Genomic DNA, 51,078 nt, shown 5'->3' on the forward strand with positions numbered 1-51,078 from the left:
CATGTCTCCAGTGGAATACGAGCGGCAATACGCTTGAGGATCCTTAAAAGAAAGTCCAGTTTATCCTTCCCACTCCAAACCTCCCATTTCCCGATGTCCAAGAAATGGGAGGCAGTTCACTGTCCCCTTTGTGGTGGTTTTAGGTGGCGTGGGCGGTTAGGCCTGGAAGGTATCGCGGTCGGGGGCGAAGGACTGCATGGCCGCGATGGTGCGGTCAAAGAGCTCGGGGAGCTCCCAGCCCAGCATCTCGGCGCCCTGCGAAATTACGTCGCGCGAGCAGCCGGCGGCAAAGCGCTTGTCCTTGAACTTCTTCTTGAGCGACTTGGTCGTAAAGTCCATAACGCTCTTGCTCGGGCGCATGATGATGGCAGCGCCGATCAGGCCGGTGAGCTCATCGCAGGCAAACAGGACCTTTTCCATCTGCAGCTCGGGTTTGGGCAGCGAGGTGTTGAAGTCCGACGTGTGCGTCTGGATGGCGCGAATGAGCTCGGGAGACGCACCTTCGCCCTCAAGAATCTCGGCAGCATAGATGGTGTGGTTCATGGGGTCGTCCTCATGCTCCTCCCAATCCAAGTCATGCAGCAGACCGACGATGCCCCAAAACTCCTCGTTCTCGGGGTCGAACTCGCGCGCAAAGTAGCGCATGGTGCCCTCGACCGTCTCGCCATGGGTGATGTGGAACGGGTCTTTGTTGTGCTCGTTGAGCAGTTCGAACGCGCGGTCGCGGGTGATTCCGGCGGTAAGCGACTCTGCCATAAGAGACTCCTTGTGCTCGTGGGTATCGCTAAGAATGAATACTACTAGAACAAGAAAACCACCACAAAGGTGCCTGTCCCCTTTGTGGTGGTTTTTGGCGCGGGTGGGTTAGTTGAGGGCGGCTTGGGCTAGGCGGGCTTCAGCGTCCTCCTCGGTGACGCCCAAGGCCACAGCAAACTCCTCGATGGAGCGGCGCTTGGCTTCCTTGAGTACGCGCATGTAGTAGGAGCTGGGCTTTTTATCGGCTTCCTCGGCCTGGCGAATGCGGTGCATCATGGTCTTTGCCACGCGGACCGTCTCGGGCGCACCCAGCTTGAGCTGCTGCTTAAAGTGCGTCTCTTCAAGTGAGCTGTTGCGCTCGGTAAAGGTGTCGCACTCCAGCTCGTCGTAGTGGCTCAGCAGGTGCTCGGCATCTTGCTGAGAGATGGCGGCGTGCAAACGGTCGGCCTGCGCCACGGGGTACATGAGGATCGTCTGCGCATGTCCCTGCTTGGTCTCGAGCAGCAGCATGGGCTGCGGTGTGTCGTCCCTAAAACCGACGACGGTGCAGACTCCCTGACCCGGATGAATGACGTGTTGACCGATTGAGAACATGCTACCTCCAACTTATACGAATTTACGTATGTCTAGAATAACACGCTGACGTGCGCAAATCCTCACTTTATGCAGGAAAAGCACACAACTCTGATAGGTAAGAGTATTCGATAAAAGACGCAGCTCATTCACACCTTTATGCATTTTCAACGCGTGCATAATTTGCAGGCAGACTGGCATCTTTGAGTGACTCCATACAAGCTGTAGTCAATTTTGTGCATATGCAATATCTATTAGCTTTACCCTGCGACAGTAGCTACCGCTTGTGATAGAGTGCTACAAACTCTGGCTTTTGCCCTACGAGTGACCAAGAGCTCGGGGGCTTTAACACAAGGAGGACCTATGCCCGAGAAGATTGAAGAGCTGGTACGCGCTGCGCTTGCTGCGGCCCAGGAGGCCGGCGACCTTTCCGCATTTGAACTTGACGATTGCGCTATCGAGCGACCGGCTGACACTTCTCATGGCGAGTGGACCTCTACCATGGCCCTGAAGTCCGCCAAGCTGGCCCACTGCGCCCCGCGCAAGATCGCCGAGGCCATCGTTGCCCATATGCCCGAGGACCCCGCGATCGAGAAAGTCGAGATCGCAGGTCCCGGCTTCATCAACTTCTACCTCTCCGTTGCCGTCAAGAATGCCATCTTTGGCGAGGCTCGCGAGAAGGGTATGGACTTCGCTAAGTCCAACGTCGGTGGTGGCCTGAAGACCCAGGTCGAGTTCGTTTCCGCCAACCCCGTCGGCCCCATGCACATCGGCCACGGCCGCTGGGCCGCGCTGGGCGACTCGCTCTGCCGCGTTATGGATCACGCCGGTTACGACATCCAGCGTGAGTTCTACATCAACGACCACGGCTCTCAGATGAACACCTTCGGCAACTCCATCAGCACGCGCTATATGCAGCTTGCCGACATCATCGCCAAGCAGGGCGTGGATATCGACGAGGCTCACAAGCTGCTGATCGCCGACCGCGACGCCTTTGTTGCCGACGAGAACGACGAGCATCCCGAGACCCATCCGTATCAGGACAACTTTGCCGAGACCCTGGGCAAGGACTCCTACGGCGGCGACTACATCATCGACGAGGCCGCCGAGTTCTGGCGCACCGACGGCGATAAGTGGGTCAACGCCGATCCGCAGGAGCGCATGGAGAGCTTCCGCGAGCGCGGCTATGTAAAGATGGTCGACAACATGCGCGACCTTTGCCATGCCGTTAACTGCGACTTCGATCGTTGGTTCTCCGAGCGCTCGCTGTATGTGAAGGACACCGAGGGCGAGACCGCCGGCACCTCCGCCGTCGACCGCGCTTTTGAGAAGCTCGACAAGATGGGCTATCTCTACACCAAGGACGGCGCCCTGTGGTTCCGCTCCACCGACCTGGGCGATGACAAGGACCGCGTTCTGATCAAGTCCGACGGCGAGTACACCTACTTCGCCTCCGACGTTGCCTATCACTGGGATAAGTTCCAGCGCGTCGACCACGTCATCGACATCTGGGGCGCCGACCACCACGGCTACATCGAGCGCGTCCGCTGCGTCTGCGACGCTCTTGGCTATCCCGGCAAGTTCGAGGTTCTGCTGGGCCAGCTCGTCAACCTGCTGCGTAACGGCAAGCCCGTCCGAATGTCCAAGCGCAAGGGCACCATGGTGACCCTGCAGGAGCTCGTCGACGAGGTCGGCTCCGATGCCGCTCGCTACACGCTCATCTCCAAGAGCTCCAACCAGATGGTCGACTTCGATATTGAGGCCGTTAAGAAGCGCGACAACTCCAACCCGGTCTATTACGTGCAGTATGCTCACGCCCGCGTGTGCTCCATCCTGCGCCGTGCCGCCGACGTTACGCCCGAGCAGGCTGACGAGATGGGCATGAAGGCCGTCGCCGAGAAGGCCATCGGCGAGAACGTCGATTACTCGCTGCTGACCGACCCGACCGAGCTTGCCCTTTCGCGTAAGCTCAACGAGCTCACCGACCTCATCGCCAGCTGCGCTCGCGACCGCGCCCCGTTCCGTCTGACGCACTTTGCCGAGGAGCTTGCCGGCGACTTCCACAGCTTCTACGCTGCCTGCCAGGTGCTGCCGAGCGAGGGCCGTCCCGTCGACCCCGAGCTTTCGCGTGCCCGTCTGGCCGCTTGCGATGCCGTCCGCGTGACGCTCGCCCTGGTGCTCACCCTTGTTGGTGTCTCCGCTCCCGAGCAGATGTAAGCTGCGGGTCATTTAACCGTGTAGGTTCGGCTTTGCTGAGCCCTATAAGCCCGATCTCCATGCGGAGGTCGGGTTTTTTGCAAACGCCGACGTATTGACGAATTTGGAACTGCTGGAAATACGAAACTATGCCGGTTCACTACGATGAATATGAGAAATTCCAACCACGCCAGCTTTTCGCAAAAAAGTGCAGGGCATCTACCTGCGGTTTTAGTTCAACAAGTTTCGGAGTGGTCGCGGTTGAGCGATTCATCGTAGTAAACCGCCATAGTTTTGGCGGAGGCAGTCAGATTTGTGGGTGTTAAACCAAAGAGTGCCCCTTTTGACTAGTCGTTTAAGAGCGTTCCCAATGACTAAGTTGCAGGTGGCGGCGGTTGTGTTACACTAACGCTGCGTATATGACGCAATCATCTCGATACAGATCAATGATGTCCGTCGTTTTGAACGGAACTAGACTGTTTAGCCGCCCTGAAGGTTTATGCAGGGAGCATGTGATCACAGGGCTTGAAAAGAAAGTTGAGCAAACACTGTGTCTGATCAACAGCAAGAAAACGAAATAACGACGACGCAAGCCGCTCCCGCTGCACCGGTTGCGTCGGACCAGGTCGCGGCGCCCGCGCATGCCTCGGCTCCTGAGACGCCTAAGGCTGCTTCGACGCCTACGCCTGCAACGGCTGAGAAGGCCGTGCCTGCAACTGGTGAGGAGGCTGCTCCGGCAAAGCCCAAGCGTACGCGCCGCACGGCCAAGCCTGCTGCTGACGGCGAGGAGGTCACCAAGCCCAAGCGCCGTACCACGCGCATGACGCGCGTCAAGCGCACCGTTGCAGCTGACTCCTCGGCGCCGATTTCCGATGAGGTCGCGCAGGCACGTGCGTTGGCGCAGATTAGCGAGGCTCAGGTGGTGCGCGCCCGCCGTCGTGCTGCCGAGCGCGAGGCCGCGGCTCTGACCGAGCTTGCAGCTCCGTCTGTGCCCGAGACGCCTGCCGCCACCGAGACCCCTGCCGCCGACCAGCCGACCGAGAAGCCGGCACCGCGCACACGCCGTCGCACGGCTGCTAAGGCCGAGCAGGTTGCCGATCAGGTAACCCTCGAGCTCACCGAGGCTTCGGTTCGTTCCGCGGCAGGGGAGGGCGCATCGCCTGCTGAGTCCGCTGCGCCTGTCGAGGCCAGCGAAGTTCCCGTTGTCGATCCGGCTTTGCGCCCGCACCGTCGCGGTCGCAAGCCCAAGGCCTTCGTCGAGGCAGAGAAGGCCGCAGCCGCAGCTGCAGCCGCTCGGGATGCTGCGGCGACCGCCGAGTCTGCAACCGCTGCCGATGCACCCGTCCAGGATGCTACGACTTCCGAGGCCGCTCCCGCCGATGTCGAGCCCGCCGACGTCCGTCCTGGTCGCAGCCATCGTACTGCTGCTAAGCGCACGTCCAAGGCCAAGACTGCCAAGAAGGGTGCGTCCGAGGATTCCGCCGAGACGACCGCCGATGCATCGACTGATGCCGCCGAGCCCCAAGACGTCGAACAGTCTGCGTCCGAGAAGCCCAAGCGCGGTCGTAAGAAGTCCGCTAAGGCCAAGGCGTCCGAGCAGCAGGCCGAGGCCGAGCTGCAGGGCGATTCCAAGGCCGAGGCCAGCGATGATACTGCGGCTAACGCCGATGCCGCCGCAACCGATGGCGCCGCGCCCGCCGAGGCCGAAGACGGCGCTCGCCCCAACCGTCGCCAGCACAAGCGCAACGACGAGCGCAACGAGCGCAAGGACGAGCGCAACAACGACCGCCGCAACCGCCAGCGCGATCGCAAGCAGCGCAACAAGGAGCGTAATGCCGCTCCCACCGAGCCCACGCTTTCGCGCGAGGAGCTCGCGGCCATGAAGGTCGCCGAGCTGCGCGAGAAGGCCAAGGAGTTCGAGATTGAGACGACCGGCAAGAAGAAAGCCGAGCTCGTCGAGGAGATCTACGTCACCGCCGCGAAGGCCGAGGGCTTCCGCGACATCAAGGGCATCCTGCAGATTCGTCCGGACAGCTCCGGTATCATCCATGCCCATGGCTACATGAAGTCCAACGACGACGCCTTCGTGCCCGCCTACCTCATCCGCTCCGCGCGTCTGCGCACGGGCGACGTCATCGAGGGCTCGCTTCGTCCTTCGCGCGGCGGCGACAAGCGCGCCGGCCTCGCCAAAATCACGACCGTCAACGGTCTAGACCCCGAGCAGATTCGCAACCGCCCCAAGTTCGGTGACCTCACCCCGGTCTATCCCAACGAGCCGCTGCGCATGGAGCATGGCAAGGACTCCATTACCGGTCGCGCCATCGACATCGTGTCGCCGATCGGCAAGGGTCAGCGTGGCTTGATCGTGTCCCCGCCCAAGGCCGGCAAGACCACAATCCTCAAGAAGATCTGCCAGTCTATCTCGATTAACAACCCCGAGGTGCACCTCATCTGCCTGCTCGTCGACGAGCGCCCCGAAGAGGTTACCGATATGCAGCGTTCCATCAAGGGCGAGGTTGTGGCGTCGACCTTCGATATGCCCGCCGACAACCACACTCGTGTGGCAGAGCTCGTCATCGAGCGCGCCAAGCGCATCGTGGAGCTGGGCGGCGATGTCGTGGTGGTGCTCGACTCCATCACGCGTCTTGCCCGCGCCTACAACTTGGCGGCGCCCGCCTCAGGCCGCATCCTTTCGGGCGGCGTCGATTCGGCGGCACTGTATCCGCCCAAGCGCTTCCTGGGCGCAGCCCGCAATATCGAGAACGGTGGCTCGCTCACCATCCTGGCCTCTGCCCTCATCGACACCGGCTCCAAGATGGACGAGGTCATCTTTGAGGAGTTCAAGGGCACCGGCAACATGGAGCTCAAGCTCGACCGCGACCTGGCCGACCGCCGCATCTTCCCGGCTATCGACCCCGTTGCCTCCGGTACGCGTAACGAGGACCTGTTGGTTGACGAGCAGATGCGTCCGTTTGTCTTTGGCCTGCGTCGCATTCTTGCCGGCATGAACAACACCGAGCGCGCGGCCGCATCGTTTATCAAGGGTCTTAAGGGCACCAACACCAACCAGGAGTTCCTGGTGCGTTCGGCCAAAAAGCACAGCGACTACGAGCAGACGTTCTAGGTTGTCATCCACACGCAGCGATAGTCATCAATGCGATAAAGGGTCGGGGCTTTGAGCCTCGGCCCTTTTCTATATCGCCGCTCCGCGCTTTTTTGACCATAAGACTGACAAGCAGCAGGTTTCCCGTTTCAATCCGACATCGTCGCTTGCAATCGGCAGGGCGGTTTCGCATAATAGCTTTTAAGCTTCGCGACGGAAAACGCAGATGAAACGAACCATATACCGTTGCTTTGGGGCATAGCCCCGCTTCATCTTCTCTCGCGCAGCCAACTGAATGATGCGATTTGGGTGCTGGAAGATGGGGAGAGCTCATGGCTTCTTCTGATGCAACACAACGAGCAGTCCTTGCCGGACTTTCGTGCGGGATCGGCCTTGCCGCTCCCGTGGTTATGTATGCCGCGACGCTACCGTTTTCGTCGGTGAACGAGACGGTCGTGGCGGGTGCGGTTCCCTTCGCCGTGGGCGCGGTGGCGGGCGTGGGTATCTATGCCGCCTCGCTGGGTATCTCCGAGTACCATGCGCAGCGTGAAGAGCGTCTGTTCCAGCCCGATGCCATGGGCGGTGCCGCCAATCTCAATCAGCATCAAAGCGAGTTCAAGACCGCCTCGATTCCAGCTCAGCAGCAGGATGCGACTCCTTATGCTACCGCTTCTGCTTCTCAGGCTCAGTCGGAGCAGTCTACCTCGGCATTCCTTTCCGGCCTGACTGGTGCGTTCCAGCGCCGTCATACCGATGATGGTGTCCCTACCATCGCTCGAGCCGCAGATGCTATGGACGAGGACGAGGCTTGGTCCATGATCGACAGTATGCTCGACGACGATTCGCCGGTGAGCTGCGACCCTGCACACTCGCGCGACGTCTATCAAGTCGCCATCGACGAGCTCACCAACGGCGGGCAGACCGGCTCCTTCAATCGCGACGACATCGCCGCCGCGGCGCGTGCCGTGTCGGGCTCCCAGGCCGCACCTGCGGGCAGCACGGCGGCTTTTGTGGCACTCGTTGCCAACGCGTCCAATAACGCCTACAACGCTACCTCGGCGGACGCGAACGCTTCTGCCGACAATTCGTACGTTGATGAAGCCATGACTGCGGACGAGGAGGCCGTTGCCGCCCGCCGTGCCGCCGAAAGCTCATTGTGGGGCGCTCCTGCCCAGCAGCAGGCGGCTGAGGCTGCGCCGTACAACGCAAACCTCGCCAGCATGCCTATCATCTCCGGTGCCGCGGACATCGATCTCGATGACCTCGATGAGCCTGCAGCCATCACCGCATCGATTGATGCCCAAGATCGCATCGACACCGGCGACCTTCCGGACGCCTCGCTCGAGGTTGATGTCCCCATGGCCGATTACTCGGGCCACGAGGACATGTGGGCCGCCGCCACCGCGATTCTGGATGAGATTGACGAGCCCGCTCCTGTTGTAGCGCCCGCTCCCGTCGCTGCCCCTCAGCCTACTGCCCCCGCCTATGTCGGCCGTCACAGCGCTGTGTTCCCCGAGGATACCGCCCGCATCTCGCGCGAGAGCATCGAGCGAGCCGAGGCTATTGCCGCCGGCATTATGGAAAATCGTCGTCACGAGCGCGTCAATCAGATCCTCGAGGAAGAGATCGAGCGCCTGCAGTCCTCAACCGCCAAGCGTACGGGCCGTGCCTATCTGAGCGTTATCGAGGGCGGTACCGCCAGCTTCGCGCCGCTCCGCGCGGAGGCATAACTTCTGCATGGTTAAGATCAATCGAAAATGGGCGGTTGTAACCTGCCTGATGGCGCTCTTGATCTGGGGCAATTCGCTGGTTCCCGGCTCGGGGTCGGGCTCGCTGAGCCTAACGGTCATGGAAGCTATCCGCGGTTTCCTGCACGGCGTGGGACTTCCATATGAATGGGTGACCAACTTTGTTGTTCGCAAGTGCGCGCATTTTACCGAGTATATGGTGCTCGGCATCCTGGCAACGCACGCCTTTGATTTTGAGGGCCGGCGCACCTTTGACGTGCTGCTGCCCACGGCGGTGTTCCTGCTGCTGATTCCCTCGATCGACGAGACGATTCAGCTCTTTGTGCCGGGACGCGCCGGCATGATCACCGATGTGATGATCGACTGCTGTGGAGCGGCAACGGGCGTTGTGCTCCGATATCTCTTACGGTCGCTGATGTGCGCCAAAAAGGCCGCCTAGGACGTATTGTTTGGTCCTAGGCGGCCTTTTTTTTGAGGGCTTATATGAGGCGTGGTGGCGTCGTTCCGTAGGTTGGATTTGCCGAGCGCGCCACGCCCTGTGGGTGCGTCTGCTACTGAAGCGCCTGTGCGCCCAGAGCCAGGCAGCCCATGATGCCCTGCTTGCCCTCGAGGCTGTTGTTGACGATGTAGTTATCGATGTCGTTGACCTCGGGCGTGACGATATAGCCGTTGAGCATTTCGGCGCACTTTTTGCGTGCGAGCGGCACGATGGGGGTGTGGTCGGCCACGCCGCCGCCGATGATAATCTTTTGCGGTGCGTAGCACAGCGTGTAGGTCATGAGCGCCTGTGCCAGATAACCGGCGAGCAGGTCCATGGCCTCCGGGTCATCGGCCATGTCTCCGGCGCTCTTGCCATCCCAGCGCTTTTTAACGCCGGGGCCGGCGATGAGGCCCTCGAGGCAGTTGTCGTGGAAGGGGCAGGCGCTGTGCTCGCCAATGGTGTCGCGCGGGTCTCGCGTGACCAGGATGTGGCCAGCCTCGGGATGCATCATGCCGTGCACGAGCTGGCCGCCCGAGAGCACGCCGGCGCCCACGCCGGTACCGATGGTCAGGTAGACCACATCGGTAAGGCCCTTGGCACAACCAAACGTGACCTCGCCCAGGCAGGCGACGTTGACGTCGGTATCGTAGCCGCAGGGGATATTGAGCTCGTTTTGGATAGTGCCCAGCAGGTCAAAGTAGCGCCATGCCGTTTTGGGCGTCTCCAGAATCTTGCCGTATTGGGGCGAGGCAGGGTTGACTGCGGTGGGGCCAAAGGCGCCGATGCCCAGCGCGGCGATGCCCTTGTCGGCAAACCATGCGTTGACGGCCTCAACGGTCTCCTGCGGGGTCGTGGTCGCGATCTGCTCGCGCTCTAGGACCGTACCGTCCGCATAGCCCGTGGCGCAGACCATCTTGGTGCCACCGGCCTCGAGCGCTCCGATAAGCTGCTGCTCTGCCATAGTATTCCTCTCTCTGGGACGAGTTGCTCCGTGACTAAAGTATAGAGCTCTAAACCATTTAAGAAAGCGCTATAGAAAGAAGCTTCGCAACGCGGCGGGCGGTGCGAGGCTTCTTTGGTTGCTTTAGTTGCCGGGCCGTCCTTACCCGCGCGGCTTGATTTTATCACGTAGCGACTTGAGATTCTCCAATGCCGCGTTAAGCGTCTCGTCTCGCTTGGCAAAGTGGAAACGAATCAGATGGTTGACGGGCTCGCGGAAGAAGCACGAGCCGGGCACGGCGCCCACGCCCACCTTTGAGGCCAGGTCCTCGCAGAACTCGAGGTCGCTGTCGTAGCCAAACTCAGAGATGTCCAGCATGACGTAGTAGGCGCCCTGCGGCACGTTATGCTCAAGACCGATGCTGTCGAGTCCCTGGCAGAACAGGTCGCGTTTGGCGGTATAGAGGTCAAGGACCTCATCGTAATAGCTGTCGTCGAAATTGAGGGCGGTGACGACAGCCTCTTGCAGGGGAGCGGCGGCGCCCACGGTGAGGAAGTCGTGGACCTTTTTAATGCGCTCGGTGATTTCGGCGGGGGCGATAGTGTAGCCCAGACGCCAGCCGGTGATGGAGTAGGTCTTAGACAGCGAGCTGCAGCTGATGGTGCGCTCGAACATGCCGGGCAGCGTGGCCATATAGACGTGCTCGTGGGGCGCGTAGACGATGTGCTCGTATACCTCGTCGGTGATGCAGTAGGCGTCGTACTTTTTGCAGAGGTCGGCGATAAAGGTGAGTTCCTCGCGCGTAAAGACCTTGCCGCAGGGGTTGGAAGGGTTGCACAGGACGATGGCCTTGGGGTCGTTGTCGCGGAAGGCCGCCTCGAGCGTCTCACGGTCAAAGTCGAACGCAGGCGGGTTGAGCGGCACGTAGATGGGCTCGGCACCCGAAAGGATCGTGTCGGCGCCGTAGTTCTCGTAGAACGGCGAGAAGATGACGACCTTGTCGCCGGGGTTGGTGACCGTCATCATGGCGGCCATCATGGCCTCGGTGGAGCCGCAGGTGACTACGATATTCTCGTTGGGGTTCACCGGCATGCCCATAAAGTGCTCCTGTTTGGCGGCGAGCGCCTCGCGCATGGCCTGGGAGCCCCAGGTAATGGAGTACTGGTGATAGAGCGGCTTGGGGTCGCTGGCAATGGCGCTGAGGCTATCGAGCAGCTGCGCCGGGGGATCGAAGTCGGGGAAGCCCTGCGACAGGTTGACAGCGCCGTACTTATTGGAGATGCGCGTCATGCGGCGGATGACGGAATCGGTAAACGTTGCCGTGCGGTTGGAGAGTTCTTTCATGCCGGTCCTTTCGAGCATTTGCAGTGGGGCAAGTTTACTCCTATGAAACCGGTGGGATTTGCTCGAAATGGTCTCGAAAAACTCTTTTCAAAATTCTTGAAAATTGGGGCTTGCATCGCGTGGCGTTCCTTGCAATAATAGTCGAGCGCGAAGCGCACAGGACACGGTGGGTGTAGCTCAGTTGGCTAGAGCGACGGGTTGTGGTCCCGTAGGTCGAGGGTTCGAGTCCCTTTACCCACCCCAGTTCTTGCTTCGTGTTGATATCGGGTCGTTAGCTCAGTTGGTAGAGCAGGGGACTCTTAATCCCAAGGTCCAGGGTTCGACCCCCTGACGGCCCACCACACGATATCTCCTCTAAAGTCCGCCACAACGGACTTTAGCTTTGGGTCGTTAGCTCAGTTGGTAGAGCAGGGGACTCTTAATCCCAAGGTCCAGGGTTCGACCCCCTGACGGCCCACCAAAGGACGCACAGGTCAGCGGTTCGGCGCTGACCTTTTTTGTTTGCCGAGAAGCCAAATCATAACCGTCCGTTACCGTTCGCGTTTTGCGCCCCCTGCCGTTTATGCGCGGCAGGGGGCGTTTTATGCATTTTGCAGGTAGTGGACCTAGAAAATGCAATTTAGAGCGTTTCGACACCCAGACCGGTGCCATTAAAACCGCCGTCCGCACCGCCTCCCTCGACGATCTGCAGAGCGCGCCCGACCTGCCTAGCGGCCTTCTCTCGCTCCGCTAGACCCGGTTTGATGTAATGGCGGTAATCTGTCCCCAGGTCCGTATGGCCGTGCAGATCCATGATGCTCAGCGGGTCGACCTCGGTCGCCGCCATGATGGTCTCGGACGTGTGGCGCAGGGCCTTAGGAGGGATATACCGCAGGTCATGGCGCACGCACATGCGCCGCCACGCCCGCACGAGGTTATCGCCGCGCATGTTGACGATGCGCTGCCCGCTCCATTCGCGCACCTGCTCCGTAACCGAAGTGCCGCCCTCGACGGTTATGCTCGGGCGCAGCTCGTCCATGATCTGGTGCAGGCGCTCGCGGCCCGCCAATAAAACCGGCACGGTGCGCACGGAATGGGCGTTCTTGGTCTCCTTCACGCCGTCCTCGTCCGTGTACGCGCGGCAGACCTCGATGTACTCCGAGACGGTCGGCTGGCCCGTGGCGAAGTCGTAGGTCGTGGTGACCTTGAGGTCGCACGGGCGCACCGCCAACGCCTCCTCTTTGCGCAGGCCGCTCAGGCCCAGAATCAAGTAGGCGTTCATGACCAGATCCGCGCGGTCGTCGCTGGCGGCGAGCCTGCGCAGCGCCTCGGCGGCCTCGGGGATGCTCCACGGCTCCACGGGTGCCTGCTTGGCTTTGGGAGCGATGACACGCCGGCGGAAGGGCTCCACTGTCACCCAGCCGTCGTCGAAGGCACGGCGCATGACGGCGCGCAGGGTGGTCTTGGTCTTGGCAGGCGCGCCCGAGCGCTCGATGCAGCTGCGCATCATGTCGTGGGTTATCTCGGAGATGTCGATGCTCCCCAGGACGGGGGAGATGTAGTTGCACATCTGCCCGTCGTACTCGCGAAGGCTCGCCTTGGAGCGCGGCTTGCCGCGGTTGCTGGGGGAGTCGCGGAACACGCCCCAGTAGTACATGTCGAGCGTCACGCCCGCGTGCGCCGCCTGGGACACACCCAGCTCCTGCGCGAGCTGGGCGATGGCGATATCGGCCTCGGTCTCGGTGCCGTACACGGTGCGCGACACGCGGCGCACGTGGCCGTCCGCGCGGAAGCCCGCCTGCACGCGGATCACCCACTTGCCGGGCGCGACCTCGCGCTTGGAGCCGAGTTTTGACCTTGAAGTATCGTTGGTTGCCATATAATGGTCCTGCCTTTCCCTTTTGCCGGAGGGCATATGCCCCGTGCGGATCCGCCAAGATTGCCGCACGGGGCTTTTTGTTTGCGTTGAGGCCGGCTACGCGACTGCGCGGCGCTTGGGCCTGCCCGAGCGTGGCGTGTCGATCAGGCGCGCCGCTATGCTCTCCACGGTCACGTAGGTGCGGCGGCCCTTGCGGTAGCCCGTAAGGATCCCCGAGTCGAGCATGTGGGTGATCCTGCCGGGGGAGACGGAGAGCCTGCGCGCGGCTTCGGCCGCCGAGACCGTCTCGCCCTCCACGATGTACCCCTCGTCCGTGGAGAAGGCGACCATCATGGAGAGCCCGCCGTCTGCGGGCTCGATGAACTCGGGCTCAGGCACGGCAAGACCGTCCTTCACGAGCGCGGCCACGTAGGTGCTCGCCGCGTCCACGGACTGCTCGGCGGCCTCGGCAATCGTGTCGCCGCAGGTGAAGCATCCCGGCAGTGAGGGAAACTCCACGTCGTAGCCGCCGTCCTCGTCGGGTGTGAGCACCGCCTGGTAAACGTATGTCTTCATATCTTTCGACCCCCAAGGGGGCGGGGCTAGAGCCACCCCGCCGTCTTAGCTATTTTTCGGTACGTCCCTATCGGTATCTCCTTCTTGGAGGTGGGCACGCTGATCTGGATTCCTTCCTTTCGCGCGACCACGTGGCTGCCCTTGCCGGTGTAGAGCGTCCAACCCTCCTTCTTGAACCGCTTGAGCACCTGCGCGGGCTCCTGCTCCTTGGGCATCTCTCCTCCTTTCGACAATTTAATTATAAACAGTTGATAGTTATGAATCAAGTAAACTAGCAAGTATTTACAGTTTTGATGTTGCCCAAGCGGATCCGCCAAGATTGCCGCACGGGGTTTCTTTGTTTAGAAGCAGTCGTTGCACTTTCTGCAACAACTTAATCAGCCGCCTGCCCATTTTCGTGGGGTTACGGAAATGGGGGAGTAACTGGCATTTTGGAGTGCCCGTTGGAGGTTTTTCCGGAAAAACCTGAAAAACCTAGCCGCGCCGCGGGTCATAATCGTGGTGAACACCATTCCCGCTCCTGGAGGTACCCATGGCTCGCTATAGCGTCGGCGCGTACACGTACGAGGACGATTCCGTCATCCCGCAGATCTTAGACGAGGTCACGGGTACCCCGGTCGCCCTTGGCTCCAAGCTCATCTCCCGAGAGCGCGGGGACACCGTTACGGTCGAGGCAATGGGCGTCCGCCTGGTGAACGGGTCCTTGGTTCCGTTTGTCGATGCGAGCATGGATGCGGCCAACCTGTTCGAGTACAAGATCAATGCCGAAAAGTCCTCGGACACCGGCGAGTGGGTTCTTGCCGGGTACTGGGCGGTTTCCTAGGCGCCGAAGAGCTTCGCGAGCGCTCCGAGGGCCAGCAGGGCCTTGGGTACGAGGTCTGCGCTCTTCGTCGCAAGGTCGATAACTTTTGCGACGTGTTCGGCGAACCCCGTCTTGTTCTTCGCCTCGGCTGCCATGCGTGCCCGCGACAGCGCCAGCTCGAGTGCCTCTTTCGTCTCTTTGTCGAGAACGGGGTCGTTGCCGATTTCGGTCACCGCCTGGCTAACCTCTACCGAAACGTCCGCCGTCGCCGTGGCCTGTGAGACGCTGCTGGAGCTGACCGTCGTGCCGTTTCCGCTGTTCGTGAGCGTGGCCATGTTTGCCACGAGCCATCCCTTCGCGCGCTTCACGCCATCCAATGTCTTGTCCCTGGGGATTGCCGACGATCTGGTGCACATGAGCGGGAAGGAAAACCCTTCCATCTGCAGCATGAGGTCATCGATGTGCTCCTGGGTGCTCTCGCCGTAATCTCCGGCTGTGATGCAGTCGCACTCGTAGATGAGATTCTCCACGTGCGTCTCTGCCAAAGATTGAGACATGGCAACCACTCCTTTCGAAAAATGAATTGAACAAAGCGCTGAGGTCCGCCCATTTTCGTGGGGTTACGAAAATGGGGGAGTATCTGGCGTTTTGACTCCTGTGCCTACGCTGTCCTTATTTGATCCGCTTCCAGCCCTTCGATTTCAGGCGCTGCAGCCTGATTTTGGGACAGCTCGGCCTGGTCACGTGCCGTCTCCAGGATCTTCGAGCGCCTCTTCTCGGTGCTCTGTCGGTAGCAGGTGATCAGCTCGCCCTCCGCGCCCGCCGGCGCCGTCGGCTTGTCCTCGGGATGCTCCTCGTACCATCCGAGGAGGTCGTTGGGGTCGGTGTGCAGAACCTTCGCGCACTTCCAGAGCTGCTCAATATCGGGAAGAGTTTTCCCTCGTTCCCAGTTGCCTACTGTCTTGATGTCAACGTTCAGCGCGTCTGCCAGATCGGCCTGTGAATATCCGTTTTCTTTCCTAGCCTGCTTAAGTTTTAGGTTCATCGTCACCTCCAATATAGGGAAGTATTTACCGAGGATTCTATAGATACACAAAAGAAAAGGCAAGAAAAGCCCTAGTTTGCTATTGCAATCGGGAAAAGATTCCCTATACTCTGATTTGCACAGGGAAGAAGTTCCCTATTTCAGAAGGAGGAAGACATGGAGTTTTCGAAGGACGAGTTCGGAGCGAACCTTCGCGCCGCCCGCGCTCGCGCCGATATGTCTCAGGAGCAGCTGGCCAACAAGGCGGGGCTCTCGGCATCTTCAATCATCGGCTACGAGAACGGCTCGATGGTTCCGGGCGTCGACAAGGCCTATGCCATCGCCCAGGCCCTCGGCTGCACGCCCAACGACCTGATGGGCTGGAACACGGACGAGGCCGCGTAGGGAAGGGGGAAGAAATGGAAGGCAAGAAGATGGGCGAGTTCGTATTGGAGGGCAGGTGCCCCGAGGCCATGGAGCTCGCGGAGAAGGCGAGGGAGGCTTCGGAGCACCTGCAGGCGGCCGCCGAGATCCTCGATGATCTCGGTGAGGTGGAGCTCACCTACGAGCTCATCGCGTGCGGTAGCCCGTCCCACAGTGGGGGCAGCGCATCGATTCCGGTCGGAGAGTGAAGCTCCGGCCGCAGACTTGGCAGCGGGCTTCGTAGCCCTCGGTTGCAATGACGCGCTCGATTCCGCTGGTGAAGATGCGGCCCAGGTTTCTCTCATTGAGTTTGACCTTCGGTTTTGACATGTAATCACCTCCTTTCGCGTAAAGGGATGAACGCAAAGGAGTTTACGGGTTCGTGGGGACACGGAGATGAATGAGATCAGACGGCTCCGCAAGAAGGCGGGACTCTCGCAGTTCAAGCTCGCGGTGAAGGCGGGCGTGACCGAGACGACGGTACGGAACTGGGAGCGCCGGGGGATAGCCGACGCGAAGTACGGGGCGGCCAAGCGGCTCGCGAGGGCGCTGGGCGTGCCCATGGAGGATCTGGAGGAAGAGGAATGACCCGGGCGCTGCTGGCCTCGGCCGTCGTGATGAATGTCGCGGGGTGGCTCTGCATCGCGCAGGGCGCGCACCTGCTCGCGCGGGTGTGCTTTGCCGCGGCGCTGCCGTTCATCGCGGCGTGGGTGGTCGGGTCGCTCCGCGACTGACGGCGGGCCCGCCACCGTCTCTTCGATTCCCTTCCAAGGAGGTTCCCATGGGTTTCATTCTCGCACTTTCCTTCGCGTTCCTGTTCGGGGTCGGGCTCGGCCTCATGCGCCGCTGACGGCGGGCCCGCCCCCGTCGCGCCACGGGTTCCGTACCGCCCCATTCCGCGGGGCCCGCGGCGTGACGGGGCCGGACTCCCTACTTCCGGCCCATATGGTGCCGCCGCCGACTTGGCGGGGCGGCGGCACCGCTCCCTTTGGCGGGGGAGCGCCCTCCGGCTGCGCCATCTGGTGCGGCCCTCCGGCAAGGGATTGGCTCATACGAATGAAAGGAGAAGGCCATGTGGATGTCTATAGCCAAGGGCGCGAAATACGCCTGCTGCGACAGCATCACCTTCCGCGCGATGGTCATGCAGGGCGTGATACCGCGCTACCCGTCGCTCAACCCCAACAGCTCGCGCGAGGTGGTGAGCAGCGAGGACATCGACGCCGCCATCAAGGCGCGCGGCGCGGTGCCGGCGCTGCCGTCGCCCGACTGCGTGCCGGCGCGACGTCCGAGGCGGGTGGCGTGATGGGCGACCTGGTCTGGGAGGCGGGCTGCCGCCTCGGCGCGTGGTGGGACTCGCTTCCCGAGCGCGTGCGCAGCGTCGTGTGCGCCGTGGCGCTCATCGGCCTGATCGCCGTGGCCGGCGCCATCGAGGGGACCGCCCCGAGCGGGATGTACTACTAGGAGGTTTGATATGCAGTTTGAGAAGAGACAGGTTCGCCTGGGCGATATCCGCCCGAGCGGGCAGAACCCGCGCGAGGACTTCGGCGACATCGGCGCCCTGGCCCGCAGCATCGAGGCGACCGGCGGCGAGCCGCTGAACCCGCCCGTGGTCGTGGCGGACGGCAACGTGTTCCGTATCGTGGACGGCGAGCGCCGCTACCGCGCGCTGTCGTCGATCTACGGTGAGGACCGCGAGGTCTCCGCGCTGGTGGCGGAGAGCATGGACGAGGCAAACGAGCTCGTGGCCATGCTCGCCACCGACGACAAGCGCCAGCTGACCGAGGCCGAGCGCGCCCGCGGCGTGCAGCAGATGCTCGTGCTGGGCATCGACGAGCAGCGCATCGAGCGCGCGAGCCGCGCCACCGCCGGGCAGATCCGCGCTGCGCGCAGGCTGCGCGGTCGCATCGACGCGGGCGCGCAGGTGACGCTGGAGCAGCTCGAGGCCGCGAGCGCCTTCGAGGACGAGAAGGACATCGAGGCGGTCCTCGCCGCAGGTGACGGCTGGGCGGGCAAGGCCGACGGCATCCGTCGCCGCATCGAGCGCGAGGAGGCCAAGGCGGAGGACTACGACGCCTTCGGTGACGCGGGCATCCCCGTGGTTAAGGAGAAGCCGGAAGGGTTCACCTACAAGGACTGGTCCCACGTCGGCCTCGCCGCCGAGAAGCTCGAGGGGAAGGAGTTTCCCGCCGGAACTGTCGCCGTGTGGGGCGGCAGCTACTGGGAGCTCTATGGGCCGAAGGCCGACGAGCCCGAGAAGACCGAGGAGGAGATCAGGGCCGAGCAGGAGGCCGCACGGGAGGCAGCGGCGCTCAAGGAACTGTACAGGAGCCTGATCGGCTTCGTGGCGTCCGGCGCCTTCGCCATGTCCAAGGACCTCATGATGGAGGTGCGCGTGGGCCGCGAGGACCCGCCCGCGCTGCTCGTGGCGATGGGCGGCGACAGCAACCCCGAGAACGAGGAGCGCTTCGGTGCCGTGCGCGACGAGTTCGCCCGCAACCTCAAGGCGTGCAGGCCCAGCGAGTACGAGGCCGGCTGCTGGCTCATGGCGGCGGCCAAGGACATGGCCCAGCTCAACAACCGCTGGGGCGGCGACGACGCGGAGGCGTGGCTCGACCACTATGACATCTTCTGCTCCGCGGGCTTCGAGCCCGGCGAGGAGGACGTGTGGCTCATGGAGAGGGTTCAGGCGAGTTTCAAGGAGGAGAAGGATGAGTAGCGAAGAGGACGAGAACTACGTCACGGTGACGGCGACGGCCAGGGGGCATGAGTGCTCCATCCTCTGCCGCGAGGCAATGGTGGCAACGGTGGGGGCGGACGGTGAGCCCGGCACATCGCTCCACGCCGGCACCTTCAACTCGAAGTCGATAAGGGTTCTCGCGGAAGCAGCCCTCTCGGAGCTGCTCTCTGCCGGAGTCCGCGCCGGCATCCCCATGGACGCCATGCGCATCGAGCTCGTCTACGCCGCGGTGCGCTGCGGATTCCCGGAGGAGGAAGAGCGGAGCGCGATCTACTACGACCTCGACATCGACATGGACGGGGAGACCGCCAAGGAGGAGAAGGATGAGTAGCGAGAAGAATGTCAGGGTGACGGTGGAGGCGTGCGGCGAGGTCCGCGCTTTCGAGTGCCGCTGCGCGACGGTCACGACCGTCAGCGGGGACAGCAGCGTGGACGCGTGTTTCGTGGGCGCGTCAAGCCCCCGCGATATCGCCACGCTCGCCGCCGCGGGCATCGACACGGTCATTGAGGCCCTCCGCCAGGTGGGCATTCCATACGGTCTCGCGCGCAAGCTCATGCTCGTCGCCGTGCTCGGCGCCGACCCCCACGGGCACGCCGACAGCGTCCAGACCCTCGACCTGGACGCGCGCAGGGAGATCCGCGACATGGCGGCGGAGCTCGGTGTCGATGCCGACATCTAGCGAGCGCCGGGCGGTCGTGCAGCGCGGGGCGGACGGGCGCTGGTTCGCTCGCCCCTACATGGGCACCGACCGCGTGACCGGCAGGCGGATCAGACCGTACAGGTCGTGGGACGCGGATCTGACGCGCGAGCAGGCGCAGGTGGAGTGCGACAGGTGGGCGGCCACGTTCGACCCTTCCTCCGCGCGCAACAGTTCCAAGCGCCTGTCCTCGATGCTCGAGACTTACATCTCGGACCCCGTCAACGGCCTGTCCGACAACTCGGTGGCCACGTACCGCAGCGTGGTAAGGACGATGGTGGAGCCGACCATCGGCCGGCTGCCCTACGACCAGCTTGAGCCCTGGGACGTGTCGGCGGCGTACCGCATGCTGCTCGCCCCCAGGAGCGGCAAGGGGCTGTCGCCCAAGACGCTGCTCAAGATGCACGCGCTGCTCAAAGGTGCCTACCGCTCGTGGCGACCGGCGTTGGGCCGGGACATCATGCTCGACGTGCCCGCGCCCTCGCCCGACCCCGTGGAGCCCTTCGCGCTGTCCGAGCTCGACACCGACGAGCTCTCCCGGGCGCTGGTCTCCGCCATGTCCTCGCGATCTGCCTCTGCCGCCAACATCTCGCGGCGCACCGAGGCCATGGCGGTCTACCTCGCCCTCAACACGGGCCTGCGCTGCGGGGAGATCTGCGGTCTGCAGCGCCGAGACTGGCGCCGCGCCCTGCACGACCTGCACGTGGCGGGGCAGGCGGTCGAGCACCCCGAGCTGCACCGGCAGGCCTACACCAAGGGCAGGCGCGTGCGCAACGTGTCGCTCGCCCCGGCGGTGGAGGCCCAGCTGCAGCGCCACCTCGAGTGGCAGGACACGTGGCTCTCGCGCAAGGGCCCGGCGGCGCTGGTGGTGACCTTCGGGCCAGCCGGCGCCATCGCGCGCCCGTCCACCGTGACGAGCCGCTTCAAGTCGCTCGTGAGGGGCCTGGGGCTGCCGGAGGAGACGGTGTTCCATTCCCTGCGGCACACGCACGCCTCTTGGCTGCTCATGCACGGCTTCGACATGCGCACGGTGCAGGAGCGCCTGGGGCACGCCGACGTCAAGACGACGCTCGGCACCTACGGCTCGGTCATGCCGGGCCGTGACCAGGCCGCCGCCGCGGCCTTTACCGATTCGATCTGCGGAGGTGATACGGATGAATAACTTCAACTTCAACAGGGACTTCTACGAGGGCTGCCGCGCCCTGGGCGACAGGGAGGGCATGGCGCTCGCCTGGGCGATGCTGCGCTACGGCTACGAGGGCGTCGAGCCCAAGCTGAAGCCGACGACCATGGCGGCGTTCACCTTCGCAAGGGGCCGCATCGACGCCATGGTCAACGGCAGCCTTGGGGGTCTCAGGAGAGCGGCTAATGCAGGAGGTCAAGGGGGTAGCCAAGGGGGTAGTCAACCCAGTAGGCGAGAGGGTAGCCGACAGAAAGAGAAGGAGAAGGAGATAGCCCTAGCGGGCTATAGCGCGGCCCGCCAAGCGCCCGATGGCTTCGAGCCCCCGTCGGCCGAGGACGTGGAGGCGTACTTCGCCGCCAACTGCCTCCGGGGCGACGCCCGCCAGTTCTTCGACCACTACGCCGCGCAGGGCTGGACGCTGCCGAGCGGCCTGCCCGTGACCGACGTGTGGGCGCTCGCCCGCAACTGGAGCCGCAAGCAGGTCGGCTTCGATGCCGACCGCAAGGCACGGGGCGGGCAGACCTCGCAGGAGGTCGAGCGTGCCTCCGTGTGGCAGCCCGTGAAGACCGATGACGAGCTCATAGCCGAGCTCGAGCGCCAGATAGCGGAGGCGTCATGATCACCCTCATGGAGATGCTCAGGAACGAGAAGGCCGACCCCGCCCACGGCCGCCCGCTCGACATAACGCGCATCTACATGGCGAACGTCATGTCGAGCAGGGAGGCCGTTCTGCTGGCCAAGAAACAGAAGCTTGCCGCGGCGCGTGCCAGCCGGAAGCAGAAGGCCGACCTGTACGAGGACATCGCCAAGCTCGCGCGCGGCAAGGAGCCGAGCTGGAGGTATGCCAAAAGTGTGCCAACGGCGGCGGGTCAGCTGGGCCAGCAGGCGATGGGGTTCCCGCCGCTAGACGGTGGAGACGGCGCCGGCGGGGGAGCCCCCGGCGCAAAGAACACCTAATTCTTTTGAGATTGAGAGGAGAGAGGTTTTGACCGAGATCTCAGCGGTGATGAGGGCCTACCGAGACGCCCTCGACAGGCACCGGATTCCCTGGGCCGACGACACGCAGGACACGGGGCCGGTGGGCGGCTACCGGATGCGAATCGAGCGCACCAAGACCATCCTGGACGAGCACGAGGTGAGCGTGATCTGGGGCTACCAGTGCCTGCCCGTGGACGAGCCCGGCGATTCCGCCGGCGCCGGCGAGGAGACCGAGATGAAGGTCCTGACCGTCGGCATAACCGACGGCTATCCCGACTACCTGGAGGTCATGTACGACCCGATCAGCGCGGATCCGTTTGTGGCCGCGCCCGGCGACATCCTCGCGGAGGTCTTCGGCGTGAGGGGAGGGTCGCGATGAGCTACGTGTGCGGACCCGCCGACTGGATCGACCTCGCCATCGGCAGGCTCGAGGACGCCAAGAGGTCGCTCAGGGAGTGCGACAGGCTGCGACAGGGGTGCGACATCTGCGATGAGCTGCGCCAGGCGAGGCGATGCCTCAACAAGGCGCTGATCATGGTCGCTCAGGAGAAGGAAATCGAGAAGGATTGGAGCACGAAATGAGCGACAGGAACGAGTGGTTCAAGGACGTTAAGAGGCTCGTGCAGAGCCTCGAAGTCGAGACCGTGGAAGACCCCTTCGCGTGGCCGACCGTCACGAGCGTCGCAGATGGGGAGGATGTCCTGCACGCACTCGGGCTTCATCCGTCCCGCGATGTCTGCGGCATTGTGAACGTCGACATCGATGAGGTGTACGGACTCGTCCGGCGCATAGAGCCCGAGCCCGTCACGGGCTCCACATCGGACGGGTACCACACGTTCGACGAGCTCTACCACCACCGGGCGGTACTGTTCTCGGTGATCGTGGCCATGTTCCGCGGGCGCTCGTGGAAGTCGCTCCACCACCATGACGGGACGATGTACGACGGCATGTTCATCGTGGGCATCGACACGCCCGCCGGCCCCGCCACCTACCACTACGACGTCGAGCCGTACTGGGACATGTTCCCGTGCAGGGTGCTCGACCGAGCGCCCGAGTGGGACGGTCACACACCGGACGACGCTATCGAGCGCATCGGCACCCTGAGGGACGTCCTGCAGGCAGAGGCCAAGGCCGAGAAGGGTGGTGACGAGTGATGAGGGAACATTTCATAGTCGATAACTCCACGACGCCAGACTGGGAAGTGATTCCACTAGGCCCTGTCGACAAGGAGGGACGCAAGGTCTCCCTGTCGACCGCGACGCTCTTTGCGGACAGCGGCATGGAGCTCACGGTCCGGAGATATGAGTACCTGCTCGGCGCGGGCGTTTGGCGTGCCTGCTGCGATGAAGGGGTCGCGAGGGTGGACGATATGCACCTGATCCGCCCGGATACGTTCGGCGCCCTGATGAACGATATCGAAGCTGCTTTGGCCTGCCCTTCCAGCGAAGAACCGACGCACGCCTACAACGTTGTCTCCGGGATGTGCGATGCCTGCGCCGACAGGTGCGGCGGCACGTTGTGCCAGTCGATGGCGCTCCACAACATCTGCAACCGCATTCACTCCCTGCTCGCGGGTGATGGCGAATGAGCTGCTATTTCTGCGGCGGGTCCCACATCGCCTCCATCCACTCTGCCCCCGACCGTGGTGGCTGCAACTGGTCCGTGGGCTCCATGACGCTGATGCGCCGATACGACGGCGAGCCGATCGTCAGGGTCGAGCTGGATGCCAGCGTGATGCTAGACGTCTCGGTCAACGGCTCGTGCGGCGACTGTGTCAGCGCCGACGTGACGGCGGACGCCTACATCGAGGACATCAAGTACTGCCCGTTCTGCGGAGAGGAGCTTTAAGTGAACGAGAGCTATAAGGATTTGAAGGCATATCTGCTCAACGAGATCGCCGAGGACGCTCAAGACATGCTGAATGCGATCGGGGACAAGGATGTGGACGAGATCGATGACGAGGAAGTCCTCTGCTTCTGCCACAGCATCGCAACCACGATGACTACGCTGGAGACCGTCGCCATGGTCGGCACGCTCGTGCCCTGGTTTCTGGAAAGTAATGGGTGTGAGGACAAATGAACCGCAAGGACGTGACCGCCGATCTGTCCGAGAAGGTGGCCAAGAAGCTCCGCAGGCAGTTCGCCATCGTCGCGCAGGAGGTCTGGGTCGATCCCGACCATAGGGTCGACTTCGTGGCGTTCTCTCCGGGCAGTGGAGGGCGGAATGCGGCGCTCGAGCACGGGAAATTCGTATTCGTCGAGGTCAAGTCGTGCATGGCGGACTTCAAGAGTGGCCACGGCCTCACGTTCCTCGGCGACGAGAACTGGCTCGTGTGTCCCCGGGACCTCGCACACGAGCTGTACGATGAGCGTCTCCTGCCGTTTGGCGTGCAGGTCTACTGCCCCGACAACGGCGGCGCCCTGCGGCTTACGTACGACCTTCGGATGCAAGCCGCGAAGAGCCTGAGGGAAGATTCGACACTCTGCCTGCTCTGGGCGATGCTGATGGACTCGTACTCGAGGTGGCGAACGACGTGGGATGTGTTCAACGAGACAGGAGAGAGTTATGACCTTTAACGATGTCGAGTTCAAGGCGTGCCCCCGGTGCGGGGTCGAGCCCAAGATGGAGGACGTGCGCGAGCGTTCCCTGACCAAGCCCAACGCGATGAGCGTGAAATGCCCCGCCTGCGGGATGTCGAACAGCATCGCGTGGGGAAGCATGGACCTGCCGCCGTTCCGCCAGGCGGTGGCCATGCTCGCGGACAGCTGGAACAGCCGGTGATCAGCTCGGCGGTCGAGCTGTTCCGCGCGACCGCCTGGCGTGCGGTGCCCGATCTGGTGACGGGTCCCGCGCGCCGGGCGCTCGCGCACGGTCGGGCAGACGCGCCGCGGGTGACGGCGTCGCAGATCGGGGAGACGGAGCGGAGGGCGCGGGCGCTAGAGCGCGACCGGGCCCGCGCGCTCAAGAGGTCGAGGAGGGCTAGGCAATGAGGTTGTTTGAGAAGCTGCGGCGGATTCTCGTCGAGAACCGCCGCGTGCGCAAGAGCATCGAGGCGCGTCGCGCCTGCAGGTGCAGGAGGTCGATGAGATGACCGTGATGTGGGACGTGCAGGAGAGGAACTGCGCGGTCTGCGGGAGGATCTTCATCCCGCAGGCGCCGAAGGCCAAGTACTGCTCGGAGGACTGCCGGCGAAAGCACGAGCAGGACCGCGCGAAGGAGGCTAGGCGCAGGGGCGCCAGGCCGAAGAGCGACAAGGTCGACCGTTACCTGGCGCCCACGGGCCCGGCGCACGATGAGATCATGGCCATGCGCCGCGAGGTCGCGATGAGATATTGAGTTTCCGCAGGTAGATATATAATTAAGGCCGCTGGCGTTGGAGCGCCGGCGGCCTTTGGCAAAGACGCCTCCCGGCATCCTCTATGTGGCGTAGAGCATGGTACCACGCGGGAGGTCACATGGACGCAAGGGAATATCTGGAGACTGTACGGGCCGCCCAGCGCGGCATCGACCGCCGCCTGGCAGTCATCGAGTCGATGCAGGCGCGCGAGCAGGTGCGCGCCCAGCGCTACGACGCCGTGGGCAAGGGCGCGCACGGGACGGACTTCATGCGCTCGACGGATGACAGGATCGACTATGAGCGCCGCAGCGGCGCGGAGCTGTCGGAGCTGCGACGCGAGGTGGAGCGGGGCCGCGAGCTGTGCGCGGGCGTGCGCTCCGCCAACCCGGGCAAGCGATGGGGCGACGTGCTGGAGTTGCGCTACTGCGAGGACCGCACACTGCAGGAGATCGCTGGGACGCTCGGGGTGTCGGTGAGGTCGGTGAACTCCGACCTGTGCGCCGCCTTGGACTGGACGGACATGGTCGGTCTGGCGGCAGCCCGATCGGGTCTTGGCCGAGCTGCAGTCTGAGCCGCATATATCTCTATCGTTGCCCGTCGGCCCAGCGCCGGCGGGCTTCTCTTTACCTGCGAACTGCATGCGATTGCACACAATTGCACACCGTTGCGCGTGATTGCCTACAGTTGCACGCGATTGCACACAATTGCACACCGTTGCACGTTGCGATTGGGATATAACTAGGGTGTCGATTCGCAGCGCCGCCCGCGCGGCTTGCGGGTCGGATGTGCGTGGAAGCGCAGGTGAGTGGCCGGGGTTCCCTTCAGCAGTTCAGGGACTCCGGCCTTACTATTGCGTTTAATTCAATAGGGGATGATGCCCGTGGTCAGCCGAGAGTACATCGCGCGATCCGCCCGCCGCCACGACACGGTCATGGCGTGGGCGTTCCGCCGCGCCCTGGGGGTCACGGCGGCGCCCCGCCGCCGACCGGGGGGTGCCGGGGGTGTGCGCCTGGAGGCGTTGCGCTACGGGGGCATCGAGGCGTGCATGTCCAACCGAGGGCGCTCCCCGGTGGAGTGGTAGGGGATGGGCAACCCGCGCAAGGCCAACGGCGCCCGCCGCCGCCATGTCGTGCGGTGGCTCCGCTCGCAGGGCAGGCCCTGCTGGATATGTGGGCTACCCATAGACTACGGGGTGCCGCCGGGCAACCCCGGGGCCTTCGAGTGCGATGAGCTCGTCCCGGTCAGCCGCGGCGGATCGCCCTTCGACCGCGACAACGTCGCCGCCGCGCACCGCTGCTGCAACAACTGGCGCCGCGCCCGCAGCGTCGCCGAGGTCTCGGCCGTACGCCGCGCCCTCCGCGAGCATCTCGCCGCGTGGAACTCTCCTGAGTCCTTCGTCGAGCTGTGCAAGGCGCTCAAGTCCGAACGTATTCCCTTTATTAGTCCCCCGTCCGCGCCCGAGAAACAGCCGCGGCAAACGACCTCATGGTAGGGGATGCGCCCCGGCGCTCGACCCCACGGGGGTCTTTTGACGGATGGTGGCAGGCCACCATCCCGCGCCAGGGCCGCAATACCCCCGAATACGCTTTTTTACGGAAGTCAAGCAAAAACCGCAGCTAAACCGAGAAAAACTAGGCGGGTGTGTACGTGAAGATACACGATATCGTCCCATATGAGCGAAACGCGCGGCACAACGCCTCCGCCGTCCCCGTGGTCGCCGACTCAATCAAGGAGTTCGGCCTGCGCGGGACCATCGGCCTGGAGAGCCGCGAGCGCCCGGTTATTGTATGGGGGCACACCCGCGTCGAGGCGTGCAGAAGCCTGGGGTGGGACGAGATTCCCGACTCCAAGATCGAGTACTGCGACGACCTGACCGACGAGCAGATCAAGGCCTTCCGCATCGCCGACAACAAGACCGGCGAGGTGGCAACCTGGAACAAGTCGATGCTTCGCGAGGAGGTCCGCAGCCTCAAGGACTTCGACATGTCGCGGTTCGGGCTGGACTTCAAGAGCAAGCGGCTCGACTACGGCCACGAGCGCCTGAGGACGGACGACGCGTACAACCTGCGCCTCGTCAGCCGATCCGACTGCGGCCGCGACGGCATGCCCCGCATGAAGCGGTGCATGGCCAAGCCGGCGGACATGATCGGGTTCAACTACGCCAAGAGCACCCCCGAGGCCGACAAGGCCGGCCGCTGCTGCCACTTCTTCATCGACGACTACCAGTTCGAGCGCGTGTGGGCACGCCCCGCCGCCTACCTCGAGTGCCTGCGCGGCTTCGACTGCGTCCTCACGCCCGACTTCTCGCTCTACCTCGACATGCCCGATGCCATGCAGCGGTGGAACCGCTACCGCTCCCAGGCGCTCGGCCACTGGTGGCAGGAGCAGGGCCTCCGTGTAGTCCCGACCCTGTCGTGGGCGCAGCGCCGGAGCTTCCGCTTCGCGTTCGACGGCGTCCCGCGCCGCTCGACCGTCGCCGTGTCGACCGTCGGCGTGAAGGGGGACGAGAACGCCCTGGCCGTTTGGCGCGAGGGCATGGCGGAGGCAATGAGCCGCCTGGAGCCCGCGCGCGTGCTGCTCTACGGCGGCGACATTGGATTCGATTTCGGCGGCTGCGAGGTCGTCGAGTACAAGGGAGGCGGTTTCCGCGGGAGGTAGGGGCTCATACTCTTACTCCGGCAAGCGTTCAGCCAAGGACGGATCGACACTGTCAGCCTACGCGGTCGCATCCCTGAACAAGGGCACTGCTGGGGGAACGACGGTGGAGTCTGCCATAGCCCGCTTTCGCGAGCAGCTGATGGACAATAGGTACGAGCACTCGGCCTATATCGATGACGCGGGATATGTCCATGCGCTGGGGTCGACTGGTAATGAAGGGTCGACCAGAGTCGCACCGCTGTCCGCCGTCGCCCATGAAAAGGGCGTCTCGACGATTATCCATAACCATCCTCATGGCGGCGCGGACGGCCGCAAATGGGGAGGCCCTCTTTCCGGCGGCGACCTGGAATACATCGCCTCGGCCTACAACAGGAGCGGAGGACGCGTCAAAAGGATCGTCGCGACGTCGAACGAGGGGACCTATTCCGCGCTCGTGACGAAAAGCGTGAGCGGCAAGGCCGTCAAGTCTGCCGCAAAGCGAGCCGACGCTTCGGTCATGAGCAGGAAATACCAGAGCGAAATCGCGATGTGGAGAGCCATGAACAAGGCCTACACCTCGGAGTTTGCTAAAATAGGCATTGAGATCAGCTATGAGAAGCAACCGAAGAAAAGCGGGCTTCTCGTGACCCAGAAGACCGGCACCTATGCGTGATAGGGGTTGATGCCAGATGGCATACGACGTTGACTACGATTTCGAGTTTGACGAGGACGAGTTCGGCACGGCGATGATGCCCAACGGCGTCAAGTGGCGCGGGAACCTCTGCCTGCTCCCCAACGGCAGGTACCTCCCGCCGGGAAACTACCGCACCGAAGACGGCGGCGACATCATCTATGAGCCGCCCGAGCTGAGCCCGTACGCCGAGATGCTCTCGCAGTTCAGATAGGCTGCCGGTATTCAGGATTTTTTAAAGCCGTCCCCCAGGGGCGGCTATTTTATGCCGATTGGAGGTAGCGGATGTCCCTCGAGAAGCCCGCCGCGGTCGCCGGCGACCCCGTGAAGAGCGCCAAGTGGGACGAGCTCACGGCAGGCCGCTCGTTCACCCAGGCCGACGCTCCGACGCTCGCGCTGCTGTGCCAGTGGTACAAGATCGTCGAGCTCGCCCAGGACGAGCTGGACAGCTTCGGCGAGCAGACCGCCTACCAGAACGACATGGGGGACCTGAAGTCCTTCCCGCAGATAGCGACCCTGAAGACCGCGTCGGCGGAGATCAGGCAGCTCAACAAGCAACTCGGCATAACCGACGGCCACGAGGGGGCGCCAGATGTCCGGAACGTCCAGACCAAGCTCTTCTCGATCGCCGAGCGCCACGAGGCGCGGAAGGCAAGAGCCGCGGTATAGGGTCGCCGTGGGCGAGGCCGCCTACTCGGAGGGCGAGGACGCCGCCGAGCTCGGCGGAGACCTGGGCATGGAGCCCATCGAGTGGCAGTCCCTGGTTCTGTCCGACTGGTGCGCGTGCGATGCCGAGGGCCGCCCCGCCTACGTCACGTGCGGCCTGGACGTGCCACGCCAGAACGGCAAGAACGCCGTCATCGAGATATACGAGGTGTTCCGCCTGGCGGTCTGCGGCTGGCACATCCTCCACACCGCGCACCGCGTCAAGACCGCCAAGAAGGCGTTCAACCGACTCGTCCGCTACTTCACGGACAAGGAGCACCCCGAGCTCTCGTGCCTCGTCGAGAGGATCCGCCGCACGAACGGCGAGGAGGCCATCTACCTCACCAACGGCGGCTCCATCGAGTTCTCGGCGCGCACCAACGGAAGCGCGCGAGGCTTCGATGACATCCAGCTCGTCGTGTTCGACGAGGCGCAGGAGCTCACCGACTCCCAGTACGACGCCATCATGTACACGCTCGCCGCGTCCGCGACCGGAGAGCGCCAGATCATCTACACGGGCACGCCGCCCAACGAGGACTGCCCCGGCACCGTGTTCGCGCGCACGCGCGCGGCCATCCTAGCCGGCGACATCCCGAGCACCGAGTGGTGCTCGTGGGCGACCGACGAGTGCCCGCGCCAGGACGCCACGTTCGACGACGTGGTGGACCTCATCTACGAATCGAACCCGAGCATGGGCATCATCCTGTCGCTCGACTTCACCCGCACGGAGTTCGCCGGCGGCTCGATCACCGGCTTCGCCCACGAGCGCCTGGGCTGGTTCAGCCCGGCCGCCATGCTCACGAGGGCCATCCCGCGGGAACCGTGGGGCGCCGCCCTCATCGACGCCATCGGCGACCGGTACCGCGGCAAGAAGGCCTTCGGGGTGAAGTTCTCCAGGGACGGGTCGACCTACGCGCTGTCGGGCTGCAAGCTCGGCCAGCGCGCGCTCAAGGGCAAGGCCGCCGTCGAGCTCATCAGGATCGGAACGACCGCCGGCGGCGCCCGCGAGCTCGCCGAGTGGCTCTACGACCGCCGCGCGACCGCGTCGGTCGTCGTCATCGACGGCATGTCGGGCGCCGACGCGCTCATCGACCGCCTCGCGGAGATGAAGCCGCCGCGCGGCTACGTCGTGAGGCCGCAGACGCGCGACGTGGTCGCCGCCGCGGTCGGCTTCGTGGACGCGCTCAACGACGGCACGCTCGCGCACACCTACGACCCGACCCTCGAGGAGTCGGCGAGGAAGTGCGTCCGCAGGAAGATCGGTTCCAGGGGCGGGTGGGGCTTCGGCTCCCCCGAGGACGCGACCGTGCCGCCCGAGCCGCTCGAATCTTGCTCGCTCGCGCTGTGGGGCGCGAGGACCACCAAGCGCAACCCGCGCAGGAAGCAGAGGACACTGTGATCCAGAGAATTGGGCGCGGGGCCTCCGTCGAGACCCCGAACCTCGACGCCGTCCCCAAGCCGTACCGAGCCGCCGTGGAGGACATGTTCGACACCTGGGGCGACGTGTCGGCGCGAAACACCGTCCTCAAGCGCTACTACGAGATGAAGAACGAGATGAGGAGCCTCGGCATCTCCATCCCGCCCATGCTCGAGAAGGTCGACTGCGTCACCGGCTGGTGCGCCAAGGCCGTCAAGGCGCACTCCGTGCGCTCCGTCTTCGACGGCTTCGTCTTCGACGGCGCGGAGGATCAGGACCTCAAGCGCCTCGTGCGCAAGAACCGCCTGCGGTCGCTCTACCGGCAGGCGTGCTCGAGCGCCCTCACCTACGGCGTGTCGGCCATGACCGTCATGAAGGGCAGGCCGGGCCAGCCCGCGTCGATGGTGCGCGTGTTCAGCGCGAACCAGTTCTGCTGCCTGTGGGACAAGGACGAGGGCCGCATCCGCTGCGGCGTCGTCCTCGCCGACGTCGACCGGTCGGGCAACGCCTCCCGCTACGTGTGCCACTTCCGGGACGCGGTGCTCACGCTGGTGCGCATCGGCTCGGGCGGCGGACCCTACGAGTGGGATTGCGTGGTGGAGCCGAATCCCATGGGACGGCCGCTCATGGAGGTGCTCACCTACGACCCCGACCCCGACCGCCCGCTCGGCCACTCGATGCTCACGCCCGAGGTCCGGGGCATCGTCGACAAGGCCATGCGCGACGTGCTGCGCATGGAGGTCGGCGCGGAGTTCTTCACGTTCCCACAGCGATACATTCTCGGCGCCAAGGACGACCTCTTCTCCGTGAAGGACGGGGACGGGGACGAAGGCGAGGACGAGGGCGGCGACAGCGTGCCGTCGCCAATAGCCAAGTTCAACGCATACGTCGGGTCGTTCCTCGCCATCACCAAGGACGAGGACGGAGACGTCCCGACCGTAGGGCAGTTCGCCGCGCCGACCGCCGACAACTTCACGCGCGTGTTCGAGAACGACGCGCAGCGGTTCTCCGGCGCGACCAACGTGCCGCTGGCGCAGCTGGGCGTGCTGTCGAACACCTACACGTCCTCGGACGCCCTGGGCGCGGCGAACGACCCGCTCATCCTCGAGGTGGAGCAGATCAACGAGCACAACGCCGAGGCGCTCGAGACGATCGCGCAGATGATGATGGCGGTCAAGGACGACGTCCCGATAACCAGGCTCACCGACGAGCAGTGCGCCGTCCAGGCGTGCTTCAAGGACCCCTCGATGCCGACCATCGCCGCGCGCGCCGACGCCTGGACGAAACTCGGCGCCGCGGACGAGAGCATGGTGGGCACCCGCGTCTACTACGAGGGCGTGGGCCTGTCCCAGCCGACCATCGACCGCCTGGAGCGCGAAAAGCAGCAGGGCGGCGCCATCGCGTCGCTCAACGCCATGGCCGACACGATGGCCATCGAGGCCGCGAGGGCCGCGGCCCTGCCGCCAGCCGGCGGTGAGGCGGAGTGATACCGCGCGGGGACTTCGACCGCTACGCCCGCGCGCTCGGGATAAACGCCGACCTGCTGCAGGCGGCTGTCGCGCAGGCGATAGACGAGTGCGCGGGCCTCTACGGCGAGGAGCTCTACCGGGCGCTGGCGCGCACCTACGCGGCGCTCGTGGCCAAGTTCGGCTCGTTCGCCGCGGCGGCGGCCGTCGAGTTCTACGCCGCCATGCGCTCGGGCGCCGGCCCGGCGCAGGGATACGAGCCGCGGCAGTTCGACCCCGGCCACGGCGGGCTCCTCGCGAGCGACGTCGACGAGGCGTTGAGGAACTCCGCGCCCGCCGCGGCGCTCGCGGCGAGGGCCGTGCAGCGCGCCATGGGCTACGCGGACGCCACGATCCAAGGCAACGCCATGGCCGACCCGGCACACCCGCGCTGGGCGCTGGTGCCGCACGCCGGCGCATGCGACTGGTGCCGGATGATCGGCTCGCGCGGTTTCGTCTTCAAGAGCTCGGCGACCGCCGGCGCCGAGCGCCATCCGAGCTGCAGGTGCATACCGGTCGCCGACTTCTCCGACAGCCCCGCGCTCGACGGCTACGATCCGGCGGCGCTCTACGACGAGTACCGCGCGAAGCACCCCGAATGGGGCTCCCATCGCACGGGATCGCGCGCCCGCCGCAGCGGCGGCAAGGTGGTCGCCGCATTCGTGGACGGGAAGAGGTTCGGGAGCATCGGCGACATCCAGAGGTACATGGAGGGGGCATCGTCCCCCGACGACCTCAAGGCCCGCATGGCCACCGCGAACAGGGCGGGGCTGGCAATGGGCTTCCAACCGGGGAGCCCCTACGCCAAGTCGCTCGCGCAGACCGCGGCGGGCGTGAGCAAGAGGCTCTAGGCCAAGTGAGGACGCCCCGTGGGAGGGCGGGCGCGACGCGCCATCAAGCGTCGCCGGCGAAGACACGCAACGCGCCGGCAGGAACACGAGGCCGCAGCCCGCACGGGAGGCGGCCTTTTCCATGCCAAAACACCGCCAGCGCCGCCGCACGGAGGCGCGAAGCGAGCCCCGCACGGGGCCGGAAGGAGTGCAAGATGCCTACCCAACAGCAAGCCAACAACGTGACCGATCCCGTCGAGCCTCCGCAGCCGGCGGCGCCGGCGGAGCCCGGCGGCGACCAAGGATCCGGGGCCCCACAGGAGCCGGCAGCGATCGACTGGAAGGCCGAGGCCGAGCGATTCAAGAAGGAGTCCCGCAAGTGGGAGGCCCGGGCCAAGGAGAACAAAGGCAAGGCCGACCTGTGGGACGCACAGGGCGCGCAGACGCCCACCGTCGAGTCCCTCAACGACGAGCTCAACGACCTGAAGGGCCGCCTCGCCGCATCCGAGGCCGAGCGCGAGCGCGAGCGCACGCTGGCGCGCGTGTCCCAGGCCACCGGCGTGCCGGCCGCGCTCATCCACGGCGACGACGAGGAGTCGATGACGGCCTCGGCAAAGGCCGTCGCCGACTTCGCCGAGTCGCGCCAGCCCGGATACCCGCTCGACAAGGGCGGCTCCGGCGGAGGCAAGAAAGTGAACAAGGAGTCCATCGAGTCCATCAAGGACCCCGCCAAGCGCATCATGGCCCGCGCCGCGCACATGGACCTCTACAAGTAAGAAAGGGGCAAACATGCCCGTACCCGCAAACATCTCCGACTCCACGGCCATCAACGCCTCGATGGACCAGGAGTTCATCCGCAACTTCGAGGGCGACCTCGACCGACTGCTCGAGGTCCTCGGCATCTTCGGCGCCGAGACCATCGCCGCCGGCACCACGCTCAAGATGCTCAAGGTGGCCGGCGAGCTCAACAACTCCAAGACCGCCGGATCCAAGGAGTCCGCCACCGGCGATACCGCCGTCCAGCTGGGCTCCAGCTCCGGCACCGCCTACGTCGAGGGCGACGAGGTCGCGCTGTCCAAGTTCACCGCCACCTACGAGCCCGTCGGCGAGGCCGAGGCCTTCCCGTACCGCCGCATGACCACGCACAAGGCGATCCAGCAGTCCGGCTACGTCAACGCCGTGCTCAAGACCGACAAGCACATGGCCTCGCTCGTGCGCCGCAGCATCGTCTCGCAGTTCTTCTCCTTCCTGCTCAAGGGAACGGGCACGGCGACCGGCAAGGGCCTGCAGGCGTGCGCCGCTGCAGTCGACGCCAAGCTCGGCAACACCCTCGAGACCAACGGCGACGCCGCCGAGCGCGTCGTGCACTTCATCAACCGAGACGACGCAGCCGACTACCTCGGCAACGCGACCATCACCGACCAGAACCTGTTCGGCCTGACCTACCTCGAGAACTTCCTGGGCCTCTCGGGCGTCTTCCTGACCAACCAGGTCGCCAAGGGAACCATGATCGCCACCCCCGCCGACAACATCCGCATCTTCGGCGTGGACTTCGGCGAGCTCGCGACCTCGGGCCTCACGTACACGGTATCCGACTCCGGCCTGATCGGCGTCGCGCACACCCCGGCGTACGACCACGTGTCGGTCGAGACGAACGTGCTCGCCGGCGCGACGTTCTTCCCCGAGGTGAAGGACTACATCGTGAAGGGAACCATCACGACCAAGTAAGGAGGCCACCGTGGACGAATACTCGTTCGCGACGGTCGACGAGTACCGCATCGACACCGGCGACGCGGCGACCCCCGACGAGCGCGTGGCCGCCGAGCTGTCGCGGCAGAGCGCGAAGCTCCGCGCGACGCTCGGCATGAGCCGGACGCGCACCCTGACGGGGGACGCGGCGGCGCTGACGCGGGACCTCGTGACCGACGCGGCCCGCAAGAAGCTCGTGCAGCCGGCCTGCGCGCCCATGGGCGTGGAGGACCTCACCGGCGTCTCGCAGTCGAGCTTCACGGCCAACGGGTTCCAGGGGAGCTTCACCTTCCAGAACCCGAGCGGAACGGCCTACTTCGACCGCTCGACCCTCACCGCGCTCAAGAGGCTCCTCGGGCGCGGCCAGCGCATCGGCACCGTGTGCCCGAGCTACGGGGGCAGGCCGTGATGGGCGAGGAGGTGACGGTGCTGTCGAGCACGGTGACGGGCAGGGACGCCATGGGCGAGCCCACCGTCGAGTGGGAGGCCACCGTCGTCCCGGGATGCCTCGTGCGGCCCCTGGCGGGCTCGGATGCGGGGGACGCCGCCCGGCCGGACGGCATCGAGGCGAGCTACTCCATCGCGTTCCCCAAGACGTACGCGGGGCCGCCGCTGGCGCGCTGCCGCATCGCCCTGACGGGGCGCGGCATGCCCGCCGACCCCGACATCGCGCTGCTGGTCGTCGGCTACCCCGACATCACGGACCCCTGCCCCACGGCGTGGAACATGACGGCGACGGCGGGGAGGGTCCATGGCTGACAGGATCAAGTTCGGGCGCTTCGTCCACAGCGACGCGGGCGTCATCGCCGTCACGAAGGGCGCGGGAGTCCGCGCCTGGGTGGCGACCGAGACCGCCCGCGTCGCGGCGAGGGCCAACGCCGAGGCCGCATCGCACCACGTGCCGTCGGGCTACCGCAGGTCCCTCGAGAGGCTCCATCCCGGGGCCTTCGACGGCGCCCCCTACATGGGCGTCGTCAAGTCGGGCTCCTGCGACACGCTCGGCGTCGTCCGCGCCGCGACCCCGGCCGGCGCATTCGACCAGAACCGCAACCACACCCTCGACCACCTGCTCTAAGGAGGGACCGTGCCGAGACTCAACGTGATGGGCGAGCTCAGGGCGATCCTCGAGTCCTCCCTGGGCGGCGTGCCCGTGCGGGTCGACCTGCCCGCCGAACGGCCGGGGACCGTCGTGGTGGTCCGCCGTTGCGGGGGCGCACGGCAGGACCCGCTCATCGACTCGCCGCAGGTCGAGGTCATCATGTGGGCGCCCACCGAGGCCGAGGCCGAGGAGCTCGCCGAGCTCGTGGGCGACGCGATGTCGCGCCTGCCGTTCGTGCGGGGCTTCTGCGCCTGCGAGGAGCTCGAGATGCGGACCGACTACGACTACCTCGCCCGGTCCCCGCGCTGGTACGCGCTGTACCGACTGAAGACATACCAACCGAAAGAAGGATAAATGGCATCCAGCAACGAAGAGGCCAAGATCGCCCTCGCGGCAGAGGACGCGGTCCCCGCGGCCGATATCGACCCCTCGCTCGTAACCACCGGCTCACCCGTCGAGGGCGGCTGCGTGTACACGAGCTTCAAGGCCAAGCCGACGCTCCCGGCCGACGCCACGACCAAGATCTCCACGCTCACCGACCTCGTGTCGCTGGGCGACCTGTCGCCCGACGGCTTCACGGCCTCCAAGGGCGTGACAGTCAACGAGTTCAAGGGCTGGCACCAGTCCATCGTGCTCACCAAGGTCTCCGAGGAGAAGCACCAGTACAAGATGGTCTTCATCGAGTCCGTCCGCTCCTCCGTCGCCAAGCTGCGCTACGGCGCCGACAACGTCGAGACGAACGAGGACGGAACGTTCAGCCACATCAAGGCCGTCGCCAACTCCGACGTGCGCGTCCCGCTCGTCATCGACGAGCTCGAGGACACGGGCAACCTCCGCCGCACCGTCATCCCGCGCGTCTCCATCGACTCCTATGACGACGTCGAGCACAAGCCCGGCGGGCTGGTGCAGTACGGCTTCACCTTCACGGTCCTCAAGACCGCGGACAAGCCGCTATTCGACATCTACCGCGCAAAGCCCGCCGCGTAGGCAGGGCCATAACGAGAACGCCGCCCCGGCACTGCCGGGGCGGTCCTTTATCTGGGAGGAAAGATGAACAAGGACTACCTGGCAATGATGGACGAGGGCGAGCTCGAGGCTTACGCCAAGGTCCTCGGCTTCACGACCGCCGCCGCGCAGACGGCTGCGGACAAGGCGAAGCTCATCGAGCAGAAGCGAGGACGCTGCGCCGAGCTGACCGTTCTCGGCATCGCCATGAGCATCCCCGTCAAGCGCGCACACGACCGCCGCTTCATCGATGCCATGAACAAGGAGGACCGCACGACCGAGGAGCTCGACGGGGCGTTCCGCTTCCTCCTCGGCGACGAGCAGTACGCGAGCCTCATGGAGGCCGTGACCGAGGACGACGGCACGCAGGACGACGACGCCCTGGGCTACGCATACAACAAGCTGCTCTACTCGGCCGAACTAAAAAACTTCTAGAGCTCGCCGACCTCGAGGAGCGTCACCTGCCCCTGCTCAGGCACGACTTCAGGGCCTACTACGGCTGCTGCTACGACGAGGTCGGTGCCGCCGAGGCGTACGACCTCGTGAGGACGCTGCCCGACGGCTCGCTCACCGTGGCGGCCCTACACCCGGAGCGCAGCTGGACCCGGGAGCAGCACCTGGCGGCGGACATCGTGGACAGCGTCTACGCGGCGGCGACCGCGCTGTGCGGCGGCAAGGCATCGGAAGCCCCGAGGGTGCCCCGCCCGCGGGACGTGGCCGCCGCCGGCGCCGCGGCAGAGCGCGCGGCGTCGGTTCGTGCCCGCATCGAGAACACCGAGTGGGTGGAGGTGACGGATGGCTGAGATCGGACGCGCGGACCTGCTGATCGTCCCCAGGTTCGACAACCTTACCAAGTCGGTCGAGTCCGCGCTCGGCAAGTGCGAGGGGCAGGCGAGCAAGTCCGGCTCCAGCCTCGGCAAGAGCACGGGCTCCGGGTTCGGGAAGGGGCTGGCCGGCTCCGGCGCGATGATAGGCGCCTTCTCGACGCTCACGTCGAAGGCCATGGACTCCATCTCGTCCCATGTGGGGTCGGCTATCAGCCGCTTCGACACGCTCAACAACTACCCGAAGGTCATGCAGTCCCTCGGGTACTCCGCCGATTCCGCCAACGCGTCTATCGGCAAGATGTCCGACCGCCTGTCGACCCTGCCCACCAGGCTCGACGACATGGTCTCGGTCGTCCAGGGCATCACCGCCACGGTCGGCGACCTCGACAAGGCCACCGACGTCGGCCTCGCGCTCAACGACATGCTCATCGCCTCGGGCAGCTCGACCCAGCTGTGCTCGGCGGCGATGGAGCAGTTCCGCCAGATCCTCTCCAAGGGCAAGCCCGAGATGGAGGACTGGCGCTCGCTGACGACGGCCGCGCCGGGCCAGATGGACCAGCTCGCGAAATCCATGCTCGGCCCCACGGCAAACGCCAATGACCTGTACGCCGCGCTCGGCGGCGGGGGCAAGGACCCGACCATCACGCTCGACCAGCTCATGGACAAGATGGTCGAGCTCGACACGAAGGGCGGCGCTAGCTTCGCGTCCTTCAAGGACCAGGCCGAGACCGCCGCCGGCGGCGTCCAGACGAGCGTCCAGAACATGTCGAACGCCGTGACGAAGGGCGTCACCGGCACGCTCGAGGCGGTCGGCAGAAACAACATCGCCGGGGTGCTCGACGACGCGAAGGGCGCCGTGAACGGCTTCTTCAAGGTCGTCAACGGCGGCGTCTCGGCGTCGATGCCGATGGTCAAGCAGCTCTACGGCGGGTTCAAGAGCCTGGCGCCCGAGATCGTCTCGGGGGCGGCGGGCATCGCGGCGTGGCAGAAGGCGGTGCCAGTCCTCTCCGGCGTCGCGAGCGGCGTGGGCAAGGCCACCGAGGCGTTCAAGCTCGCCCGCGGGGGCGCCGGTACGTTCGCCGAGGCGCTCGAGGCGGTGGGCGTCGGCTTCAACCCGGTCGCGATCGGCTGCACCGTCGCGGCCGCCGGCATCGGCATACTCATCGAGAAGCAGGTCGAGTGGCAGGCCCGCACGGACGCGCTGAACAAGGCCACGACCGGCCTGGTCGACGCGGCCTCCAACACCGCGGCGCTCGAGTCCTACGCCGGCAGGGTCGAGAATGTAGGCAAGAAGTCCTCCTTCTCGGCGATGTCCGTCGATGAGCTCGCCGAGTCGATCGGCAAGCACGTCGACGCCATGAACGAGAACACGAGGGCCGCCGAGTCGCAGATCGCGCAGCTCAACACCGCACAGCAGATCATCGACAACTACGCCGGCAAGACCGACCTGTCCACCGACGCACAGGGCAGGCTCACGTGGGCGCTCCAGCTGCTCAACGACCAGCTCGGGCTCAACATATCGGCCCAGGACGTGGCGAACGGGCAGTACGTCGACGCGGACGGCAACGTCAAGAACCTCAAGCAGTCCATCGACGAGCTCGTCGCATCCAAGAAGAAAGACGCCGAGGTGAGCGCCCTCACGGCGAACCTCACCGAGGCGTACCAGGCGCAGTCCGAGGCGGCAAACACGCTCGCCTCCAAGACGAAGCCCTACCAGGACCGCCTGAAGGAACTCGCCAAGACCTACCCGGAGCTCACCAAGGGCGAGCTCGAGGCGCTCGCCTGCACCGAAAAGGTCGGCAGGGAGTACAACGAGGCGAAGAAGCAGTTCGACTCCGCCTCGGAGAGCATCGACGTGCTCAACGGCAAGCTCGGAGACGCCGCGCTGACCTCGCAGGAGGCCGGCAGCACCTTCGAGCACTTCGCCCAGGCGCAGCTGACGCTCTTCCAGGCGCAGCTCTCGGCCAACGGCGAGACCCTGTCCGCCTTCTCCGGCTCTCTCACGCAGCTCGGCGTCGACACCGAGCAACTGGCGAGCCTCAGCGACGACCAGCTCGCCAAGCTGGCTCAGGACTACGACGGCACCGCCCGCTCCATCGTCGACGACCTCGACGGGTGGGGCGTATCGATGGACGAGGGCGCCGCCTCGACGGTCCGCGCCGCGAGCCAGATCCAGGCCGCGCTCGAGGACATGGGCGGCAAGCTCAAGAAGGCGTTCTCGAAGGAGAACATCGACTTCGGCGCGTTCTCGGACGCCTGCGCCGCCGCCGGCGTGTCGACCGAGACGCTCAACAGCATCGGCTCCGCCAACCTCGCCGCGCTCGCAAGCAACTTCAACGGCAACATCGACCAGATGGTGTGGGCCGTCCAGAACTACAACGCGCAGCCCATCGTCGACAAGAACGGCAACGTTACCGTCAACCAGGCCCAGCTCATGGACGCCCAGGGCAACGTTTACACCTGGAACGGCTCGCAGCTGATGGACAAGAACGGCGTCGTCGACGTGAGCGTCGGCGACCTGCGCGACGCCCAGGGCAACCTCGTGACTTGGAACGGCACGGCTCTCCAGTCCAAGAGCGCCAAGACAAAGGTCGACAAGAAGGAAGTCGACAGGGCGCAGACCTCGGTGGACAAGCTCAACGGCACCAAGCTCAAGAGCAAGGTGATGACCGCCAAGGCGAGCTACGGGACGCTGCCGAAGTGCCAGTCTGCGATGCAGGCGGTGATGAACGAGCCGTTCCACTCAAGGTCGGCGACGATCACCACGACCTACGTGACCGTCAACAGGACGCGCAACGAGAAGGCCGCAGGCGGCATACGGCACGCCGATGGCGGCATCCGCATGCACGCGCACGGAGCCATCGTCGACGCGCCGGTGACCGGCTACCCGCTCGACTGGGTGGGCGAGGACGGCGCCGAGGCAATCGTGCCGCTCACCAACCGAAAGTACTCGGAGCCGTTCGCGGCGACCATCGCCGAGCAGATGGCAAAGCTCGGGGGCCAGCGCGGCGACGTCTACAACATCTACCTCGACGGGTCGGCCCTCGAGGTCGACGAGCGCGTCGCGGAGGCGCTCAGGGCGCAGGTCTCCGAACTCAAGAGGACCGTCAGGACCGGAAGGGGGTAGCAGGTGGCATCAGCGCAGACGACCAGGGGAGGCGTGACGTACTACACCGTCAACCTCTCCACGTCCGTGTCGAACGTGAACGACACCACGGCCCGCATCTACTGGACCGCCACCGTCGACTTCGGAGACTGGTACTACTACGGCGTGCGCCTGCACGTCAAGGTCGGCGGCGTCTGGCGCGCGTCGGGCGACGGCTACACGACCTCCTCCTGGAAGCGCGCCGTCACCGTCAGCGGGTACACCGACGCGGAGCGCAAGGACAACGACTACGACGTCTGGGTCGAGGCGTACACCGAGTCCGTGGCAGTCAACGGCTACGGCGGGGTCGGCGCGACGACCTCCTGCGGCGAGGGCGCCAGGATCGGCAAGGTCCCGGCATACGAGCCCGCGGCCCCGACCGACCTCAGGGTCACGCGCTCGACCGACGGGACAACCGAGCTCGAGTGGGTCAACCACCCGGACGACGATGCCAGGAAGTACTACGACGGCATCAACGTCTACCGCCATACCAACGGCGGCGACACCGAGAACCCCTACAACAGCGTCACGATCTCCAACTGGCGCGACACGTCGACATCGGCAAACAATTACTACGACTACGACGTAAGGGCGCGCTGGCGAGGCGGCACGTCGGAGAGAACGAGCTCCGTGCGCGTCTACAAGACGCCCTCCCCACCGGCATCGGTCTCGCTATCGCGCTCCGGCGACGGCGAGGTCTCGCTGGTCGTCAGGGGTCCCGATATCCCGTTCTGGATTAGCGGCTTCGATGTCCGCGCGACCTCCGACGGCGGCAGGACCTACAAGCCCCGCGCCCTTACCGCCGACAGACAGGAGCCGGGCGTCTGGACCATGACCGACCCGTCTGCCGTGGCGGGAGAGAAGGTCGTCTACGAGGTCCGCACCTACCGCGAGGAGCCCGTGGCGGGCGCGGGGGACACCGTCTTCTCCGCGTGGACGGCATCCAACGCAGTGGCGACGATCTGCCCGCCGTACGCGCCCGCCGTCTCCGGGGTCGACCCCGCCTACCCGACTGGGTCGACGGCGACCATCGGCTGGACGCGGAACCACCCCGACGGGACAGCCCAGACGGCGGCGCAGATTGAGCTGGTCGGGCCCGATGGCAAGACCGTCCCGCACCACATCACCGGGCCCGCGTCGACGACATCCCTGAGCCTGTCCGCGAAGGGCACCTACCGGCTACGCGTCCGCACCAAGGGCGCCGACCCCTCATGGGGAGCGTGGTCGGAGTACGCGGTGTTCAGGGTCGCCGACCCGCCGCAGGCGTTCTTCACGACCCCCGCGGAGGACGGCGAGGCCGTCGTCGAGCTCCCGCTGCGCGCCGCCTGGACCGCTGTCGACGAGACCGGCATCACATACCAGCGCCTGAGGCTGCTGCGCGGCGGCTCCGCGGTCATCGACACATCGGTCGCCGCGGGCGCGCGGTCGCACGAGATCGCCTCCGGCCTGGAGAACAGGTCCGCGTACGTCCTCGAGCTCACCGTCCGCGGCGGCTCGAGCCTGTCCACGACCGTCACCCGCTCGTTCTCGACCGACTGGCTCGTGCCCGCCACGCCCATCGTCAACGTCTCCTACAGCGACGCGCTCGCAGCCGTCGTCACGGTGCGCGACGGCATCTCGGAGTTCTCCGTCAGGGACCACAAGCTGCGCGGCCCCATGGCCATGACGCCCGAGGGCAACATCCGCATCAGGGGCGGCATGTCCATAAAGGGGACGCGCGCAACCGTCCACAGCCTCCCGCCGTGCGCCTCGTTCGATATCGAGCGCGTGCTCGCGGACGGCTCGAGGCTCCTGCTCGCGAGCGGCCTCAAGTCCGGGCAGAGCGTCATCGACCGCCTGCCGCCGCTCAACGTCGGGTTCTCCTACGTCGCGCGCGGCTACGCGGCCTCCGGAACCACCTCGACGACCGAGGTGGGGACCGTGTGCCCGTGCGACGGGTTCGCGCTCAACTTCGGGCCGGACGCCTCCGAGGTCGTCGTGGGCGACAGGAACATGGGCGGCCCGCCGCAGTACTCGGCGAGCCCCGAGCGCGAGCGCGACCAGTTCCACTTCGTCGGCGGCGGCCTGCCCATGGGGTTCGAGAGCGGCAACCTCTCGATGAAGGAGTCGATGGAGTTCACGATCGAGGAGGACGACTACCTGCGCGTCCGCGGCCTGTTCGGCCGCTACGGAAGCGCCTGGGTGCGACCCCATCTGGGCGACCGCGGCTTCGCCGCCGTCACGGGGACGCTCACCAGGTGCGCGCCTGAGGACTACAGGGTGTCCGTATCGACGAAGAGGGAGCGATGGAGGGAGCCCAACGGTGTCGGATGATATCTGGCTCGCGTCGTTCAGGACCTCCTACCGGTACGCCCGCGTTTCGCGGTCGACCGGCCTGGAGACCGGCGCCATCGAGTGCTTCACCGGCGGGAGCATCAGCCGCAACCAGGACACGGACACCTATGAGTCCGCATCGCTGGACTACGTCGGCAGGCTCGACATGGGCAACGACTTCGTGCGCATCTACCTCGACGCGGAGGACCCGATCTCGGGCGCGTCGCGCACCGTGTGCCTGGGGACCTTCGAGTGCTCGACGCCGTCCCGCACGGTGAGCGGCGAGGTGGCGACCGGCATCGCGACGCTCTACGGCAGACTCCACGACCTCGCGAAGGACGACTTCGACGAGCCGTACACCGTGCCGGCCGGCGCAAACGCGGTCTCCGCGGCCAAGGCGATCGCGGAGGGGTGCGGGCTCGAGGTGGTCGCGGAGCCGAGCGACTACACGCTGTCGACGGCATGGGTCTTCGGGATCGCCGCCACGGCGGACACGCCGGACAACAAGCTGGGCGCGGTCAATAGGCTGCTCTGCGCTGCAGGATTCAGGAGCGCGTCGACCGACGCCTACGGGCGCGTGCTGTTCAGGCGTTACCTGGAACCGGCGGCGAGGCCGATCGACCACACCTTCTCAGAGGGCGAGGACTGCCGGGTGCTTCCCGACCTCACCGACGAGCAGGACGACTTCGACGCGGTGAACGTGGTGCACGTCGACTTCGCTACCCAGGGCGAGAGCGTCAGGGGAACGGCCTCGGACGACAGCCCGCAGAGCGAGTGGTCGACCGTCTCCACGGGCCGCCGCATCGTGAAGCGGTACCAGTACAGCGACCTCCCGTCAGGGGAGAGCGTCATCGCCGGCGGCTCCTACCCGCTCGCCGGAGACGGCACCCACGACAGCGCGACCTTCAGGTGCAGCGGCGGCGGGGGGACCATCGAGACCGTCGGCGTTTCCGGGTGCCCGATCGGCGGCATCAGCCAGGCGATCCGCATCACGAAGGGGTCGGGGTCCGGCGAGATCGGCATCGCCCAGGACAAGATATTCCTCAAGAAGGGCCAGCCGTACACCGAGTCCGTTTACCTCTACGCGTCGCAGAGGGTGCAGGTGAGGGTCCAGCCAATCTGGCGCGAGGACGACGGGGGAGAGACCGCGACGGTCGCCATCGGGCCAGGCTGGACGAGGCTGTCGCTCACGGCCACCCCGGCCAAGTCCGAGGAATACAGCGCGGGCTACATCTACCTTGCCGCTAGCGCGCCGACCGGATCGTACATCGACGTAGCGCAGGTCAAGGTCGAGGAGGGCGTTGTGGCAACGCAGTTCGCGGTCGAGGCTGCGAACGAGAAGGCGGCGAGCCTGCTCGCCACCGAGTGCTCGGTCATCCGCCGCCCGATCATCACGGCGATCTTCAACCCGTCGGCGGACGTCTACTCGGCGTGCGCCATCAGGCTGCCGTCTGTCGGGATCGAGCTCGCCCGCGCCTGCATCCGGAGGATGGACCTCGAGCTCTCGATGGGATGCCCCATGAGGATCGAGCTCCGCATGTACATGAGGGGTGATGCCTCGTGAGCGCCATGCCGTCCCTGGCCGCGGACCTTGCCGATATCGTCGCCGGCCCTTCGGTGCCCGGCGTCTCGATCGCCTACGGCACCGTCGTCGCGGCGGACTCCAGGACCGTCGACGTGCGCATCGGGGGCTCGGTTGTCGCCGGCATCTGCATGACGACGTCCTGTCGGGGCGCGGCGCCCGGTCAGCGCGCCATCCTCATCGGGTCGCCGCCGCTCTGGACGGCGATCGGGATCATCGCTTGATTATCGTGCGGGCGCAGGCCCGCGGAAGGGAATCCGCATGGCCAACAACAGCGACGGGTCCGCCGTCTACGAGGTGAAGGTCGGGGAGGACGACTATATCGACGGCCTCGACGTGACGGAGAGCGACGGTAGCATCACCACCTACCTGTTCCGCCCGGCAAACTACGACGAAGTCGAGGCGGCGCGAAAGAGGGCCGAGAGCGCCGCGTCGCTGGCGAGCAGCGCCGCAGGCACCGCAAAGACCCAGGCATATGACGCCAACGTCGCCGCCGGAGCTGCCAGAACGGCCGCCGCGAAGTGCTCGACTGCCACCGAGAACGCCAACGCCGCCGTTCAGAAGGCGAATGCCGCGAACGATACCGCAAGCGCCTCGACTGCGCTGGCGAGCAATGCGGCCGCCGCGGCCAACGGCGCGGCGTCTCATGCCGAGGCCGCCGCGAACCAGGCGCTGCAGATCGCGAACTCGGTGGCGCAGGGCGCCGGCGGCGAATCCGATATCGCGGAGCTGCGCCGTCAGAACGGCCAGCTCGCGACGATGCTCGCCGACGCGACGGGGAAGTTCATCTACATGGACGGGACCGTCTACTGCCCGGCATCCAAGGCGTCGGTGTCCGGCGACACGGTGTCGTTCGGCGGCACGTGCTCGGTCTCGGGCAGCACGGTAACCCTTGCCTAAGGAGGATAAATGGCAAATGCAAAGACACTGGTCGTCGGCGGCCAGTCGCTCAACGTCATCGACGATACCGCGCGCAGCAACGCGCAGACGGCGCTCAACAACGCCGAGTACAACCGCCAGGGCCAAATCGGCAAGTACGGCGGGCAGAACATCGCCACCATCCTGGCGGGAGAGATCGGCAGCGGCAGCGTGTACGACGCGCTGCACAAGCGAGCGGCGGTCGGCAACTTCGCGGGCCTTCGCGTCGGGGACTACATCGACGTGCCCCTCGTGAGCGCATCCGCCGTCGCGGCCCAGCAGTCCGTGCGCTTCCTGCTGGCCCACATCGACCCGTATCTTTATTGCGGCGACAACAGCAAGGGCCACCACATCGCGTTCGTGGCGTCCGCCCCAGTGGCCGTGGCAAAAACAGTGACAGGCGTGGCAAACGACAGCTTCCTGATGTGGAACACGACCAACACGAACCAGGGCACCGCCGACCAGAAATGCCCCTACCCCAACAGCAACCTCAAGGCGTGGGAGACGGCCTTCGAGGCGTGCCTACCCGAGGGACTGACCAAGTACCTGCTTACCCAGCGCGTGCTGCTTGAGGAGCGGTACAGCGCCAGCGGCGCGCTCAACGACTCCAACTCGTGGAGCTGGCAGGATATCGGCAAGGTGTTCTCGCTGTCGGAGATGGAGGTGTACGGCTGCCCCGTGTGGGGGACGAAAGGCTACAGCGTGGGCTTCGACTGCCAGTTTGACCTGTTCCGAGACACGGCGCACCGAGTCAACGGAAATCGGTACACTTGGTGGCTGCGTTCCGTTGCGTCGGGCTCCGCGTCCTACGTGTGCTATGTCAACAACTACGGCAGTGCCGCCTGCAACTCGGCTACGGCCGTCTGGGTTCGCCCCCGCCCCGGCTTCCTCGTCGGCTAGCCAGCCGAGTGCTCTATACTCTGCTTCTAGGCGACCGCCTTGCGCGGTCGCCTCCTGCCCGCGAAGCGGGCCGGGTTTTTCGCCAGTTTCCCCAGGAGGTGCCATGAGCGGCGTCTACCAGCGAAACCGCGAGGTTTCCGAGTACAAGTTCTTCACGCAGGCCATCGCCATCCGCGTGGAGGTCAACAAGCTGATGGCCTCGTCGTCCGTGGTGCCGAAGGCCTACCGGCTGCTCAACGCCGTGCCAACGGTGGAGACGGCGCGCAGCATCGTGTACAACGTCAACCGCGCCGACAGCTTCTACCCCAACAGCTCGTTCAACGCATTGGAGCGCAAGCGGTACCTGACGCTGGCCATAGCGGACTGCGAGCAGCTGATGCTGGACATGCAGTGCCTCATGGATATCGGCCTGCCCGTGAACGCCAACCGCTTCGAGGAGCTGGCGGCCATGGTCGAGGAGGAGATCAAGCTGCTGAAGGGCGCGCGCAAGAACGTGCGCGTCACCGGCAAGAAGTCCACCGAGGAGCGCATAGCCGAGGCCGAGGCCGAGCTAGAGCGCCTGCGTTCGCTATAATGGACGGCGGTCGCGCCTTGTTTATCGGTACAATTGGTGGCTGCGTTCCGTTGCGTCGGGCTCCGCGTCCAACGTGTGCTATGTCAACAACAACGGCAATGCCAACTACAACTCGGCTACGAACGTCTGGGTTCGCCCCCGCCCCGGATTCCCTTATTGCCAGACCGAGTAGGCCCCAGGGCCGAAAGCAGAGCGCGAAGAGGAAGGAAGGCGCGACCGTCGGGCATGCGCCCGTAAATACGCACCCCGCGAGGGTGGCCGGACGCTGCTTGCATGGCGCGGCGCTCCGTGGCTTCGCCGCGTTTCATGGCCATACCTCAAGCGGCTGCCAGAGCCACATTGCAAGCCGCGCGGGGTGCCTCCTGTGAACTCCGAGCAAAGGCGGGCGGCGCGCCGCAAGCGCCGCGAGGAGAAGTGCGCGCAGGCCAAGGCCGAGCGCGTCAAGGCGTGCACGCTTGAGACCGTGGCCGACCTCAACAGCCTGTGCAAGGCATCGAAGCAGGCCGCGCGCGGCGTGATGTGGAAGGCATCCACGCAGCGTTATATGAAGGACTACCTGCGAAACGCGGTCAAATCGAGGAACGACCTTCTGGAGGGCCGCGACATATGCCGGGGCTTCATCCGCTTCGACCTGTGGGAGCGCGGCAAGCTGCGCCACATCAGCGCCGTGCACTTCCCAGAGCGAGTGATTCAGAAGTCGCTTTCTCAGAACGCCCTCGTACCCGCGATAGTCCCGACGCTCATAACGGCCAACTCCGCCAACATCAAGGGGCGCGGCACCGACTACGCCCTGAAGCTGCTCAAGCGCCACCTGGCCGACCACTGGCGGCGGCACAGGCGCGAGGGATACATCCTTTTGGGCGACTTCTCAGATTACTTCGCCCGCATAGCCCACGAACCCGTCAAGCGGCAGGTGTCCGACGCACTGCTCGATCCGCGCGTGGTCGCCCTCGAGCACCGCCTGATAGACGCACAGGGCGAGGTGGGCCTGGGTCTGGGCAGCGAGCCGAACCAGATATGCGCGGTGGCCCACCCCAACCGCATCGACCACTACGTGACCGAGATGCTGCGCCCCGAGGCCTACGGGCGCTATATGGACGACTTCTACCTGATCCACGAGAGCAAGGAATACCTCCAGGTGTGCCTGCTGCTGATAGGGCGCAAGTGCGCCGAGCTGGGTATAGAGCTGAACCCGCGCAAGACCCGCGTGGTGAAGCTCACGCGCGGCTTCACGTGGCTGAAGAAGCGCATCTTCTACACGGAGACGGGCCGCATAGTCGTGAAGCCGTGCCGAGACTCCATAACGCGGGAGCGCCGCAAGCTCAAGAAGATGGCCCGCATGGTCGCCGATGGCGTCATGACCCCCGAGCAGGTTGAGCGGAGCTACCAGAGCTGGCGCGGCGGCATGAAGCGGCTGGACGCGCACCGCAGCGTTTTGGCCATGGACGCGCTGTACCGCAGCCTGTTCGAAAATCTCGCGCGGGAGGGGGGGGGGTGCTCAATGCAGGCCAACCCGAGGGACGATTCAAGCGGAAGCAAGCCCTCGCAATAGCGGAGAACCGGCAACTCAAAGCAGCGGCCTAAGCGAAGCGGCTGCGAAATAACAGAAGCATCGAAGGCGTGCTGCGGCGCGCCTTCTTTCTTTGCGCCCATCGAAGCGGCCCGGCAATCTCACGGCGCTAATACGATGGCGACACATTCCCCGACAAGAGAGGAGTCCGCATGGACACTGAGGAAGACATGCCGCGCCCCAACGAGCTTCAAGACGGCACCATGGCCGAGGTCAACGCCCTGCGCGATCTGCTGTCGCAGATTGGCGACCCCGACGCGGCGCACGACGCGGGCGTTATCGACGATGACGAGTACGTTGAACGGAAGGCGCGAAAGCTCGCCTACACCGCGGCCGTCGCCGCCTACGGAAAGGGTGAGGCCCCGGACGTGGACAAGCTGCTTGAGCAGATGCGCGAGAAGGTCGCCGAGCCCAGCCAAACCGAGACCAACACGGCAAACATCGACTACCTGATGATGACGGTCGGGGGTGAACAGTAATGGCGGGACGCGTCAAGGCTGCAACCACGGCGGCGCACTCGAAGAACTATGACAAGGTGAGGCGCTACTACGAGCGCGGCCTCTGGACCAAGGCCATGGTGCATCGAGCCGTGGCCTGCAAGTGGATCACATGCGACGAATATGAGGAGATCGTCGGAGAAGAGTACGCGGAGGAGGTTTAGGGTGCCGGCGCTGAGCATCGGGGAGGCAACGTCGGTCCTCTCGGCCGCCGTTGTGATTGTCACGTTCTTCATCGGGCGCGTCTCCGTATCCAAAACATCGTCTGCCAAGGAGCAGCGGACCGAAGACAAGCTCGACAGCCTTTGCGGCGACACGAGCGAGATCAAGGATGGCGTCAAGGAGATCAACCGCAAGCTCGACGACCACGGCGAGCGCCTCACGAAGGTCGAGCAACAGGTCATCACCTTGTTCAACCGGCTCGACCGCGTCGAGAAGAATTACGACCTGCATCACGGTATCGGCGGGTCAGATTAGGAGCTGAAAAATGAAAATCAACTGGGCCCTTCGCTTCAAGAATAAGCAGACGCTCGCGGCATTGGCCGCCGCCGTAATCAGCGCAGCCTATCAGGTGCTCGGAATCCTCGGAGTCGTGGCGCCTATCTCCCAGGGGTCGCTCATCCAGCTCGTCGGAATCATCCTGACCGTTCTCGCCGGCTTCGGCGTGATCGTCGATCCGACCACCAAGGGCGCGTCGGACTCGAAGCGTGCCATGTCGTACAGCGAGCCCCATGCCGCATATGACGCCAAGGCGGTTGAGTAGGCCATGGCCATCACACAGCGCGAGGCCTTCGCGCAGGTCATGGAACACCTCGTCTCCCATGATGGTGGCGGCGGTCACGGATACTCGCAGGCCAACCGCATGGGGGACGGAACGACCGAGACGATTTGTCTGTCCGACGGCACCACCGTCACTATTGCCGGTGGCGATCGCGACTGTTCCTCGGCCGTAGTGACCGCCCTCCGCGCGGTCGGCGTCAATACCTTCGGAGCCTCGTATACCGGAAACATGCGGGAGCAGCTGCTCAAGACGGGCCTTTTCGGCTGGCGTAAGATGGGCGTCAAGTCCGCCCAGCGTGGAGACATCTACCTCAACGAGAAGTGCCACACCGCCGTGTGCGTCTCTCCCTATGGATCCGCTCGCGGCGACCTCTTGGCCCAATTCTCCATTTCTGAAAAGGGGACCGTCACCGGCACCAAGGGCGACCAGACCGGGCGCGAGTCCAACATCAAGGCGTACTACAGCTACCCATGGGACGGCACGCTCTACTGGCTTGGCGACGGCAAGACACTGAATGGGTCAAATACGGAAGTCGCGGACAATACGGTCCCGAGCCTCGGAGACACGCGATATTTCGGCCCGAAGATGGCCAAGGAGCTGCAATGCCAGCTCGGCACGACTGCCGATGGCGTGATCTCCGGTCAATGGCCGGCGAATGAGCGATACCTTTGGGCATGCGACCGCGGCGTAATCGAGTACGTCAAGGGCGGGGTTGGCTCGAATGCCGTCCGCGCCCTGCAGGACAAGGTCGGATGCAAAGTCTATCCCGTGGTCGCCGGTGTTCAGGCGCGACAGATGGGTTCGGGAACGGTCTTCAAACACCAGCAGTGGCTCATCGCTCAAGGTATCTCGTGCGGATCATCGGGTGCGGACGGATGCCAGGGCCGCGACACCAACGTCGCCATCGGCCAAGCGCTCGTCAAGCAACTCTATCGATAGGTGTGCATATGAATCCATTTGATATCTGTTTTATTGTCGGCGCTGCTGCAGGACTGCTGACCGGTCTTCTCGGATGGGCAATCGTGCGCGTCGGCAGCCAAAAAGACTTTAGAAATTGATAGATGCAGCCCCTCCCCGGCATGAACTGAACTGCCTCCCATTTCTTGGACATGAGAAATGGGAGGCTTTTTATGCGTGTCGACTTGAGGGTGAAGCACGACATCGAGGCCAGGAGGGCGGCGATCGGGCTCTTCGAGCGAGGCCACGGCTCCGAGTCGGCGGCGAAGGCGCTGTCGGTCCCGCGCGACACCGTGAGACAATGGCTCTACGTATACCGGTCGTTCGGAAGCGAGGTGCTGCTATCCATGGACGGCAAGCAGACCAGGTACACATACGAGCAGAAGGTCGCCGCCGCCTCGGCCGTGGTCGACGGCGGCATGAGCAAGCGGGACGCCATGGAGGCGTTCGGGGTCATGTCCCTGGCGCCGCTCAAGAGATGGTGCGCGCTCTACCGTGAGGGCGGCGCCGAGGCGCTCAGGCCCAAGCCCAAGGGCCGGCCGAGCGGTTCCAAGGCGAGGCCGCGCACGCGCGAGCAGGAGCTCGAGGAGCGCTGCCGAAGGCTCGAGACCGAGGTGGCCTACCTAAAAAAATTGCGTGC

Annotated in this window: 67 protein-coding genes, 3 tRNA genes and 1 pseudogene; 62 read left to right on the forward strand and 9 right to left on the reverse strand. The window is 65.0% G+C overall.

Annotation, left to right across the window (positions count from 1 at the left end):
• Window positions 1-156 precede the first annotated feature (156 nt).
• Complete coding sequence (locus I4W09_RS06025) at window positions 157-756, reverse strand: HD domain-containing protein (RefSeq protein ID WP_196032809.1); 600 nt, start codon at window positions 754-756, stop codon at window positions 157-159.
• A gap of 108 nt (window positions 757-864) precedes the next feature.
• A complete protein-coding gene (locus tag I4W09_RS06030; protein ID WP_022094807.1) occupies window positions 865-1,350 on the reverse strand; it encodes a CarD family transcriptional regulator in 486 nt (161 codons plus the stop codon).
• 342 nt (window positions 1,351-1,692) lie between these two features.
• On the opposite strand from I4W09_RS06030, the gene argS reads away from it, so the two are divergent.
• From argS to I4W09_RS06050, 4 genes are all read left to right on the forward strand, one after another.
• Entirely contained in the window at window positions 1,693-3,546 is a 1,854-nt protein-coding gene (argS, locus tag I4W09_RS06035) for an arginine--tRNA ligase (RefSeq protein WP_196032812.1), read from the forward strand.
• Window positions 3,547-4,075: 529 nt separating this feature from the next.
• Window positions 4,076-6,649, forward strand: a complete 2,574-nt coding sequence (rho, locus tag I4W09_RS06040) for a transcription termination factor Rho (protein WP_371732503.1) — start codon at window positions 4,076-4,078, stop codon at window positions 6,647-6,649.
• A 311-nt stretch (window positions 6,650-6,960) separates the two neighbouring features.
• Entirely contained in the window at window positions 6,961-8,358 is a 1,398-nt protein-coding gene (locus I4W09_RS06045; RefSeq protein WP_196032814.1) for a hypothetical protein, read from the forward strand.
• 7 nt (window positions 8,359-8,365) lie between these two features.
• Window positions 8,366-8,815 carry a VanZ family protein gene (locus tag I4W09_RS06050; RefSeq protein WP_006235485.1) on the forward strand — a complete coding sequence of 150 codons (450 nt, stop codon included), beginning with the start codon at window positions 8,366-8,368 and terminating at the stop codon, window positions 8,813-8,815.
• Between the two features lie 112 nt (window positions 8,816-8,927).
• Here I4W09_RS06050 and I4W09_RS06055 read toward each other — a convergent pair whose 3' ends face one another.
• Window positions 8,928-9,818, reverse strand: coding sequence for an ROK family protein (locus I4W09_RS06055; protein WP_196032816.1), 891 nt, complete (start codon window positions 9,816-9,818; stop codon window positions 8,928-8,930).
• A 141-nt stretch (window positions 9,819-9,959) separates the two neighbouring features.
• The gene (locus I4W09_RS06060) at window positions 9,960-11,141 is read right to left on the reverse strand and encodes a pyridoxal phosphate-dependent aminotransferase (protein WP_196032820.1); all 1,182 of its coding nucleotides are present in this window, start codon (window positions 11,139-11,141) and stop codon (window positions 9,960-9,962) included.
• Window positions 11,142-11,307: 166 nt separating this feature from the next.
• On the opposite strand from I4W09_RS06060, the gene I4W09_RS06065 reads away from it, so the two are divergent.
• The 3 genes from I4W09_RS06065 to I4W09_RS06075 all read left to right on the forward strand — a co-directional run bounded on the left by I4W09_RS06065 (window position 11,308) and on the right by I4W09_RS06075 (window position 11,601).
• A tRNA-His gene (locus I4W09_RS06065) sits at window positions 11,308-11,384 on the forward strand.
• A gap of 22 nt (window positions 11,385-11,406) precedes the next feature.
• Window positions 11,407-11,482 (forward strand) — tRNA-Lys (locus I4W09_RS06070).
• A gap of 43 nt (window positions 11,483-11,525) precedes the next feature.
• Window positions 11,526-11,601, forward strand: a tRNA-Lys gene (locus I4W09_RS06075).
• A gap of 159 nt (window positions 11,602-11,760) precedes the next feature.
• Here the strand turns inward: I4W09_RS06075 and I4W09_RS06080 are convergent.
• The 3 genes from I4W09_RS06080 to I4W09_RS06090 form a co-directional block, all read right to left on the reverse strand.
• Complete coding sequence (locus I4W09_RS06080; RefSeq protein WP_196032823.1) at window positions 11,761-12,999, reverse strand: site-specific integrase; 1,239 nt, start codon at window positions 12,997-12,999, stop codon at window positions 11,761-11,763.
• A 96-nt stretch (window positions 13,000-13,095) separates the two neighbouring features.
• Window positions 13,096-13,554, reverse strand: coding sequence for a type II toxin-antitoxin system HicB family antitoxin (locus I4W09_RS06085; protein ID WP_152078922.1), 459 nt, complete (start codon window positions 13,552-13,554; stop codon window positions 13,096-13,098).
• A 26-nt stretch (window positions 13,555-13,580) separates the two neighbouring features.
• Window positions 13,581-13,769, reverse strand: a complete 189-nt coding sequence (locus I4W09_RS06090; protein ID WP_138339896.1) for a type II toxin-antitoxin system HicA family toxin — start codon at window positions 13,767-13,769, stop codon at window positions 13,581-13,583.
• Between the two features lie 317 nt (window positions 13,770-14,086).
• Here I4W09_RS06090 and I4W09_RS06095 point away from each other — a divergent pair, with 317 nt between their 5' ends.
• Window positions 14,087-14,377, forward strand: a complete 291-nt coding sequence (locus tag I4W09_RS06095) for a hypothetical protein (protein ID WP_196032827.1) — start codon at window positions 14,087-14,089, stop codon at window positions 14,375-14,377.
• On the opposite strand, the gene I4W09_RS06100 is transcribed toward I4W09_RS06095, so the two are convergent.
• The gene (locus tag I4W09_RS06100; RefSeq protein ID WP_196032830.1) at window positions 14,374-14,913 is read right to left on the reverse strand and encodes a hypothetical protein; all 540 of its coding nucleotides are present in this window, start codon (window positions 14,911-14,913) and stop codon (window positions 14,374-14,376) included. The two genes, I4W09_RS06095 and I4W09_RS06100, sit on opposite strands and share 4 nt — an antisense overlap.
• A gap of 104 nt (window positions 14,914-15,017) precedes the next feature.
• On the reverse strand, window positions 15,018-15,401 hold the full coding sequence (locus I4W09_RS06105; RefSeq protein ID WP_196032833.1) for a helix-turn-helix transcriptional regulator: 384 nt from the start codon (window positions 15,399-15,401) through the stop codon (window positions 15,018-15,020).
• A gap of 156 nt (window positions 15,402-15,557) precedes the next feature.
• Between I4W09_RS06105 and I4W09_RS06110 the strand changes: the two genes are divergently transcribed.
• The 54 genes and pseudogenes from I4W09_RS06110 to I4W09_RS06370 all read left to right on the forward strand — a co-directional run.
• The gene (locus I4W09_RS06110; protein WP_117563952.1) at window positions 15,558-15,785 is read left to right on the forward strand and encodes a helix-turn-helix domain-containing protein; all 228 of its coding nucleotides are present in this window, start codon (window positions 15,558-15,560) and stop codon (window positions 15,783-15,785) included.
• 14 nt (window positions 15,786-15,799) lie between these two features.
• Window positions 15,800-16,012 (forward strand): hypothetical protein, encoded by a 213-nt coding sequence (locus tag I4W09_RS06115; protein WP_196032836.1) that lies wholly within the window; start codon window positions 15,800-15,802, stop codon window positions 16,010-16,012.
• Between the two features lie 187 nt (window positions 16,013-16,199).
• Window positions 16,200-16,391, forward strand: coding sequence for a helix-turn-helix transcriptional regulator (locus I4W09_RS06120; protein WP_196032839.1), 192 nt, complete (start codon window positions 16,200-16,202; stop codon window positions 16,389-16,391).
• Complete coding sequence (locus I4W09_RS06125; RefSeq protein WP_196032842.1) at window positions 16,388-16,537, forward strand: hypothetical protein; 150 nt, start codon at window positions 16,388-16,390, stop codon at window positions 16,535-16,537. The genes I4W09_RS06120 and I4W09_RS06125 overlap by 4 nt, the downstream gene beginning before the upstream one ends.
• 338 nt (window positions 16,538-16,875) lie before the next feature.
• Complete coding sequence (locus I4W09_RS06130) at window positions 16,876-17,106, forward strand: hypothetical protein (RefSeq protein WP_196032845.1); 231 nt, start codon at window positions 16,876-16,878, stop codon at window positions 17,104-17,106.
• Window positions 17,106-17,264, forward strand: coding sequence for a hypothetical protein (locus I4W09_RS06135; RefSeq protein WP_006235497.1), 159 nt, complete (start codon window positions 17,106-17,108; stop codon window positions 17,262-17,264). The genes I4W09_RS06130 and I4W09_RS06135 overlap by 1 nt, the downstream gene beginning before the upstream one ends.
• 10 nt (window positions 17,265-17,274) lie before the next feature.
• On the forward strand, window positions 17,275-18,519 hold the full coding sequence (locus I4W09_RS06140; protein ID WP_196032848.1) for a ParB/RepB/Spo0J family partition protein: 1,245 nt from the start codon (window positions 17,275-17,277) through the stop codon (window positions 18,517-18,519).
• Window positions 18,512-18,871, forward strand: coding sequence for a hypothetical protein (locus I4W09_RS06145; RefSeq protein ID WP_196032851.1), 360 nt, complete (start codon window positions 18,512-18,514; stop codon window positions 18,869-18,871). Before I4W09_RS06140 ends, I4W09_RS06145 begins: the two co-directional genes overlap by 8 nt.
• The gene (locus I4W09_RS06150; RefSeq protein WP_196032853.1) at window positions 18,864-19,220 is read left to right on the forward strand and encodes a hypothetical protein; all 357 of its coding nucleotides are present in this window, start codon (window positions 18,864-18,866) and stop codon (window positions 19,218-19,220) included. The genes I4W09_RS06145 and I4W09_RS06150 overlap by 8 nt, the downstream gene beginning before the upstream one ends.
• Complete coding sequence (locus tag I4W09_RS06155) at window positions 19,207-20,400, forward strand: tyrosine-type recombinase/integrase (protein WP_196032855.1); 1,194 nt, start codon at window positions 19,207-19,209, stop codon at window positions 20,398-20,400. The genes I4W09_RS06150 and I4W09_RS06155 overlap by 14 nt, the downstream gene beginning before the upstream one ends.
• Window positions 20,393-21,040 carry a DUF6291 domain-containing protein gene (locus I4W09_RS06160; RefSeq protein ID WP_196032857.1) on the forward strand — a complete coding sequence of 216 codons (648 nt, stop codon included), beginning with the start codon at window positions 20,393-20,395 and terminating at the stop codon, window positions 21,038-21,040. The genes I4W09_RS06155 and I4W09_RS06160 overlap by 8 nt, the downstream gene beginning before the upstream one ends.
• Window positions 21,037-21,378, forward strand: coding sequence for a hypothetical protein (locus tag I4W09_RS06165; RefSeq protein ID WP_196032860.1), 342 nt, complete (start codon window positions 21,037-21,039; stop codon window positions 21,376-21,378). Before I4W09_RS06160 ends, I4W09_RS06165 begins: the two co-directional genes overlap by 4 nt.
• 49 nt (window positions 21,379-21,427) lie before the next feature.
• Entirely contained in the window at window positions 21,428-21,778 is a 351-nt protein-coding gene (locus I4W09_RS06170; RefSeq protein ID WP_196032861.1) for a hypothetical protein, read from the forward strand.
• Window positions 21,775-21,981 (forward strand): hypothetical protein, encoded by a 207-nt coding sequence (locus I4W09_RS06175; RefSeq protein WP_196032863.1) that lies wholly within the window; start codon window positions 21,775-21,777, stop codon window positions 21,979-21,981. Before I4W09_RS06170 ends, I4W09_RS06175 begins: the two co-directional genes overlap by 4 nt.
• A complete protein-coding gene (locus I4W09_RS06180; protein WP_196032865.1) occupies window positions 21,978-22,553 on the forward strand; it encodes a WDGH domain-containing protein in 576 nt (191 codons plus the stop codon). The genes I4W09_RS06175 and I4W09_RS06180 overlap by 4 nt, the downstream gene beginning before the upstream one ends.
• Window positions 22,553-22,987, forward strand: coding sequence for a hypothetical protein (locus tag I4W09_RS06185; RefSeq protein ID WP_196032868.1), 435 nt, complete (start codon window positions 22,553-22,555; stop codon window positions 22,985-22,987). Before I4W09_RS06180 ends, I4W09_RS06185 begins: the two co-directional genes overlap by 1 nt.
• Window positions 22,984-23,247 carry a hypothetical protein gene (locus tag I4W09_RS06190; RefSeq protein ID WP_196032871.1) on the forward strand — a complete coding sequence of 88 codons (264 nt, stop codon included), beginning with the start codon at window positions 22,984-22,986 and terminating at the stop codon, window positions 23,245-23,247. Before I4W09_RS06185 ends, I4W09_RS06190 begins: the two co-directional genes overlap by 4 nt.
• Window positions 23,248-23,478, forward strand: coding sequence for a hypothetical protein (locus I4W09_RS06195; RefSeq protein ID WP_196032874.1), 231 nt, complete (start codon window positions 23,248-23,250; stop codon window positions 23,476-23,478).
• Window positions 23,475-23,975, forward strand: a complete 501-nt coding sequence (locus tag I4W09_RS06200) for a hypothetical protein (RefSeq protein ID WP_230318708.1) — start codon at window positions 23,475-23,477, stop codon at window positions 23,973-23,975. The genes I4W09_RS06195 and I4W09_RS06200 overlap by 4 nt, the downstream gene beginning before the upstream one ends.
• Window positions 23,965-24,180, forward strand: coding sequence for a Lar family restriction alleviation protein (locus I4W09_RS06205; protein WP_196032880.1), 216 nt, complete (start codon window positions 23,965-23,967; stop codon window positions 24,178-24,180). Before I4W09_RS06200 ends, I4W09_RS06205 begins: the two co-directional genes overlap by 11 nt.
• A gap of 306 nt (window positions 24,181-24,486) precedes the next feature.
• On the forward strand, window positions 24,487-24,735 hold the full coding sequence (locus I4W09_RS06210; protein WP_196032883.1) for a hypothetical protein: 249 nt from the start codon (window positions 24,487-24,489) through the stop codon (window positions 24,733-24,735).
• 119 nt (window positions 24,736-24,854) lie between these two features.
• Complete coding sequence (locus I4W09_RS06215; RefSeq protein ID WP_195445418.1) at window positions 24,855-25,307, forward strand: sigma factor-like helix-turn-helix DNA-binding protein; 453 nt, start codon at window positions 24,855-24,857, stop codon at window positions 25,305-25,307.
• Window positions 25,308-25,820: 513 nt separating this feature from the next.
• Window positions 25,821-26,228 (forward strand): HNH endonuclease, encoded by a 408-nt coding sequence (locus I4W09_RS06220; RefSeq protein WP_196032886.1) that lies wholly within the window; start codon window positions 25,821-25,823, stop codon window positions 26,226-26,228.
• Window positions 26,229-26,383: 155 nt separating this feature from the next.
• Window positions 26,384-27,394, forward strand: coding sequence for a DUF4417 domain-containing protein (locus I4W09_RS10690; RefSeq protein WP_195445422.1), 1,011 nt, complete (start codon window positions 26,384-26,386; stop codon window positions 27,392-27,394).
• Between the two features lie 103 nt (window positions 27,395-27,497).
• Window positions 27,498-28,046 carry a hypothetical protein gene (locus I4W09_RS06230; RefSeq protein ID WP_196032889.1) on the forward strand — a complete coding sequence of 183 codons (549 nt, stop codon included), beginning with the start codon at window positions 27,498-27,500 and terminating at the stop codon, window positions 28,044-28,046.
• Between the two features lie 16 nt (window positions 28,047-28,062).
• A complete protein-coding gene (locus tag I4W09_RS06235) occupies window positions 28,063-28,278 on the forward strand; it encodes a hypothetical protein (RefSeq protein ID WP_195445425.1) in 216 nt (71 codons plus the stop codon).
• Window positions 28,279-28,349: 71 nt separating this feature from the next.
• Window positions 28,350-28,733 carry a P27 family phage terminase small subunit gene (locus tag I4W09_RS06240; RefSeq protein WP_195445426.1) on the forward strand — a complete coding sequence of 128 codons (384 nt, stop codon included), beginning with the start codon at window positions 28,350-28,352 and terminating at the stop codon, window positions 28,731-28,733.
• Window positions 28,734-28,740: 7 nt separating this feature from the next.
• Window positions 28,741-30,168 carry a DEAD/DEAH box helicase family protein gene (locus I4W09_RS06245; RefSeq protein WP_196032892.1) on the forward strand — a complete coding sequence of 476 codons (1,428 nt, stop codon included), beginning with the start codon at window positions 28,741-28,743 and terminating at the stop codon, window positions 30,166-30,168.
• Between the two features lie 83 nt (window positions 30,169-30,251).
• Window positions 30,252-31,673, forward strand: a complete 1,422-nt coding sequence (locus I4W09_RS06250) for a phage portal protein (RefSeq protein WP_230318709.1) — start codon at window positions 30,252-30,254, stop codon at window positions 31,671-31,673.
• Complete coding sequence (locus I4W09_RS06255; protein ID WP_196032898.1) at window positions 31,670-32,542, forward strand: VG15 protein; 873 nt, start codon at window positions 31,670-31,672, stop codon at window positions 32,540-32,542. The genes I4W09_RS06250 and I4W09_RS06255 overlap by 4 nt, the downstream gene beginning before the upstream one ends.
• 194 nt (window positions 32,543-32,736) lie before the next feature.
• Entirely contained in the window at window positions 32,737-33,297 is a 561-nt protein-coding gene (locus I4W09_RS06260; RefSeq protein ID WP_195445430.1) for a heavy metal transporter, read from the forward strand.
• Window positions 33,298-33,310: 13 nt separating this feature from the next.
• Window positions 33,311-34,249: a hypothetical protein gene (locus I4W09_RS06265; RefSeq protein WP_195445431.1), complete on the forward strand. Its 939-nt coding sequence runs from the start codon at window positions 33,311-33,313 to the stop codon at window positions 34,247-34,249.
• A gap of 10 nt (window positions 34,250-34,259) precedes the next feature.
• On the forward strand, window positions 34,260-34,679 hold the full coding sequence (locus I4W09_RS06270) for a hypothetical protein (protein WP_196032901.1): 420 nt from the start codon (window positions 34,260-34,262) through the stop codon (window positions 34,677-34,679).
• Window positions 34,679-35,029 carry a hypothetical protein gene (locus I4W09_RS06275; protein ID WP_196032904.1) on the forward strand — a complete coding sequence of 117 codons (351 nt, stop codon included), beginning with the start codon at window positions 34,679-34,681 and terminating at the stop codon, window positions 35,027-35,029. Before I4W09_RS06270 ends, I4W09_RS06275 begins: the two co-directional genes overlap by 1 nt.
• Window positions 35,022-35,345 carry a hypothetical protein gene (locus I4W09_RS06280; protein ID WP_196032907.1) on the forward strand — a complete coding sequence of 108 codons (324 nt, stop codon included), beginning with the start codon at window positions 35,022-35,024 and terminating at the stop codon, window positions 35,343-35,345. The genes I4W09_RS06275 and I4W09_RS06280 overlap by 8 nt, the downstream gene beginning before the upstream one ends.
• A gap of 9 nt (window positions 35,346-35,354) precedes the next feature.
• A complete protein-coding gene (locus I4W09_RS06285) occupies window positions 35,355-35,723 on the forward strand; it encodes a hypothetical protein (RefSeq protein WP_196032910.1) in 369 nt (122 codons plus the stop codon).
• The gene (locus tag I4W09_RS06290) at window positions 35,724-36,356 is read left to right on the forward strand and encodes a phage tail tube protein (protein WP_196032913.1); all 633 of its coding nucleotides are present in this window, start codon (window positions 35,724-35,726) and stop codon (window positions 36,354-36,356) included.
• Between the two features lie 63 nt (window positions 36,357-36,419).
• A complete protein-coding gene (locus I4W09_RS06295; RefSeq protein WP_117563918.1) occupies window positions 36,420-36,809 on the forward strand; it encodes a hypothetical protein in 390 nt (129 codons plus the stop codon).
• Window positions 36,810-36,916: 107 nt separating this feature from the next.
• Window positions 36,917-37,177, forward strand: coding sequence for a hypothetical protein (locus I4W09_RS06300; protein ID WP_040359409.1), 261 nt, complete (start codon window positions 36,917-36,919; stop codon window positions 37,175-37,177).
• On the forward strand, window positions 37,170-40,328 hold the full coding sequence (locus I4W09_RS06305; protein ID WP_196032916.1) for a tape measure protein: 3,159 nt from the start codon (window positions 37,170-37,172) through the stop codon (window positions 40,326-40,328). The genes I4W09_RS06300 and I4W09_RS06305 overlap by 8 nt, the downstream gene beginning before the upstream one ends.
• 33 nt (window positions 40,329-40,361) lie before the next feature.
• On the forward strand, window positions 40,362-42,659 hold the full coding sequence (locus I4W09_RS06310) for a fibronectin type III domain-containing protein (RefSeq protein WP_196032919.1): 2,298 nt from the start codon (window positions 40,362-40,364) through the stop codon (window positions 42,657-42,659).
• The gene (locus tag I4W09_RS06315; protein ID WP_196032922.1) at window positions 42,649-44,223 is read left to right on the forward strand and encodes a phage head spike fiber domain-containing protein; all 1,575 of its coding nucleotides are present in this window, start codon (window positions 42,649-42,651) and stop codon (window positions 44,221-44,223) included. Before I4W09_RS06310 ends, I4W09_RS06315 begins: the two co-directional genes overlap by 11 nt.
• Window positions 44,220-44,465 (forward strand): hypothetical protein, encoded by a 246-nt coding sequence (locus tag I4W09_RS06320; RefSeq protein WP_196032925.1) that lies wholly within the window; start codon window positions 44,220-44,222, stop codon window positions 44,463-44,465. The genes I4W09_RS06315 and I4W09_RS06320 overlap by 4 nt, the downstream gene beginning before the upstream one ends.
• Window positions 44,466-44,502: 37 nt before the next feature.
• The gene (locus I4W09_RS06325) at window positions 44,503-45,141 is read left to right on the forward strand and encodes a hypothetical protein (RefSeq protein WP_196032928.1); all 639 of its coding nucleotides are present in this window, start codon (window positions 44,503-44,505) and stop codon (window positions 45,139-45,141) included.
• A 9-nt stretch (window positions 45,142-45,150) separates the two neighbouring features.
• Window positions 45,151-46,059 (forward strand): DUF6273 domain-containing protein, encoded by a 909-nt coding sequence (locus tag I4W09_RS06330; protein ID WP_196032931.1) that lies wholly within the window; start codon window positions 45,151-45,153, stop codon window positions 46,057-46,059.
• A 103-nt stretch (window positions 46,060-46,162) separates the two neighbouring features.
• Complete coding sequence (locus I4W09_RS06335) at window positions 46,163-46,633, forward strand: hypothetical protein (RefSeq protein WP_230318710.1); 471 nt, start codon at window positions 46,163-46,165, stop codon at window positions 46,631-46,633.
• 31 nt (window positions 46,634-46,664) lie between these two features.
• A pseudogene (locus I4W09_RS10695) lies at window positions 46,665-46,805 on the forward strand (DUF6273 domain-containing protein); the annotation flags it as partial.
• Between the two features lie 183 nt (window positions 46,806-46,988).
• Window positions 46,989-48,185, forward strand: a complete 1,197-nt coding sequence (locus I4W09_RS06340; RefSeq protein ID WP_371732505.1) for an RNA-directed DNA polymerase — start codon at window positions 46,989-46,991, stop codon at window positions 48,183-48,185.
• Between the two features lie 170 nt (window positions 48,186-48,355).
• Entirely contained in the window at window positions 48,356-48,682 is a 327-nt protein-coding gene (locus I4W09_RS06345) for a hypothetical protein (protein WP_006235545.1), read from the forward strand.
• The gene (locus tag I4W09_RS06350) at window positions 48,682-48,864 is read left to right on the forward strand and encodes an XkdX family protein (protein WP_195445940.1); all 183 of its coding nucleotides are present in this window, start codon (window positions 48,682-48,684) and stop codon (window positions 48,862-48,864) included. Before I4W09_RS06345 ends, I4W09_RS06350 begins: the two co-directional genes overlap by 1 nt.
• Window position 48,865: 1 nt before the next feature.
• The gene (locus I4W09_RS06355; protein WP_117563908.1) at window positions 48,866-49,177 is read left to right on the forward strand and encodes a hypothetical protein; all 312 of its coding nucleotides are present in this window, start codon (window positions 48,866-48,868) and stop codon (window positions 49,175-49,177) included.
• 10 nt (window positions 49,178-49,187) lie between these two features.
• Window positions 49,188-49,463, forward strand: coding sequence for a phage holin (locus I4W09_RS06360; RefSeq protein WP_195445938.1), 276 nt, complete (start codon window positions 49,188-49,190; stop codon window positions 49,461-49,463).
• Between the two features lie 3 nt (window positions 49,464-49,466).
• Complete coding sequence (locus I4W09_RS06365) at window positions 49,467-50,420, forward strand: endolysin-like domain-containing protein (RefSeq protein ID WP_196032934.1); 954 nt, start codon at window positions 49,467-49,469, stop codon at window positions 50,418-50,420.
• Window positions 50,421-50,611: 191 nt separating this feature from the next.
• A partial coding sequence (locus I4W09_RS06370; protein WP_196032937.1) for a helix-turn-helix domain-containing protein occupies window positions 50,612-51,078 on the forward strand: 467 nt, incomplete at its 3' end.

Origin of the sequence: Collinsella aerofaciens (assembly GCF_015670795.1) — a bacterium.
Taxonomy (GTDB): domain Bacteria; phylum Actinomycetota; class Coriobacteriia; order Coriobacteriales; family Coriobacteriaceae; genus Collinsella; species Collinsella aerofaciens_Q.

Coding starts and splice junctions, on each gene's coding strand:
- I4W09_RS06170 (WP_196032861.1), top strand. CDS start 21,428: ATGAGGGCCTACCGAGACGCCCTCGACAGGCACCGGATTCCCTGGGCC.
- I4W09_RS06280 (WP_196032907.1), top strand. CDS start 35,022: ATGGCTGACAGGATCAAGTTCGGGCGCTTCGTCCACAGCGACGCGGGC.
- I4W09_RS06360 (WP_195445938.1), top strand. CDS start 49,188: ATGAAAATCAACTGGGCCCTTCGCTTCAAGAATAAGCAGACGCTCGCG.
- I4W09_RS06350 (WP_195445940.1), top strand. CDS start 48,682: ATGGCGGGACGCGTCAAGGCTGCAACCACGGCGGCGCACTCGAAGAAC.
- I4W09_RS06090 (WP_138339896.1), bottom strand. CDS start 13,769: ATGCCCAAGGAGCAGGAGCCCGCGCAGGTGCTCAAGCGGTTCAAGAAG.
- I4W09_RS06155 (WP_196032855.1), top strand. CDS start 19,207: ATGCCGACATCTAGCGAGCGCCGGGCGGTCGTGCAGCGCGGGGCGGAC.
- I4W09_RS06265 (WP_195445431.1), top strand. CDS start 33,311: ATGCCCGTACCCGCAAACATCTCCGACTCCACGGCCATCAACGCCTCG.
- I4W09_RS06165 (WP_196032860.1), top strand. CDS start 21,037: ATGATCACCCTCATGGAGATGCTCAGGAACGAGAAGGCCGACCCCGCC.
- I4W09_RS06080 (WP_196032823.1), bottom strand. CDS start 12,999: ATGGCAACCAACGATACTTCAAGGTCAAAACTCGGCTCCAAGCGCGAG.
- I4W09_RS06150 (WP_196032853.1), top strand. CDS start 18,864: ATGAGTAGCGAGAAGAATGTCAGGGTGACGGTGGAGGCGTGCGGCGAG.
- I4W09_RS06055 (WP_196032816.1), bottom strand. CDS start 9,818: ATGGCAGAGCAGCAGCTTATCGGAGCGCTCGAGGCCGGTGGCACCAAG.
- I4W09_RS06060 (WP_196032820.1), bottom strand. CDS start 11,141: ATGAAAGAACTCTCCAACCGCACGGCAACGTTTACCGATTCCGTCATC.
- I4W09_RS06330 (WP_196032931.1), top strand. CDS start 45,151: ATGGCAAATGCAAAGACACTGGTCGTCGGCGGCCAGTCGCTCAACGTC.
- I4W09_RS06205 (WP_196032880.1), top strand. CDS start 23,965: ATGACCTTTAACGATGTCGAGTTCAAGGCGTGCCCCCGGTGCGGGGTC.
- I4W09_RS06175 (WP_196032863.1), top strand. CDS start 21,775: ATGAGCTACGTGTGCGGACCCGCCGACTGGATCGACCTCGCCATCGGC.
- I4W09_RS06180 (WP_196032865.1), top strand. CDS start 21,978: ATGAGCGACAGGAACGAGTGGTTCAAGGACGTTAAGAGGCTCGTGCAG.
- I4W09_RS06335 (WP_230318710.1), top strand. CDS start 46,163: ATGAGCGGCGTCTACCAGCGAAACCGCGAGGTTTCCGAGTACAAGTTC.
- I4W09_RS06110 (WP_117563952.1), top strand. CDS start 15,558: ATGGAGTTTTCGAAGGACGAGTTCGGAGCGAACCTTCGCGCCGCCCGC.
- I4W09_RS06200 (WP_230318708.1), top strand. CDS start 23,475: ATGAACCGCAAGGACGTGACCGCCGATCTGTCCGAGAAGGTGGCCAAG.
- I4W09_RS06050 (WP_006235485.1), top strand. CDS start 8,366: ATGGTTAAGATCAATCGAAAATGGGCGGTTGTAACCTGCCTGATGGCG.
- I4W09_RS06185 (WP_196032868.1), top strand. CDS start 22,553: ATGAGGGAACATTTCATAGTCGATAACTCCACGACGCCAGACTGGGAA.
- I4W09_RS06240 (WP_195445426.1), top strand. CDS start 28,350: ATGTCCCTCGAGAAGCCCGCCGCGGTCGCCGGCGACCCCGTGAAGAGC.
- I4W09_RS06160 (WP_196032857.1), top strand. CDS start 20,393: ATGAATAACTTCAACTTCAACAGGGACTTCTACGAGGGCTGCCGCGCC.
- I4W09_RS06250 (WP_230318709.1), top strand. CDS start 30,252: ATGTTCGACACCTGGGGCGACGTGTCGGCGCGAAACACCGTCCTCAAG.
- I4W09_RS06045 (WP_196032814.1), top strand. CDS start 6,961: ATGGCTTCTTCTGATGCAACACAACGAGCAGTCCTTGCCGGACTTTCG.
- I4W09_RS06030 (WP_022094807.1), bottom strand. CDS start 1,350: ATGTTCTCAATCGGTCAACACGTCATTCATCCGGGTCAGGGAGTCTGC.
- I4W09_RS06275 (WP_196032904.1), top strand. CDS start 34,679: ATGGGCGAGGAGGTGACGGTGCTGTCGAGCACGGTGACGGGCAGGGAC.
- I4W09_RS06025 (WP_196032809.1), bottom strand. CDS start 756: ATGGCAGAGTCGCTTACCGCCGGAATCACCCGCGACCGCGCGTTCGAA.
- I4W09_RS06140 (WP_196032848.1), top strand. CDS start 17,275: ATGCAGTTTGAGAAGAGACAGGTTCGCCTGGGCGATATCCGCCCGAGC.
- I4W09_RS06085 (WP_152078922.1), bottom strand. CDS start 13,554: ATGAAGACATACGTTTACCAGGCGGTGCTCACACCCGACGAGGACGGC.
- I4W09_RS06145 (WP_196032851.1), top strand. CDS start 18,512: ATGAGTAGCGAAGAGGACGAGAACTACGTCACGGTGACGGCGACGGCC.
- I4W09_RS06135 (WP_006235497.1), top strand. CDS start 17,106: ATGGGCGACCTGGTCTGGGAGGCGGGCTGCCGCCTCGGCGCGTGGTGG.
- I4W09_RS06130 (WP_196032845.1), top strand. CDS start 16,876: ATGTGGATGTCTATAGCCAAGGGCGCGAAATACGCCTGCTGCGACAGC.
- I4W09_RS06260 (WP_195445430.1), top strand. CDS start 32,737: ATGCCTACCCAACAGCAAGCCAACAACGTGACCGATCCCGTCGAGCCT.
- argS (WP_196032812.1), top strand. CDS start 1,693: ATGCCCGAGAAGATTGAAGAGCTGGTACGCGCTGCGCTTGCTGCGGCC.
- I4W09_RS06120 (WP_196032839.1), top strand. CDS start 16,200: ATGAATGAGATCAGACGGCTCCGCAAGAAGGCGGGACTCTCGCAGTTC.
- I4W09_RS06210 (WP_196032883.1), top strand. CDS start 24,487: ATGACCGTGATGTGGGACGTGCAGGAGAGGAACTGCGCGGTCTGCGGG.
- I4W09_RS06100 (WP_196032830.1), bottom strand. CDS start 14,913: ATGTCTCAATCTTTGGCAGAGACGCACGTGGAGAATCTCATCTACGAG.
- I4W09_RS06105 (WP_196032833.1), bottom strand. CDS start 15,401: ATGAACCTAAAACTTAAGCAGGCTAGGAAAGAAAACGGATATTCACAG.
- I4W09_RS06095 (WP_196032827.1), top strand. CDS start 14,087: ATGGCTCGCTATAGCGTCGGCGCGTACACGTACGAGGACGATTCCGTC.
- I4W09_RS06125 (WP_196032842.1), top strand. CDS start 16,388: ATGACCCGGGCGCTGCTGGCCTCGGCCGTCGTGATGAATGTCGCGGGG.
- I4W09_RS06220 (WP_196032886.1), top strand. CDS start 25,821: ATGGGCAACCCGCGCAAGGCCAACGGCGCCCGCCGCCGCCATGTCGTG.
- I4W09_RS06305 (WP_196032916.1), top strand. CDS start 37,170: ATGGCTGAGATCGGACGCGCGGACCTGCTGATCGTCCCCAGGTTCGAC.
- I4W09_RS06345 (WP_006235545.1), top strand. CDS start 48,356: ATGGACACTGAGGAAGACATGCCGCGCCCCAACGAGCTTCAAGACGGC.
- I4W09_RS06190 (WP_196032871.1), top strand. CDS start 22,984: ATGAGCTGCTATTTCTGCGGCGGGTCCCACATCGCCTCCATCCACTCT.
- I4W09_RS06115 (WP_196032836.1), top strand. CDS start 15,800: ATGGAAGGCAAGAAGATGGGCGAGTTCGTATTGGAGGGCAGGTGCCCC.
- I4W09_RS06325 (WP_196032928.1), top strand. CDS start 44,503: ATGGCCAACAACAGCGACGGGTCCGCCGTCTACGAGGTGAAGGTCGGG.
- I4W09_RS06295 (WP_117563918.1), top strand. CDS start 36,420: ATGAACAAGGACTACCTGGCAATGATGGACGAGGGCGAGCTCGAGGCT.
- I4W09_RS06365 (WP_196032934.1), top strand. CDS start 49,467: ATGGCCATCACACAGCGCGAGGCCTTCGCGCAGGTCATGGAACACCTC.
- I4W09_RS06290 (WP_196032913.1), top strand. CDS start 35,724: ATGGCATCCAGCAACGAAGAGGCCAAGATCGCCCTCGCGGCAGAGGAC.
- I4W09_RS06215 (WP_195445418.1), top strand. CDS start 24,855: ATGGACGCAAGGGAATATCTGGAGACTGTACGGGCCGCCCAGCGCGGC.
- I4W09_RS06235 (WP_195445425.1), top strand. CDS start 28,063: ATGGCATACGACGTTGACTACGATTTCGAGTTTGACGAGGACGAGTTC.